A 55,221-nucleotide genomic window follows, 5' to 3' on the forward strand; every position below is an offset into this window, starting at 1 on the left:
AACGGATGTGAGCACCTCGTCCGGCGCTACAAAAAACGGGGGAAAAGTTTGGGGGGTCGGCGGCCTGCGAGCGGGGGGCTCGCGGCGCCGGGGGGTGTAACGACCCGGGGACCGCTGTCATTCCGGGGGGCGGCCCATCGACTGGCACCCGGTGGAGCGGGGTGCCGGTCGGGCCTGAGTCCAGGTGTAACGACCTACGGACCGCTGTCATTCCGGGGGTGGCCGGTCGAGGCGACCTGGCCGTGGTCCTGCGATCGTCAGGGTGTGTAACGACCCCCGCCCAACGATGATTCCGGCTGACGGGTGCCGCCGACCACAGCCCACCACCGGACAAATCACCCAGCTGATGGGCGCAGGGATGCCCCGGGTGCCGGATACCGCCGTTTCGGCGAAGTCGAGTGGATCAGGTCGGGTTCCGAGGCGGCCGGCGTCAGGTGCCCAGGTAACGCAGGACGGCGAGGATTCGTCGGCTGTAGCCGGCCGTGTGCGCGAGGTCGAGTTTGTCGAAGATGGCGTTGACGTGCTTCTCGACAGCGCTCTGCGACACGTGCAGCCGTTGGGCGATCGCGAGGTTCGTGTGCCCCTGCGCCATCTCGTGCAACACGTCCCGCTCTCGTGGCGTGAGCCGACCGAGCGGATCGGGCCGCTCCGAGCCGGCCACCACCTGACGGACCACCTCCGGGTCGAGGGCGGTGCCTCCGGCGGCGACCCGGTCGAGTGCGTCGAGGAAGTCGTCCACCTGAGCGACCCGGTCCTTGAGTAGGTAGCCGACCCCCTCGGGGCGGTCCGCGAGCAGCCGGCTGGCGTAGCGCCGCTCCACGTACTGGGAGAGGACGAGGACGCCGGTGTCGGGCCACCGTCGGCGGATCTCCAGGGCAGCCCGCAGCCCGTCGTCGGTATGGGTGGGCGGCATTCGGACGTCGGTGACGACCACATCGGGTCGGGCTCGTTCGACCGCCTCGACGAGCTCGTGGGCGGTCCCCACTCCTGCGAGCACCTCGTGGTCCTCCTCGGCGAGGAGCCGCGTCAGCCCCTCCCGGAGCAGCGTCGAGTCTTCGGCGAGGACTAACCGCACGGCAACTCCGCCTGCACTGTCGTCGGACCGCCGGCCGGGCTGGTCACCGACAGTCGGCCGTCCAGCGCGGCGACCCGTCGCGCCAGCCCGGACAGCCCGCGCCCGGTCGGTTGCGCCCCGCCGACGCCGTCGTCGTGCACGCGCATCCGGATCCACCCATCCTGTGCCTCGATCTCGACAGCGACCAGGTTAGCGGCGGCGTGCTTCGCGGCGTTGGTCAGCGCCTCGCAGGCCACGAAGTAGAGCACCGTCTCGATCTGCCGCTCGGGGCGGACCGGCAGATCGCAGCGGATGCGCACCGGCACCTGGGATCCGCGGGCGACGATGGCCAGCACCTCCCCCAGATCGTTGCTGTCCAAGGCCGACGGGTAGACCCGCCACGCCACCTCGCGTAACTCCTCGACGGCCCGCTGCACGTCCTCGTGTGCCTGCGCGATCAGCGCGTGCGTGCGGTCGGCGTCGCGGGCGCGGCGGGCCCGGCCGAGCAGCATGCCGAGGGCGACCAGCCGCTGCTGGAGACCGTCGTGCAGGTCGCGTTCGATGCGTTGCCGTTCGGCGTCGACGGCGGCGATGACCCCGGCCCGACTGGTGGTCAGTTCCTGGACCCGCCGTGTCAGCTCCGCCCGACGCCCCAGGCTGAGCAGTCGGCGGGCCAGCCGCACATCCAGCGCCGCGATACTGGCGAGAGCCTGGACGTTCAGCAGCAGCAGGACCGCCCCGACGCCGAGCTGGGACAACGCGTCGAGGAAGCTCAGCTCTCCGTGCACCGCCGCGCGCAGCACGATCCCGGCCAGCACCACACCGATGCCGAGCACGCCGTATGCGAGCACGCCCAGTGCGCCGGGTAGCAGTCGGGCGGCCAGGTAGCCGACCTGCCGTCGGGTCGTCACGTCGTTCGGTGTGGGCAACTCCCCCGCGCCGAGCAGCCCGTCGAGGCGGCGTCGCTCCAGGTGCACCAGCCGCGCCGCGTACCTCCCGGTCAGGCCGACAACCCGACGGTGGGCGGCGGGCGCGACAGCGCCCACCGCGAAGGCGACGGCCGCGACGGTGAGGAAGGCGAGCTCGACAGCGGCCGTGGCGATTCCGGCGGCGACTCCGACCGGCAGCCGGAGCCGGTCCCACCACCTGCCGGTACGCCGCTCCCCCGCCATCTCGTCCGTCTGCACGGCCACCCGCTGCTAGCGCTCGTCCGAGGCCCACGACCCGCTGCGGTAGAGGGTGCCGCGGCCGGCCGGGTCGGGTACGCCGTTCAGCGTGCGCTGCTCGGGTTCGGCCGGTTCGGGGTTGCGGGCGGCGCGACGGGCGCGCAGGACGCGGGACCCGACGAACCAGGCGGCCGCCGCCACACAGACCACGATCACCACCTTCTGGAGCATGCCGGCGTAGCCCTCGACGAGATGCCAGTTGTCGCCGAGGAAATAGCCGGCGAGCACGAACGTGCTGTTCCAGATCAGGCTGCCCAGCGTGGTGTAGAGCAGGAACGTGGCGACGGGCATCCGCTCCACCCCGGCCGGGATGGAGATCAGGCTCCGGAAGATCGGGATCATCCGCCCGAAGAAGACGGCCTTCACGCCGTGCCGGAGGAACCACGCCTCGGTCCGGTCCACGTCGGCGAGCTTCACCAGCGGCAGCCGGGACACGATGGCGCGCATCCGGTCGCGCCCCAGCGACGCGCCGATCAGGTAGAGCGCGAGGGCACCCACCACCGAGCCGAGCGTGGTCCAGAAGATCGCACCGACCAGACTCATCCGTCCCTGCGCGGCGACGAAACCGGCCAGCGGCAGGATCACCTCGCTGGGGATCGGCGGGAAGAGGTTCTCCAGCGCCACCGCCAGGCCGGCACCGGGGCCACCGAGCCGTTCCACCAGGTCGGTGACGTAACCGACGATCCCGCCCTGCGGCGGTTCCGCCGCGGCGGTGGGGGTTCCGGTGGCGAGCACGGCGTGGGACGTTCGAATCATGCACCCACGGTACGAAGCGATCCTGAGAGTCGACCATGAGGACGACCGCCCGACCGCGCGGGTCGACCACACCGGCCAGGGTGTGGAAACCCGCACCCCGCTCCGGCTCGCGGTGGCGCAGCCGCTGTGCGTACCCCTGGATGTCGCGGCGAACGCGCTGGCGCACGCGGCCGCGGTCCGTGCGGCGGGTGCCCGGGTGGTGGTCTTTCCGGAGCTGTCGCTGACCGGGTACGAGTTGGACGCCCCGGTCGTGTCGGTCGACGACCCGCTGTTGACGCCGCTGGTCGAGGCGTGCGCCGAAACGGAGGCGCTGGCGCTGGCCGGTGCACCGGTCGCGGGCGACCACATCGCGGTGCTTGCGGTGACCGGGGCCGGTGTGACTGTGGCGTACCGCAAGATGTGGCTGGGGGACGCGGAGGCCCGCCGGTTCCGGCCGGGCGACGCGCCGGTCGTGCTCGACGTGGACGGTTGGCGGGTCGGATTGGCGGTCTGCAAGGACACCGGCGTCGCCGCCCACGCGCAGCGGACGGCAGCGCTCGGGATCGACGTCTACGCGGCGGGTGTCGTGGAGGCCGCGCGCGACACCGCCGTGATCGGCGAGCGGGCGCGGCGGATCGCCGCCGCCCACCGGGTGTGGGTGGCGGTGGCAAGTTTCGCTGGCTCGACCGGCGGTGGCTTCACCGAGACGGCCGGGCGGTCGGGGGTGTGGACGCCGCAGGGCGAGGTCGTCGGGCGCGCGGGCACCGAGCCGGGCGAGTTGGTAAGCGTCAGCCTCGACTGACCGGTCGCCGGACGTGGCCCGGCAGGCGCGGTTAGGGTGACGCGATGATCTCCGGACGAGTGGTGCAGCTGTGGCGGTACCCGGTGAAGTCGCTGCTCGGAGAGCGGATCCCGGCTGCCGACATCGGCACGGCCGGAGTCGCGGGTGACCGCGTGCTGGCCCTGGTGGATCGGACCAGTGGACGGGTGGCCAGCGCCAAGCAGCCGCATCGGTGGCGCGGCCTGCTCGCGCTACAGGCGACCGGAGGGGTGACCGATCCGGTACGGATCACCCTGCCCGACGGCCGGCACCTGTCGGTCGGGGACCTCGACATCGACCGGGCGCTCAGCGCGGCCGTGGGTCGCCCGGTGACAGTGATCGACGCCGTGCCAGCCGGCGCTACCCTGCTGCGCTCCCACCCGGAGGCGGTGCTCGCCGCCGGTCTTGACGACGAGGTTCCGGCCGACGAGAGCCGGCTGGGTTCGGTGCTGCCCGGCACCTTCTTCGACTTCGCTCCGATCCACCTGGTCACCACCGCGACACTGGATCGGATCGCCGGGCATCTACCGCCCGGAGCGGGGACAGTGCAGCGCTACCGGCCCAACCTGGTGCTCGACGCGGGCACCGATGCCTTCGCCGAGAACGGCTGGGTCGGCCGGGAGTTGCGCGTCGGCCCGGACCTGGTGCTCGCCGTGCTCGCCCCGACGCCCCGCTGCGCGGTGCCGACGCTCGCGCACGGACCGCTGCGCCGCGAGCCCGAGGCGTTGCGCGTGCCCGCCCGGCTCAACCGGGTGGAGCCTCTGCCCGGGATGGGTCCCCAGCCGTGCGTCGGCGCGTACGCCCGTGTGGTCCGCTCCGGGCGGGTGGCGGACAGCGATCGCGTTACGGTCGGACCATGAGCATCGTCCCTTCCCGACTGTCAGTGGTCACGGTGGGAGCACGCGACATCGTGACGCTACGCTCGTTCTACCGGTCGCTGGGGTGGCCTGAGCTGCCGGCCAGCGACGACGGTTGGTCGGCCTTCCTGCTCGGTGGCGTCCTGTTCGCGCTCTACCCGCTGCCGGAGCTGGCCGCGGAGGCGGCGCCGGGTATGCCCGCCCCGGCCGGCGGCTGGTCCGGCGTCACCCTGGCCTGCAACGTCGACAGCCGCGAGGAGGTCGACACGGCTTTCGCCGCGGCCGTCGAGGCGGGCGCGACGGTGGTGGCGGCGCCGACCGACCGGTCCTGGGGTGGGCGCTCCGGCTACATCGCGGACCCGGAGGGCAACCGCTGGGAGATCGCCTGGGCGGGCAGCGCCCGCTTCGACGAGCGCGGCGCGCTCATGTCGTTCGGCTGAGCGTGTGGTGTTTGCGCCTCGACCCGGCCCTTGGAATGCTGCGCCGGTGACTTCTTTTCCAGGGACCTTCGCCGAGGATGTCATCGGCCACCCGGCCAAGGCCCAGTTCGAGGCGTTCATCGACGAGCACCGCAGGGCGCTCAACGGCTGCCTGGACGGGCTGACCGAGGAGCAGGCGCGCCGTTCGTTGGTGCCGTCCCGGACGACGCTGCTGGGTCTGGTGAAGCACGGCGCGTTCGTGGAGAAGGTCTGGTTCGACGAGGCAGTCACCTGCCGGTCCCGGGCCGAGATCGGCATTCCCGCTTCGCCGGATGAGTCGTTCATCCTCGACGACGACGACACGATCGCCTCGGTCCAGCGGGCGCACCGCGAGGCGTGCGAGGCCTCCCGCCGCGCGACGGCGTCGTTGGGGCTGGACGACGTGCTGCGCGGCAACCGGCGCGGCCCTCTGCCGCTGCGCTGGGTGTATCTGCACGTGCTACGCGAGCTGGCCCAGCACTGCGGGCACGCCGAGATCCTGCGTGAGCAACTCCTGGCCGAGCAGCGCGGCTGACCGACCCCGGTCAGCCGGCGTCCAGCACCTCCCGCAACCGTACGGCGAACTCCTCCGGCTTACCCGCGTAGCCGAACTCACCCCCGAGGAAGCCGCCGTGGTGACTCGGGAACACCACTGCCTCCTGGCCGAGCAGAGCCGCCAGGCCGAGGGCGGTACGCGCGGTGTACGTCCCGGCCGACTCCTCGCCGACGGCGACCACGATCCGGGTCGGCGCCGAGGTGAGCCGGCTCGCGTCGGGACGGTAGTCGGTGATCGCCCACGACAGGTCCGACAGCAGCGGGTCGTCGCGGCTGCCGTCGTCCTCGGTGGACAGCCCGAACGAGGCCGGATCGGGGGTGGGCTGCGCGAAGTAGGCGTCGGTGAACTCGCCCTGCCACGAGGTCATCGCGATGAACGCGGCCATGCCCGCGCCGGTGCCCTTCGCCTGGTACGCCTGGTAGAAGTCGGCCCGAGCGCGTTCGGCGGCTCCGGCGTCGGGGAGCACCGCGTTGATCGGCGGTTCGTGCGCCACCAACGTGCCGACGTCGCCCGGGTAGGCGGCGACGAGTTCGAGCGCCGTCACCGCACCGCCGCTGCTGGCGAAGAGGTCGACCGGGCCGGAGTCGAGCGCCTCGATCAGGTGGTGCAGGTCGGCCGCCTGCTGCTGCGGCGTGTGGTCGGTGCGGCCGTCCGTGCGGACGCTGCGGCCGAGACCGCGCGGGTCGTAGGTGACGACGGTACGGTCGGTGAAGTGCGGGGCGAGCGCGGCGAAGCCCTCCGCCGTCATCGGTTGGCCGATCATGAGCAGCACGGGGCGCCCATCGGACGGGGGCAACGGGCCGCGGACGTCGTAGACCAGGTCGACGCCGGGTACGGCAAGGGTGTGTGTCTGCGCTGTCGTCATCCGGTGAGAGTACGGCCGGCCGGAGCCGGTCGGCAGAAACGCCGTGCCGGTGAGTCAGGTGGCCCCCGGGCGCGCTCCGAGACCGCGCGGAGGCATCACGCTCTGGCCCAGCCGCCGGTGTCGGCGAAGCGGCGCAGCGTCCAGCGGGCCGGCGGCCACCCGCCGGGGTCGTGGTCGGTGGTCCACTCGGTGATCGAGGCCGGGGGCACGTCCAGGTCGAAGGCCCGGAAGACCGGCTGCGCGCCGAGCGCGTGGAAGGCGCCCTCCACTGTCTCGCTGTGCCCGACCAGGACCACTGTGGAGCCCCGGTGCCGGTGGGCGATCTCCATGATCGCGCGGCTGACGCGGACCACCAGCTCGGCCCAGCTCTCGTTGCCCTCCTCGAACGGTCGGAACACGCCGCCGCCGGCCACCGCGTGGTCGGTGCGGAAGAGGGCGGTCGGCAGGCCGTCGGCGTACGGGGGTGTGTGCCAGGTGCACAGGCCACAGTCGGCAACGGGCCGCACGCCGAACGCGGTGGCGATCGGTTGCGCGGTCTCGACCGTCCTGCGCAGCACGGACGAGTAGACCGCCACCGGTCGGTCGGCGGCGACCTCGTTGGTGAGCCGGTTGGCGAGGTCGTGTGCCTGCTCGTGGCCGAGGGCGGTGAGGCCCCGACAACCACGTGGCCCGCCCACTGTTCCTTCGAGCTGGTGGAGCGACTCGCCGTGTCGCACGAAGATCAGACGTGTCCGCATCGGGACATCATGCCAGCGGTATCGACGGGGATATCAGTCGTCCGTACGGCCGGTGGTGAAGCTGTCGGTCTGAGCGAGCAGAGCGTCGAGCTGGGCGCCCGTCCGCGCTGGCAGCCGGTCGCGGTCCACCAGTTCGGCGATGCGTTCCCGGAGGTCGGCGACGCGCTTGGCGCGGTCCCTGGTGTGGCGGCTCAGGTCGGCCAGGTCGTCGCGGAGATCTTCGGCGGTCTTGCGGTCGACGTCACCGCGGGCCACCGCGCTGGCGAGGACGGCGGCGAAGCCGCTTGTCACCTCCCGGAGGCTGACCGGCACCTGCTGCCCGATGGTCGGCGGCGGGGTGCTGGCGCTGGGTCGGGGCGAGGGGGGTGCCGTCGGCGTCGGCGACTGCGTCGTGGGTGCGGGGGTCGGGGCGGAGGTCGACGCAGGGGCGGCCACCTGCGGCGAGTCGGGTGCGCTGGGTGTGCCGAAAGGCCCCTCGGCGAGCAGGGCACCGACGCCGATCAGCACGGCGAGGCCGGCCGCGACCAACACGGCGAGGGGTCGGCGCGATCGACGGCGGGTCGGCTCGGCGGCGACCGGAGCGGGACGGGCGGCCGAGCGGTCGATCAGGGTGGGCGGGTGCGCCACCTGCCGAACGCGCAGCAGCTCGGTGGGCGGCTCGACAGGTTGGCCGGCGCCGAAGCGGCGGGCCAGGTGCGCGGCGCTCGGCCGGTCGGCAGGGTTGGCGGCCAGGCAGGCGAGGGTCAGCTCGGCGACGTCGGCGGGGAGGCCCGGCACCCGTAGCGGCGGCACCGGAGTGCCGCGCCGGTGCACCTCGAGGGCGTCCTCCCAGCTCTGCACCGGCAGCGGCGCCTGCCCGGTGAGGGTGCGGTAGAGCAGCGCGCCGAGGGCGTACACGTCACTTGCCGGGTCGGGCGGGCCGGCTCTGAGCCGCTCCGGGGCGAAGTAGGCGGGGGTGCCCATCAGTGGTTCGCCGGACTGGCCGTCGAGCCCCCCGAGCGCGGCGATGCCGAAGTCGAGCACTTTGGCGCCGGTGTCGGTGAGCATGACGTTGCCCGGCTTGACGTCGCGGTGCACGACGCCGATGCGGTGCGCGGCGGCCAGCGCGGCGGCGATCTGCCCGGCCACCCGGACCGCCTCCGGCCAGGGCAGCGGCCCGCCGCGCAGCCGGTCGGCCAGGTTGTGGCCGTCGACGAGTTCCATCACCAGGTACGGGACCACGACGCCGCCGGTCAGGGTTGCCTCGGCGTAGTCGTACACCTGGGTCACGTGTGGGTGGGTCAGCCGGGCGGCCGCGCGGGCCTCGCGTTGGATGGTGGCCCGCAGTTGCGGGTCGGCGGCGAGCTGCCCGGCGAGGACCTTGATCGCGACAGGTCGGCCGAGCACGTCGTCGTCGGCCCGCCAGACCTCGGACATGCCACCGAGACCGATCCGCTCGTGCAGTACGTAGCGGTCGTGGAGACGGAGGGTGGGCGTGAAGGGCGACATGGCCTCACCAGTCTGCCTGGCCGCGCCCTACTCGACCACCCTCCGTGCCCGGACCCACACTGTTTGTCCCCTGCGTGCCCGAATGAGTTTCGGTCGGCTCACGAGCAGCGCGGTTCACCGGGCAACGGTCGCGGCTGGATGCGGTCGGCGAGCCGGCGCAGGGCGACCGCGGCGGCCTGCCGGGTGGGGGCGAGCAGCGCCGGGCGGGCGCGTTCGACCTGCACCGGTGCGTCCGGTCTGGCCGAGTTGACGTGCCGGTTCATGGCGTCGAGCGCGGTGACGTATCCGGTGGGAAGTTCCATGGTCAACTCCTCGGGACAGGTCCGGTGGAGGCCCGGACGACGAGCTCGGTGGGCAACAAGACATGGCCGGCCGCAGCGTCCGCTGGCGGTTCGAGCAGGAGTTCGGCGGCGATCCGGCCCTTCTCCTCGGCGGGCTGGCGGACCGTGGTGAGGCCGGCCGCGGCGGCCTCGGGGACGTCGTCGAAGCCGGTCACCGAGACGGTCGGACGATCATGGGCCGGCCGCGCGGCCAGGGCGTCCAGCACGCCGAGCGCGAGGACGTCGGAGCCGGCCAGCACGGCGGTCGGCGGTGCGGGCTTGTCGAACAGACCGGCGATGGCCGCGGCTGCCGCCGGGCGACTGTTGCCGGGGACGTTGACCAGAGTCAGCTCGGCCCAGCCGACGCCGACCTCGGCGAAGGCGTCGGCGAACCCGGTGAGCCGGCCGCGGGTGGTCGGATGCGGCACCTGGTCGACCCCGGCCAGGGTCAGCGGGCCGGACGGCGCGTCGGGCAGCACGGAGTCGGCGAGCAGCGCCACCCGACGGTGACCGAGGCCGGCGACGTGCACGCCGGCACTGTGCGCGGCGGCCCGCTCGTCGATGCCGACGAACCGTTCGTCGGCGCCGGCGTTGTCGCGGGGGGCCGTGCTGACGAACGGCAACCCGCGTTGGCGGATGACGTCCAACGCCCATTCCTCGTCGGCGACGCAGTAGACGCAGAACCCGTCGACCGCGGCGTTCTCCACCGCCCGTCGGGCGTCGGGCACGGCCGGCGGCAGCGGCACCAGCAGCATGCTCGTGCCGTGTCGCGCGGCGGCTCCGCCGATCCCGGCGAGGAAGCGGACCGCGAACGGGTCGGTGAAGGCGTACGACAGCTGGGAGGTGAACAGCACACCGATCGACCCGACGAAGCCCCGGCGCAGGGAACGCGCGGTGGGGTTGGGACCGGGGTAGCCGAGTTGCCGGGCGGCGTCCAGGATCCGCTCGCGCAGGGTGGCGGAGAGCTGGTCGGGGCGGCTGTAGGCGTTGGACACGGTGCTGCGGGAGACGCCGACGGCATCGGCCACGGCTTGCAGTGTTGGCTTCACCGGCACCTCTCTGTATCGATCCAGTCTGTATCGATACAGAGACTAGCTCGGCCCGTCGCCGTAGGTCAATACGTGAATCCAACCCGGAACTCGGCGACGCCTCGGAACACCGGCATCACCCGCCGTCGACGGCGGCCAACCGGGACGGCACAGCGAGCTGGCCGGCATGGCGGGCGGGGCACGTCAGCAGGCCCGTGCCGATCCGGCACTGTCACCCGACCGGATCAGGGCAGGCGGGCGACCCCGCCGTACATGCCCACCTCGGCGGTCGAGGGACGCGGCTGCCCGTCGCTCGGCACCCGCCACTCGGCGACCGACGTGATGCCCGGCTCGACCAGGTCGAGATCGCTGAAGAAGCGGCTGAACTCGGCACGGCTGCGCAGGTTGATCAGCCCGTGCGGGCCGCCACCGCGGGCCTTGGCCCTGAAGTCCGCGGCGACCGCAGCCGGAAGGTGGTCGTCGGTGCCGTGCGAGGCGACCAGGTAACTGCCGGCCGGCAGCACGTCGAGCAGCTGCCGCACCAGCGCGTACGGGTTGTCGTCGTCGGACAGGAAGTGCAGCACCGCCACAAGCATGAGCGCGACAGGCTGCGACAGGTCGATGGTGCGGCTCAACTCCGGGTGCGCGAGGATCCGCTGCGGGTCCCGCAGGTCGGCGTCGATGTAGGCGGTGGCACCCGCCGCCGAACTGCTCAACAGCGCGCGGGCGTGGGCCAGCACGATCGGGTCGTTGTCCACGTAGACCACCCGGGACTCCGGAGCGATGGCCTGGGCGACCTCGTGGGTGTTGTCGGCGGTCGGGATGCCGGTGCCGATGTCCAGGAACTGCCGGATCCCGGCCGTACCGGCCAGGTAGCCCACCGCACGTTGCAGGAAGCGACGGTTTTCCAGGGCGGCGATGCGGACGCTGGGGAAGGCGGCAGTTATCGCGTCGCCGGACTCCCGATCAGCCTGGAAGTTGTCCTTGCCGCCCAGCCAGTAGTTGTAGCGGCGGGCCGGGTGCGCCACCGAGGTGTCGATCCGGTCGCTCGGCGAGCCAGCCGTGGTGCCCGCAGCATCGGTGGTCAAGGCAGCTCCCGCAATGACATGTGTCCACTGTCGCCGTTCGTGGACCATGCTAGTGCCAGCGAGGCGGGGCCGTGGCCCTCACCCGACGATCACGCGGGATAGAGGTCGTCCAACAGCCGGCCGAGGATCTCCGCCGTACGCTCGGGTGGCTCGGCCTCGACACAGAGCCGCTCCATGGCCACCGCGTAGTAGTCCAGGTCGTCGCGCTTGTCGAGGTAGATCGCGCTGGTGAGCTGTTCGATGTAGACGATGTCGGGCAGCTCCTGGTCACCGAAGCGCAGGATGGTGAAGGCGCCCCCGGCGGCGGCGTGGCCCCCGGCGGCGAACGGGATGACCTGGAGCCGGATGGTCGGTGACTTGGTCGCCTCGATGAGTGCGGTGAGTTGGCCACGCATCACGTCCGGGCCACCGATCGGTCGACGCAACGCCGCCTCGTCCACCACGGCCCAGAGCTGCGGCGGACTCTCCCGGTACAGCAACTGCTGACGCTGCATCCGCAGGGCGACGCGTCGGTCGATCTCGCCCGGACCGGCAGTGCCGTGCCCGAGCAGCACCACCGCCCTGGCGTACTCCCGGGTCTGCAGCAGGCCGGGCACGAATTGCACCTCGTAGCTGCGGATCAGCGCGGCTGCGGCCTCCAGGCCGAGGTACGACTGGAACCAGCTCGGCAACACGTCACCGTAGCGGTGCCACCAGCCGGGACTGTTGGCGTCTCGGGCGAGCTTGAGCAGGGCGTCACGCTCGTGTTCCGCAGTGACGCCGTAGAGGGTGAGCAGGTCGGCGACGTCGCGCTCCTTGAAACCGACCCGGCCCAGCTCCATCCGGCTGATTTTGGATTCGGAGGAGCGGATCTCCCAGCCGGCGCCCTCGCGGGTCACCCCGCTGGACTCCCGCAGACGGCGCAACTGGGCGCCGAGCAGCATCCGGAGCACCGTCGGCCCGGTTGTCGGGCCACCCTCGGCGGGAACCATCGTCACGTGCGGACCTCCGGACACCTACCCGTGATGGTCGGGCACCCCGGCCCGACCGACGTGTAAGCATGCCATGAACCGACAGTGAGGTGTACTCCTCCGGACCGGTGATTCGGTCCCGTCGCCGGGACACTCCGACTGACGAACGGGTCAGTTGATGAGGTGGTCGAAGTCGCCGTCGCGGGCACCGAGCACGAAGGCGGTGATCTCGTCCACCGTATAGATCAGTGCCGGCCCCTCCGGGTGCCGTGAGTTGCGGACCGCGATGCCCGCTCCTCCGGGCAGTTCGGCGAGTTCGACACAGTTGCCGCTGGGGTTGCTGCGGCGGCTCTTCTGCCAGCTCAACGGAGGCAACTGGTGGATCGGTACGCCATTGGGTGGCTGCTGCATGGAGACGTCTTTCTGCTCACGAGCCCGCCGGTGGCCGTGGGAGGAGCGGTGACGGCGAGGAGGGTGCCATATCGACATTGGACGGTCATGCACGTGCATCTGCTATTGCATCTGCACCGGACGGCGAGCATGATAACGCACGTGATCGGTGGCCATCCGTTCACTTTGAGTTACCCCCACAGGGGCAACCATCAGGCAAAACGTGGCCCCGACGCGGCACGCCACGTTGACCCAGGCTGGAGGCGGTCGAGGCGATGGGAGGGTTCGTGCCGGATCCGATGAGTGTCGCGTCCGGCATCTGTGCCGCCGGTGCACTGCTCTCCTCCTGGCAACTGCGCCGACGGGCGCTGCGCGCCGAGGCCGAGATCGGGCACCTGCACGCCGAGTTGGCCGCCGAGCGACACGCCGCGAGCCACGATCCGCTCACCGGGCTGCCCAATCGCCGCGCCTTCTACCGCCTGGCGGCCGCCCTGCTCACCGACGCCGCCGGCGAGCCGTTGATCGCCGTGGTGCTCGACCTGGACGACTTCAAGCAGATCAACGACCGGTACGGGCACGCCGCCGGCGACCAGGTGTTGATCAGTGTGGCGGAGCGGCTCGCCGGCTTCGCCGGGGACAACCTCGTCGCCCGTCTCGGCGGCGACGAGTTCGCCGGGCTGCTCTCCACCCCCACAGTGGACCGGCGCTGGATCGAGCACGCCACCCGTCGCCTCAGCGAGACCGTCGCCGCGCCGATCCGGCTGAGCGGATGCAGCGTCCGGGTCACCGCGTCCGTCGGGCTCGCCCCGGTGACCGGTCCGGCCCAGCTCACCGACGCGCTCAGCAGGGCCGACGCGGCCATGTACCAGGCGAAGAGCCTCGGCGGCGACCGGTCGCCCCGGCAACTTGTCGACATCGCCCGCCTGGTCGAGCGCTGACCGCGCACCCCGCCGGGGTTGGTCACGCGGGCGCCGCCACCACCGACGCCGTCGTCACGCCACGCACCCGCATCGGCACCAACCCCGATCACCGCAGGATCGGCGGGGCGGACCGATCGACACGGCCGCCGGTTCAGTTGGCGGGTGCGCCGAACCACCGGGACAGCTGGCCCAGCAGGCCCGCCTGGTCGTCACCGGCCCACGCCACGTGCCCATCCGGCCGCAGCAGCACACCGGGCACGTCCAGTTCCTCGCTCACGTCGACCACGTGGTCGACCCGGTCCTCCCAGCCGTCGACCGAGAGCCGGCCGGTCTGGTCGAGCAGCAGTCCCCGGCCGGCGTGCGTCAGCTCGTAGAGACGCCCCTGGGTCAGCCGCACATCCCGCAGGTGACGGCCGAGCAGCGGGTGACCGTCACCGAAGTCGTAGCGGACCCCGAGGGCGGTGACCTTCTCGATCAGGTGGCGGTTCACGTCCTCGAAGTCCATCAGCTCCGCCAGCAGCTTGCGGACCGCTTGCGGACCCGGGTCGGGTGACAGCAACTCCATCTGCGCGCGGGTGTTGTCAAGCACGTCGGCGGCGACCGGGTGCCGTTCGGTGTGGTAGCTGTCCAGCAGCCCGTCCGGCGCCCAGCCGTTGACCTCCGCGGCCAGTTTCCACCCGAGGTTGAACGCGTCCTGGATGCCGAGGTTGAGCCCCTGGCCACCGGTGGGCGGGTGGATGTGCGCCGCGTCGCCGGCCAGCAGCACCCGGCCGGTGCGGTAACGCTCGACCAGCCGGGTGGCGTCGCCGAACCGGGAGAGCCAGCGCGGTGAGTGCACGCCGAAGTCGGTGCCCGCGTACACCCGCAGTTGTTGCGCGAACTCGGCGAGGGTCGGCGGGACCAAACGGTCCTCGGCGACCCCGTCGGCGGGTACGACGACACGGTAGACGCCGTCCCCGAGCGGCCCGAGACCGAACCGGAAATGCGTCCTGCGGACCTCGGCGACCACGGCGGCGACCGTCTCCGGTGCTGCGGTCACCGCCATCTCGCCGAGCAGCGTGTCGACCCGGCTGGGCTCACCGGGGAAGTTGACGCCGAGCAGCCGGCGCACCGTGCTACGGCCGCCGTCGCAGCCGACGAGATAGCGGGTCCGCAACCGTGTGCCGTCGGCCAGCTCGACAGTCACCCCGTCGTCGTCCTGGCTGAGCCCGACCAGTTCGCAGCCGCGTCGGATCCGCACCCCCACGTCGCTCGCGTGCTCGTTGAGCAGACGGTCCGTGGTGGTCTGCGCGATGCCCAGGACGTACGCGTGTGCGCTGTCCAGTCCACCCGGCGACGGTTTGGCGATGCCGGCGAAGAAACCACCGACCGGGTGTTGCGTGCCGAGCGCGAGGAACCGCTCCAGCAGGCCGCGCTGGTCCAGCACCTCGATGCTGCGCGCGTGCAGGCCGAGCGCACGCACGTGCCTGGTCGGCTCCGCGTCCCTCTCCAGCACGAGCGTGTGCACCCCGTGCAGCCGGAGCTCGCTGCCCAGCAGCAGACCTGTCGGCCCACCGCCAGCAATGATCACGTCAATCATGAAATCCCCCGATTTTCCCAGGTTTGCGGCCCGGGAGGAGATTCTGCAGCACACCAGGGGTCTTGCGGCAAGACCCCTGGTGCGATATACGTTGGAAGAGGCAAGGGGCGGGTCTGCTCCTTGCCTTTGTCTGTTCGGTGCCCGCAGTGTCGGCGAGGGTCCAGGACGACCGGCGACACCCGACCGCGGATGATCACACCGCCCCGGGCGCGCTCGGCCGGGTCCCCGTCGGCAGCCGTGATGTTCGTTGCGCCGTCCCCCGGGTATGGGAAGGCGGTCGCCCTCATCGACGGCCGAAGGGAACCGACGTGGCAGGCATCAGCGCCCTCGTGCTCAACTGCACCCTCAAGCCGTCCCCGGCCCCGTCCAGCTCCGAGCAGCTCGGCCGGGAGGTGCTCGCCGAGTTGGCCGCGCAGGGCGTGACCGGCGAACTGGTCCGGGTGGTCGACCACGACGTGCGCTTCGGGGTGTCGACGGATGAGGGCAACGGCGACGGCTGGCCGGTGATCCGGGCCAAACTGCTGGCCGCCCAGGTGCTCGTCATCGCCACCCCGATCTGGCTCGGTCAGCCGTCGAGCGTCTGCAAGATGGTCCTCGAACGCCTCGACGCCGAACTCTCCGAGACCGACGCCGAGGGCCGCCTGCTCACCTACGGCAAGGTGGCCGGTGTCGCGGTGGTCGGTAACGAGGACGGCGCGCACCACACCATCGGCCAGGTGCAGCAGGCACTGAACGAGGTCGGGTTCACCCTCGCCGCCGCCGCCGCGACCTACTGGGTAGGCGAGGCACTGCACAAGGTGGACTACCGCGACGCCGGTCCCAAGCCCGACACCACCGGCCGCACCACGAAGGCCCTGGCACTCAACACCGCGCACCTGGCCCGGCTGCTCGCCGACCAGCCGTACCCACCGCCCGACGCGCGGAGCGCGGCGGTCGGCCCGAGCCACACGTCGACCTGATCACCACGGCCCGGCCCGCACCTGACCCCGACCGGCTGGCTGATCTGGCCACCCCGCCGGCCGGCCCGGGCGGACCGCGGTCAGCGCCAGCCGTAGCCGGCGCGCAACGCCTGCCCGACCCGGTCGAAGCGGGGCCGGTCCAGCACGGCACCCTCGCGGCGGATGCTGTCCTCCCGCATGGTGAGGACCCGGTCCAGGCGGACCCAGCTCGGCCGGTTGTCCCGGTCCCACTCGCCCGGCCCGAGCGCGAACCAGTGTCGCTGCCCGTCCCGCTCGCTCTGACTGGACAGCATCAGCCCGAACAGCGTCCGGCTGTGCCGCCCGACGACAAGCACCGGCCGGTCCTTGCCCTGCCGGGGGTCGTCCTCGTAGGGCACCCAGGTCCAGACGATCTCGCCGGGGTCGGCCTGACCGTCCCGCTCCGGGGCGTAGGTCAGCTCCCGTCGCTGCAACGCGCTCACCTGGCGGCGGCGGGCGACCTGCGCGGGTGCCGGCCCCGTCCGCCGGGGCGACGGGATGACCGCGCCCACCCGGGAGATACGAGCCGCGACATTCCTCAACAGACCAGCCACGGCGGGCAGCCTACCCGCCGCCGTCCCGGCCGTCCGAGTGGGAGTTGCTGCGGCAGACTGGACCGATGATTGACATACCCGACGACCTGCCGATCCTGCAGCGGCGCGCGGTGCGGGTGGTGGTCACCGACGGCACCGACCGGGTGCTGCTGTTCCACACCCAGGACCCCGACCACCCCCGGTTGGGCACCTGGTGGGAGCTGCCGGGCGGCGGCATGGACTCCGGGGAGGGTTACCGCGACACGGCGGTGCGGGAGCTGCGGGAGGAGACCGGGATCGAGGTCACCGCAGACCAGGTGGGTGCCCCGACCTGGCGCCGGCGGGCGAGCTTCCTGCACCGGCAGGTGCGGCACGTGCAGGACGAGGTGATCGTCACGGTACGACTGGCAGGTCCCGGCCCGGACGTCGACGAGTCGCACCGGCTCGACTACGAGCGGGAGGACTACTTCGGCTTCCGCTGGTGGCCGCTGCCGGAGGTGGTGGCCAGCCGGGACCGCTTCTACCCTGGACAACTCCCCCGGTTGATCACGCCGTTCCTGGCCGGTGCGGAGATCGACGAGCCGTTCGAGTTGTGGTCGTGAGCCGGGCCGGCGGGCAGAGTGGGGGCATGACGACCGATCTGCACGGGCCGCTCTCCGCCTACGCCGCGCGTCTGCACGCCACGATCGGCGACGGGCACCACGTCGCCTCCCCGCTCGGCGCCTGGCTGCTGCTCGCGGTCTGCGCCGCCGCGGCCGACGCCGACCCGGCCGCCGAGGACCCGGCCGCCGAGGACCTGGCTCGCGCGCTGGGCACCGACCTGGGCAGCGCGGCGGAGGTCGCCCGAACGCTGCTTGACGCGCCGCATCCGCTTGTCGCGTCCGCCACCGCGCTCTGGCGCCGGGGGGAGCAGCGCGGCGGGCCGACCGGTTGGCGGGCCGCACTGCCGGCGACGACCGAGGTCGGCACGCTGCCCGACCAGGCCGGGTTGGACGCCTGGGCGCGCGAGCACACCGATGGCCTGATCGACACGTTCCCGCTGAAGGTCAGCCCGGATGTGGTCTTCGCCCTGGCCAGCGCGCTGGCCACCCGAATCTCCTGGGCGACCCCGTTCGACAGCGCCGACGCCCACGCGCTCGGTGTCGACAGCGCCTGGGCATCCCGGCTACGCCAGGTGTTGCGCAGCCCGAGCCACGGCCACCGGTGCGCCATCGTGTCCAGTCCGCGGGTGGGCGACGTGATCGTGCACGCCGCGCCGGCGCAGAGCAACGACGGGGCCGGGCTGGTCGTCCTCTCGGTGGCCGCCGCGCCGCAGGTGCCGGCCACCGAGGTGCTGTCCATCGCGTACGGTCTCAGCGCCGGTGCGGCCGACGGCACGCCTCCGGCCGGCAGCCGATCGCTGTTCGACCTGCCGCTCGGCGAGACCGCGCTGTGGACACTGAGCGAGGAACGGGTCCGGACCCGGGCCCGCGACGGTCGGGAGGAGCGGCACACCGCGGTGCTCCCCTGCTGGTCGGCCCGCAGCGGGCACGATCTGAGCGTTGCGGCGCTGGGCTTTCCGGCGGCCACCGCGGCGTTGGCGAGGGCGCTTACCCAACCGGTGCAGGGCTTCGCGGCCCGCCAGACGGCGCTGGCCCGCTACGACAGGTACGGCTTCGAGGCAGCCGCGGTGACCGGGATGTTCGGCACGGTGAGCCTGCCGCCGGAGGGTGTGGCCCGCACCGCGGAGCTGCGCTTCGGTCACCCGTACGCGGTGGTGGCCGTCGCCACCGACGCCCGGCCGGACGGGACCACCGGGCCGTGGCACGGGGTGCCGGTCTTCTCCGCCTGGGTCACCGACCCACAGGAACTGTCCGAATCCGCTACGTGACCCCACGCTCCGCACCGGCTGCCAGGACGGCCCTCCGGTGCACCGGGCGGTCGTGGCCGGTCAGGGCAGGTGTCGCGCGGCTGCTGACCCGCCGTCCTCGCGCGGCAGTCGCGACACCAACTGTCGGAACTCCCGTACCGTCATCGCCGAACGCAACGTGCCGAAGACCGCGCCGGTTCCGGCGCGGGCGGTCGCCGGGTCCACTCCGGCGCGCTCGCCCACCCGGCGCAGGAACTCCGCCGGGCCGGGGTCCGGCGGCGGAGCGACAGCGGCGGCGTCACCGACCTCCAGCCGCACCCCGGTGTTCAGCCCGTCCACGCCGTCATCCGGTCCGTCGGTTCCGGCCGGATCCAGTGTCGTTCCGACAGCCCCGGCGCGATTCGGCGCCGGGCCGGTGGGGTGGGTGGGCTCCGGTGCCGGGCCGCGCAGGTAGCCGTCGACCTCGTTCGGCAGGTGGCTGGCGAGGTCGTCGGACGCGCCGTCGGTCACCCGCTCGGCCAGCGTCCGGAGTACGGCGCGGGCGAGTGCGGCGGCCTGCTCGGGCGGCAGGCCGGAGCGGCGGGACACCGCGTCGACGAAGTACGGGAACCCGTCGCGGTCGGTCACGTCGGGGCGGTTACCCTCCGCCGGCCGCGACAAACTGCTCCGTCAGCGCAGCAGGTCCTCCGCCAGCAGGTGGTCGAAGATGAGGTGGTCGACAGGTGAGGTGCGGTGCCGGTCGGCGTAGCCGAGCCAGGCCATCTCGGCGATCTCGCTGGCCGGCCGCAACTGTCCCCGATACCCGGCCCGGTAGCAGGTCATCCGCACTGTGACACCGCCCGCGTGCCCGTGCGCCTGCGCGGTGAAGGTGCCCAGGTGCACCGCGTCGTGCACGTCCACCTCGACGCTCAGCTCCTCGGCGATCTCCCGACGCAGGGTCGCCAGGTCGGTCTCGCCCGGCTCACGTTTGCCGCCGGGCAGGTACCAGACGTCCTTGCCCGCCGACCGGGTGCTCAGCACCCGCCCGTCCTCGATGAGGATCCAGGCCACCTTGTCGATCTCGCGCACGCCACCCCTTCCGGTCGAAGACCGGGCACGCTACCAGCCGGTGGCCGTCGCGCGGTCACTCGGCCAGCAGGTCGAGCAGCAGCGCGGCCGTCCAGCTGAACGCCGGTGAGCCCAGCCCGGCGCCGGTGTCCGGGTGGAAGTACTCGTGGCAGCCGGCCCGCCCGACCAGGTCGATCATCGAGCGGCGCAGTCCGGCGGCCAACTCCGGGTGCCCGTGCGTGAGCAGCCCGCGCCGGACCAGCCAGCCGATGTTGAGCCAACTCGGCCCCCGCCAGTAGCGCAGCGGCTCGAAGTCGCCGGCGGTGCGGTCGTAGGTGGGCAACGGCCGGTCCATCCGCAGGGCCACCCCGAACCGCGCCGACCGGGCCTCGACGACGAGCGCGTCGGCCTGCCGGGCGGGCAGGTCGGGCAGGATCAGCGGCGTCAACCCGAGCACGGTACGGGCGCTGACCAGCCGGTCGGTGCGCAGGTCACGGGGCTGAAACGTTCCGGTGTCGTGGTCGTAGAGCCGTCGTAGCAGCGCCTCGGTGACCTGGGCCGCGCGGGCCCGGTGCGGCCCCGGATCGGCGCCGACGAGCACAGCGATCTCGGCGAGGGCGTGTTCGGCGGACCCGAACGCCGCGTTGAACAGCGGGCACTCCACCAGGAAGGGGTGCGTGTCGGCCAGTCGGCGGTCGGAGTAGCCGTGGTCCCGGTAGGCCGCGACGATCGCCAGGTAGCGCGCGTAGTCCAGGTCGGTGGGGCGGTGCGCGGCGTCGGCGTGCGCGGTGTCGTGCCGACGGTACGCGCGCATGACGGCCGCCTCCGCCGCGACCGCGGCCATCGGCTCGTCCCAGGCCGGGCTGTTGTCCAACCCGGACTCCCACGGGTGCACGATGCAGACCAGCCCGGCACCGGCCACGTCCCGCCGCGTCGCCAGGTAGCGCTGCTGGGCGACAAGCGCGGGATAGAGCCGGCGCAGCGCGGTCAGGCCGGCGCGATCAGGTGCCCGCTGGTACGCCAGCCACGCGGCGAGCGCGTGCACGGGTGGCTGGACCAGACCGGAGGTGTCCACGGCGGGCGTGCCGGCGACGCTCGCCGAGCGCCACAGCTCCGGGCCGGGGAAGTACGTGCCGACCCGCATCGCCGGGTTGAACACGATGTGCGGGACCCGCCCGTCGACCCACTGCGCCCGGAAGAGGCTCGTCAGCTCCCGCCAGGCGCGTTCGGGGCGGACCTGGGCCAACCCGATCGCGATGAACGCGGAGTCCCAGCTCCACTGGTGCGGGTAGAGGGTGCGCGAGGGCACTGTGTGGTCCCGCTCCCAGTTGGCGTCGAGCGTGTCGACAGCCAGCTGGCGCAGCCCGGCGATGTCGGCCGGCCCACCGGTGCGGGCGGGGTCGGCGTCGGCTGTCACGCCTCCGGCGGTCACGCCGCGGCCTCGCGGGGCAGCGCGTGCCGCAGGACCGTGGCGGCCTGTTGCAGGGCCCGGACCGGGTCGCCGCGCAGCCGGCACTCCAGGGCCAGCCAGCCCCGGTAGTCCAGCTCCAGCAGGGTCCGCAGCAGCGCGGGCCAGTCCAGGTGCCCGGCTCCGGGCTGGTACCTGTTCGAATCGCTCACCTGCACGTGCCCGAGGTACGGCGCGGCGGCCCGCAGCGCACGGTGCATGTCGTCCTCCTCGATGTTCATGTGGAAGGTGTCGGCGACCACCCGGACCGACGGCATCCCGACGGCGGCGCAGAGCGCCACCGCTTCGTCGAGGCGGTTGACCATGTGGTCCTCGTACCGGTTGAGGGGTTCGAGGAAGAGGGTGACCCCCTCGGCCCTGGCGTGCTCGCCCAGCTCGCCGAGGGCGTCGAGGAGGACCTGCCGGTCGCCGGCCGGCGGACGCGGCGGCTCGAACGGTGGTAGGCGGCGGGAGAACATCCCCCAGGCCGCCGGGGTCATCACCCCGACGCCGCCCAGCTCGGCGATGACCGAGAGCTGCGAGCGCAGGTTCCGCACGGCGTCGGCGGAGCGGGCCCTGTCGAAGTCGCCGATGAAGTGGTCCATCTCGACGCAGACGGTGGGCAGCACGGCCCCGGCGGCGCGGGCCCGGCGCAGCTCCGGCAGCCGGCGGGCGAGGGCGAGGTCACCGCGCCCGCGTAACTCGATGCCCTGGTAGCCGAGTGCGGTCGCGAGGGCGTACTTCTGGGTCAGGTCGGTGCCCGGCAGGAGTTGTTCCTGACAGGCGAGCGCGATGGTGGTCATTCAGAACCTCAGCACCACTTGGAGGACGTCACCGGCGCCGCGGTCGAGCAGCGCGAGGGCGTCGGCGACCGCGCTGGCGTCGACGATGTGGCTGACCAGCGGCAGCGGGTCGAGGCTGTGCTCAGCCACCAGATCCATGAAGGTCTGCGCCACCCGGTCTCCGGTCCACCGGCCGGCCATGCTCGGCGCGGGGGTGGGCCCGGAGACCTGGGCGGCCACCAGCTGGATGCGGTTGTGGTGGAACTCCTCGCCGAGGCCGAGCGCGTCGGCCTGGCCCTGGTAGAAGCCGGCGGCCACCACCCGGCCGGCGTGCGTGGTGGACCGGATCGCCTCGTGCAACGCCGGGTACGCCCCGGACAACTCCAGGCAGACGTCCGCGCCCCGGCCGTCGGTGGCCCGACGCAGCACGGCCGCGGCGGAGTCGGTGCGGGCGTCCACTGTGGCTCTGGCGCCGTAGTCGACGGCGTGCGCCAGCCGGCCGGGCACCGGGTCGACGGCCACCACCCGGGCGCCGGAGAGCACCGCGAGCCGGGTGGCGAGCAGCCCGATGACGCCCTGCCCGAAGACACCGACCCAGTCACCGAGGTGCAGGTCACCGGCGAGTACGGCGGTCAGCGCGATGGCACCGGGCCGGGCGAAGACGGCGGCGAGCGGGTCCAGCCCGGCGGGGAGCGGCCGGACCGCGCCGGCGGCGAGCACCGCCTCGGCCCGGTGACCCCAGATGCCCCACACCAGTTGCCCCGGGTGCCGGTCGGTGACCTCGGGGGCCACCTCGACGATCTCGCCGACCTCCTCGTAGCCGAAGCCGATGAGCGGGTAGGGAACCGGGGTCTGGCGGGGGACGAACATCCGGGCGGAGTCGTCCCAGTCCTTGCTGAGCCGGGGATTGCTGCCCCGGTAGAGGGTCAGCTCGGTGCCGGCGGAAATGCCCGAGTAGCAGGTGCGGACCCGGACCTGCCCGGGGCCGAGCGGATCTGGTGGACAGGGCTCGAGGCTGATCCGTCGAGGCCCGGCGAGAGAGACGACCCAGTTGCCCATGTGTCACATCCCGGTAGCACTGGGCTCCAGGATAGCAAAAAATCGCCATATGTCTTGCCATTGATCTATCGATGCTGTTGAATCCGGCATGTACCCTTCGAGAGGAGTGCCACCGATGTCAGTACCTCCGAGGCGGATACTCGCCACCACCCTGATCATGGCACTGGCAGCGTCCACCCTGCTGGCCTGCGGAGATGACGGATCCGACAGCAACAGCAAAAAGATCACCGTTTGGAGCCTGGAAGACGTCGCCGACCGGGTCACCGCCACCAAGGCGATCATCGCCGACTTCACCGCGAAGACCGGGATCCAGGTCGACCTCGTGACCGTCAACGAGGACCAGTTCCCCTCCCTGATCGCCGCCAACGCCGCCGCCGGCGACCTGCCCGACGTGGTGGGCTCGGTCTCCCTGGCCGGCATCCGCACGCTCGCCGGAAACGAGCTGCTGCACGCCTCGGCGAACGCGGAGGTCGTCGACAAGCTGGGCAAGCAGACGTTCTCCCCCCGGGCACTGGAGTTGACAGCCGACGACGGCAAGCAGCTCGCCGTGCCCAGCGACGGGTGGGGGCAGTTGCTCGTCTACCGCAAGGACCTGTTCGCCGCCGCCGGCCTGCCCGCCCCGGACACCTACGAGCGGATCACCGACGCCGCGGCGAAACTCAACACCGGCGGCGTCGCCGGGATCACCGCGGCGACCTCCGCCAGCGACGTGTTCACCCAGCAGACCTTCGAGCACCTGGCCCTGGCCAACGGCTGCCAGCTCACCGACGACGCCGGGAAGGTCACCCTCGACTCGCCCCAGTGCGTCGAGGCGATCCGCTTCTACGGCGACCTGATCCGGACTAGCTCGGTGAAGGGCGCCCAGGACGTGGACACCACCCGGGCCACCTACTTCGCCGGCAAGGCGGCCATGGTCATCTGGTCGCCCTTCATCCTCGACGAGCTGGCCGGGCTGCGCAACGACGCCAAACCGACCTGCCCGCAGTGCCAGGCCGACCCGACGTTCCTGGCCAAGAACAGCGGGTTCGTCACCGCGATCAAGGGCCCGAACGGCACCGAGCCGGCGCAGTACGGCGAGATCAGCTCCTGGGCGGTGCTCGACGGGGCGGTAGCCGACCCGGCGAAGTCCTTCGTGGAGTACATGCTCGGTGACGGCTACCCGCGGTGGTTCGGGATGTCCCCCGAGGGTCGCTTCCCGGTGCGCAAGGGCACCCCCGCCGAGCCCGAGGCATACCTGACCCAGTGGAACACCAGCCAGGCCGGCGTGGACGCGAAGAAGCCACTGGTCGACGTGTTCGGCGAGGAGGTGCTCGCCACCCTGCGCCGCAGCCCGGACACCTTCCAGCGGTGGGGGCTCACCCAGGGGCAGGGCAAGCTGGTCGGCGCGATGCTCGGTGAGCTACCGGTGCCCAAGGCGCTCAGCGACGTCTACTCCGGCAAGTCCGACGCCGCGGCCGCCGCCGGCCGGGCCAAGAAGGACGTCGAGGCCATCAAGGCGGGCGTCAATTGACCACCACCGCGCCCGACACCGGCCGCTCCCCCAGCCGGGAGCGGCCGGGACGGGCCGGCCGCCGTCGCCCCCTGACCCTGCGCCGGCGCGAGTCCCGGGCCGGGCTCGCGCTCGTCGCACCCACCCTGCTCGTCACCATCGCGGTCATCGGCATCCCGATCGTGTGGACCGTGGTGCTCGCCTTCCAGCGGGTCCGGCTCGCCACGTTGCGCAAGACCGGCCTGTTCGGCGATCTCACAATCGACAACTTCGACCGGGTGCTGCACACCCCCGGCTTCGCCGAGACGCTGTGGGTCACGCTGATCTACAGCATCGGCGGCACCGTCGGGTCGATAGCGCTCGGTCTGGTGGCCGCCCTGGTGGTCCGCCGACCGTTCCGGGGCCGCACGCTGGTCCGGGCGTCCATGCTGCTGCCGTACGTGGCGCCGGTGGTCGCGGTGACCTTCGTGTGGCAGGTGATGCTCGATCCGCAGCTCGGCATCGTCAACGCGTGGGGCCAACGCCTGCTGGGCTGGGACGCCCCGGTGCCGTTCCTGTCCCAGGAGTCGACAGCGCTGAGCACTGTCATCGCCTTCGAGGCGTGGCGGTACTTCCCGTTCGCGTTCCTGTTCCTGCTGGCCCGGCTCCAGGCGGTGCCCGGTGAGTTGGAGGAGGCCGCCCGGGTCGACGGCGCGACCCCCACCCAACGGTTCCGGCACATCCTGCTGCCGCAACTGCTGCCGGTGATCGCCCTGCTCGGCGTGCTGCGCTTCATCATGACATTCAACAAGTTCGACGACGTCTACCTGCTCACCGGTGGCGCCGCCGGCACCGAGGTGGTCAGCGTGCGGGTCTACGAGTTCCTTACCGCGCGCACCGACATCGGTGCCGCCTCCGCGCAGGCGGTGGTGCTGGCCGTGGTGCTCATCGTGTTCGTGGTGATCTATCTGCGCTTCTTCGGACGGAGGGTGAGCTGATGGACCGGGACGTGGTCGAGACGGTCAGCCTGCGCTGGCTGCGCCGCCTGGTGATCGCCGCGTTCCTGGTGGTCACCGTCTTCCCCTTCTACTACATGCTGGTGCTCTCGATGCGCCCCATCGAGCAGCTGCTGCTCGACCCCGGTGCGCTGCTCGTCGGCTTCGGCGAGCTGACCGTTGCGACGTACGCCGAGGTCCTGAAGGCCACCGACGACGGAGGCCAGGGGTTCCTCACCTTCATCCGCAACAGCGGCCTGGTGGCGGTCGCGGCGACCGTGCTCACCCTGGTGGTGGCGATCCCCGGCGCGTACGCGGTGGCCCGGTTGCGGTTCTTCGGGCGGCGGCAGGTCGACTTCCTGTTCCTGGCGGTCTACCTGTTTCCGTCGATCGTCATCGCGATCCCCCTGTTCGTGGTGTTCAGCCTGGCCGAGCTGCGCGGCTCGCTGTTCGGCCTGGTGCTCGTCTACATCTCGCAGACGCTGCCGGTGTCGGTCTACATGCTGCGCAACTACTTCGAGACGATTCCGGTGAGTCTGGAGGAGTCCGCCGCCATCGACGGCGCCGGTCGGCTCGGCATCATCCGCCGCGTCAGCCTGCCCCTCGCCATGCCATCGATCATGGCGGTGGCGCTCTACGACTTCATGATCGCCTGGAACGAGTTCCTCTTCGCCCTGCTGTTCCTGATCGACAAGCCCGACCGGTGGACGGTGTCGCTGGGGTTGTCACTGCTCTCCGACGGGGTGGAGGTGCCCAAAACGGTGCTGATGGCCGGGTCGGTAGTCCTCACCCTGCCCATCGTGATCCTCTTCTTCGCCAGCGAGCGGCTGCTCACCGAGGGGCTGACCAGCGGCGCGGAGAAGGGATGATCGTCTCCCCCGGGTCCGCGGCCGTATCCCCACCGCCCCGGTTACGGTGGCCACATGGCCAACCCGACCCGCTGGGCGACCGACACCGGCCCCGAGCACTCACAGTGGTACATCGACCGGTTCCGGAAACTCGCGGCCGAGGGCGCGGACCTGGCCGGCGAGGCCCGCCTGGTGGACGCGCTTGTCGCGCCCGGCTCGCGGATCCTCGACGCCGGCAGCGGCACCGGCCGGGTCGGTGCCGCGCTGGCCGAGCGCGGGCACACGGTGGTCGGGGTGGACGCCGATCCGGCGCTGGTGGCTGCCGCCCGCGCCGACTATCCGGGCCCGACGTGGCTGGTCGCCGACCTGGCCGAGCTGGACCTGCCGGCGATGGGTGAGGCGGAGCCGTTCGACGCGGCGGTGCTGGCCGGCAACGTCCTCGCCTTCGTCGCTGTCGGCACCGAACCGGAGGTGCTGCGCCGGGTCGCGCGGCACCTGCGGCCCGACGGGGTGCTCACCGTGGGCTTCGGCACCGAGCGTGGTTACCCGCTCACCGCGTTCGACGCCGACGCGGTGGCCGCCGGCCTGCGGGTGGAGCAGCGCTTCGCCACCTGGGACCTGCGCCCGTGGCGTGACGACGCGCCGTTCGCGGTGAGCATCCTGCGCCGCCCGGCCGACTGACTCCCGACCCGGCCCCGGTCGGGCGGCGGCGCCCTCAGTCCGGGGCGGCGACCGCGCGAGCGGCGGCCGGGTCCAGGGTGGCGCCGGCGGGCACCAGGCTGACCAGCCCGGCGGGCAGCCGCAGCGGGCGCACATCGCGGTAGCCGAGCATCGCAAGCACCTCCCGGTCCGCGAGCACGTAGCGTCGGCCCAGGTCGGTGATGACGGACACCGCGCCGCCGGACGCGCCGGGCGCCGCGGCGGCCTCGACCACCGCGCCACGGCCCGGCTCCACCACCACGTGGTCGGCCAGCACCGCGCCGCCGCCGGGCGCGGTGCGCGGCGCTGTCGACAGGTCCCGCAGCGCTACGCCCCAGCGCACCTCGCCAACCCCACCGTCGTCGGCCACGCGGGTGCAGAGAGCCCCCTCGTCGCTGGCGGCGAGCCGGGGCGGGGTCGGCGGTGGGGCGTTCGCGCCGCTCGGCGCGAGGTCGGGCACCGTGGGCAGCGCGGCGAAACGGCCCAACGTCATCGGCACCGGCTCACCCTGCCCGGTGCGCGCCAGCAGCAGGCCGGCCTGCAACTCGGTGATGCCGGCCAGGCCGGCGTCGACGGCCACCGCGTACTGCCGGCCGCCACCGGAGTTGCTCACCAGGTAGACAGTGCCGATCGCGGCGTCCGGCACCTGGCTGGCGGGCTGACCCAGCCCGGGCAGGTCCAGCGGGGCGAGGTCACTGCCGGCGGGCAGCGAATTGAGCAGGGCGGGCGCCACCGCCACCGCCTGCGCGCGGGTGGTGGCGAGCGCCGCCAGTACCCGGCTGGGATCGCGGACGAGGTAGCGCCGCTGATGCCAGACCAGGTGCAGCCCGCCGTCGGGGTGGCGCAGCAGCAACGCCTCGTCGCCGAGTGGTCGGCCGCCACCGGGCTCGGTGCCGATCAGCAGCGCGGAGCGGGGCGCCTCGCCCGCCGGGGCCGTCGAGCAGACGGTCCACCCCTCCGTGGCCAGCCGGCCGGGAGCGGGCAGCGAGTCCGGCGCGTCGGCGATGCCCAGCGGCAGCCCACGCGGCACGCCGTCGATCGTGCGGCGGGAGACCAGCACGGTCTTGGACCTGTCGGCGCCGACGATCAGCAGCGCCGAGGCGTAGTTGAGGACCGGGTGCAGCTTCTGTTCGCGATAGACGAACCGGGCGCCGGACTCCTTCTCCACGACCACCGCGCCCGGGTCGCGCCAGCCCTTGCCGCCACCGGCGAACAGGCCGTAGAGCGCGGAGCCGCCGAGCCCGATCGCCGCGACCAGGACGCTGGCCAGGCCGGCGCCCGCCAGCCGCCGAAACGGCGACTGGGCCGGGTCGGTCTCCCGCATGACCAGAGCGGCGACCGCCCGCTGGACGCTGAACTGGTAGGAGTGCAGCTGGTCCTGCCGCGACGGCATGAGGTCCCTTCCGGTGGATCGGCCGGGGCACAGGATATGCGCTGCGTCGATGTCTCGGGACCCTGCGTGTCCGGTGCGGGGCAACCGGTAGCATCCGGGGACGAATCCGGCGGCGAGAGGGCACCCGTGGGCGCGCGTTTCGAGGAGTTGGCCTGGCGGGAGACCCCGATCGGCGCGATCAGCCTGCGCCGACGCCGGGATCCGGCCCTCCAGGTCGAGGTGTACGAGGTCAAGCTCGACGACGAGTACCTGATGTCCAGCCTGTTCCCGGTCGCGGAGATCGAGCTGGCCCGGCTGGGCCTCGCCGAGGTGGCTGGTGACACGCTCGACGTGGTGGTCGGCGGTCTCGGGCTGGGCTACACCGCCTGCGCGGCGCTTGGCGACCCACGGGTTCGCTCGCTGCTTGTGGTGGAGGCGATCGAGGACGTGATCGACTGGCACCGTCGGGGTCTGCTGCCGTTCGCGGCGGGGCTCGCCGAGGATCCGCGGACCCGGTTCGCGCAGGCCGACTTCTTCGCGGCGGTGGCCGGTGCGACCGGCTTCGACGCCGACCTGCCCGGGCGGCGCTTCGACGCCGTGCTGCTCGACGTCGACCACTCCCCGCGCAACGTGCTGCATCCGAGCCACGCCGCGTTCTACGACGCGACCGGTCTACGCCGCCTGGCCGCCCACCTGCGCCCGGAGGGGGTGTTCGCGCTCTGGTCGGACGATCCGCCGGACGCCGGGTTCACCGACACGCTCAGCGAGGTGTTCGCGAGCGTACGGGCACACGTCGTGCCGTTCGCCAATCCGCTGACCGGCGGCGAATCGGCCAACACCGTCTACGTGGCGCGTACCGGCCCCTGACCTCACACGAGCGGGCGTCGGAACCCGAGCCGACCAATCGGCATGGTGTCGGCCGGACGGGGAACGTTGGAACGGGCCGCCGCACCAGGCGCGGCCGGTCACAGGAGGTCGAGATGCGTGCGCTGCTCTGGGTCGTCGGCGTCGTCGCCGGTGTGCTGATCCTGCTCGGGTTGGTCCTCGAAGCGGTCCGCTGGCTGGCCATCATCGGTGTGATCGCGCTGGTGATCGTGATCGTCTGGGCCTTCTTCAAGGGGCGGCAGGCGGTGCAGCACCAGAGCCGACGACGCTGACCGGTCAGAACCAGTCCGGCCGCATGTCGAGCGTGGTGCGGTCCCGGCTCTCCAGCAGGTCGAACTGCGGCCCGGTGCGGGGCAGCTCGACGGTGAAGAAGTAGCGGGCGGCCTGCCGCTTACCGGCGTGGAACGCCTCGCCGGTGCCCTCCGGCGGCAACGCCAGCACCTGCTCCAGCCACATCCACGCGATCACCACGTGCCCGACGGCCTCCAGGTAGGCGGTGGCGTTGGCCAGCGCGAGCTCCGGGTCACCGTCGGCCCAGAGCCGGGCGGTGACCGAGGTGATCCGGTCCACCGAGGCGGCCAGCCGGTCCGCCAGGTCGGCCGCCTCGCCGCCGGCCTTCCGGCCCCGCTCGACGGTGTCGCCGATCGTCGCGGTCAGCACGGCGAGACCGGCGCCGCCCTGCATGGTCATCTTGCGGCCCAGCAGGTCCAACGCCTGGATGCCGTGGGTGCCTTCGTGAATCGGGTTGAGCCGGTTGTCCCGGTAGTGCTGCTCCACGTCGTGATCGCGGGTGTACCCGGCGCCGCCGAGCACCTGGATCGCCAGGTCGTTGGCGGTCAGGCACCACTGCGACGGCCAACTCTTGGTGATCGGGGTGAGCACGTCCAGCAGCAGATGCGATCGCTCGCGGTCCGCCGCGACGGGGGCGGTCCGCTGCTCGTCGAGCAGCCGCGCGCAGTAGAGCACCAGCGCCAGCGCCCCCTCCACGTAGCTCTTCTGCGCCAGCAGCATCCGTCGTACGTCGGGGTGGTCGATGATCGGCACCTGCGGCGCGGCCGGGTCCTTCGCGCCGACCGGCCGCCCCTGCGGCCGTTCCCGGGCGTACGCCAGGCTCTTGAGATAGCCGGTGTAACCCAGCGCGGTGGCGCCGGCCCCGACCCCGATCCGGGCCTCGTTCATCATGTGGAACATCTGGGCCAGGCCCTGGTGCGGCGCACCGACCAGGTGGCCGACCGCACCGGCGCGACCGCCCGGGGTGTGCGCGCCGTCGCCGAAGTTGAGCAGGGCGTTGGTGGTGCCCCGGAAACCCATCTTGTGGTTGAGCCCGGCCAACACGACGTCATTGCGGTCACCGAGTGAACCGTCCCGGCCGACCAGCACCTTGGGCACGATGAACAGCGAGATGCCCTTCACGCCGGGCGGGGCGCCAGGGATCCGCGCCAGCACCAGGTGGACGATGTTCTCGACCAGCTCATGATCACCACCGGAGATCCACATCTTGGTGCCGAAGAGCCGGTACGTGCCGTCCGCCTGGGGCTCCGCCCGGGTGGTGATGTCGGCGAGTGAACTGCCGGCGTGCGGCTCGGACAGGCACATGGTGCCGAAGAACCGGCCGTCGAGCATCGGCCGGACGTAGGTGTCCACCTGCTCGACGCTGCCGTGCGCCAGCAGCAGGTTGGCGTTGCCCAGGGTGAGGAACGGGTACGCGGAGGTGGCCACGTTCGCCGCCTGGAACCAGGTGAAGCAGGCCGCCGCGACGGCGTGCGGCAGTTGCAGGCCGCCGACCGAGGCGTCCAGCCCGGCGGTGAGCAGGCCCGTCTCGGCGAAACTGTCGAGCGCCACCTGGACCTGCGGGATCAGCCGCACCCGCTGCCCGTCGAAGGTGGGCTCGGCGAGGTCGGCGGCCCGATTGTGCGGGGCGAACTGCTCGGTGGCCACCCGTTCGGCGAGGTCCAGTGCGTCGTCGATCGTCTCCCGGGAGTGCTCCGCGTAGCGGGGACGCTCGACGAGTTGGGACACCCGCAGCCAGTCGTGCAGCAGGAAGTCGAGGTCGCGGCGGGAGAGCAGGGTGGACGGCACGGAAACTCCTCAGCGGGCTCGGGGTGGGAGTGTCCAGGACGACGGCCCACTGTCGCCCCGGCTCATCCTGACCGATCGTGGGGGCGGGCACCACAGGCGCGGGCGGCGTCGAGCGAGCGGAATGCGTCACACCGGTCGGCTGGGGGGTCGCCGCACCCGGAGATGTCCCGTCCGGGGTCCTCGGCCGGCTGTGCCCGAGATCCCGCCGCGCCGGCGACGCTGGACGGTTTCGTCCGGCCTGCGCCGGGGATACCGCGCCGGATGGCCGGATCCGTCGGCCGTCGGCGCGGACCGCAGGCACCGTCTGGCGGGTGAGGAGCGGGTCGATGTCCCCACTGTCCGGCGCGGAGGATCCCCGGTTGACCCCGGTGCTGAGCGAGGACCGGGTGTGCACGGGCGTGACGTCGCTGCGCGGGCGGCTCTTCCTGAGCTACCCGGCGGCGGACCGGCCGGGCGTACAGGTGGTCGAGGTGCTGCCGGACGGTCGCCGCGACCCGTATCCGGATCGCGCGTGGAATCGCGCCGATCGGTCGCCGGACAGCACCTTCGTGCACGTCAACAGCCTGCGCGCCGGCCCGGACGGCCGGTTGTGGATCGTCGACTCGGGTGCGCGGCAACTTGGCGACCGGCAGGTGCCCGGTGGCGCGCGGCTGATCGTGGTCGACCTGGACGCCGACCGCGTGGACCGGGTCTACCACCTTGCCGAGGCGGTGCACCCGACCAGCTATCTCGACGACGTGCGGTTCAACGGCCCGACGGCGTACCTCAGCGACGCGGGGGCGCCCGGTCTCGTCGTGCTGGACCTGGACTCGGGACGCTCCCGACGCGCGCTGGACGGGCATCCGAGCGCGGTGGGTGGGCCGCTGGTCGCCGACGGGCGGGTGGTGCGGGACGCGACAGGTGCCGAGGTACGCCTGCACATGGATCAACTGGAGGTGTCGCCGGACGGCCGGTGGCTCTACTACCAACCGGCCTCCGGCGGGATGTCCCGGATCGGCACCCGCTGGTTGGACGACCCGTCGGTGCCCGTCGAGGAGACGGCCGGGCGGGTCGAACCGTGGTGTGACACGCCCTGCACCGGGGGCACGGCGATCGACGCCGACGGGACCATCTACCTCAGCGACGTGGAACGACGACGCGTCCTCGCCCTCGCATCCGACGGCAGCGTGCGGACCCTCGTCGATGATCCCCGGCTGGTCTGGGTGGACGCGATGTGGCTCGATGCCGACGCCCGACTCTGGCTGCCTGCGGCACAGTTGCACCTGACCGCCGGGCTCAACGGCGGACAGTCGGCAGTGGACTATCCGGTGTGGATCTACCGGATGCCGGTCGATGTCGGGCCGCCCGCACGGGATCACAGCTGAGCGGTTTCCCGGCCCGGGGTCGGAGGGCGTACCAGGGCCGCCACCGGCACCCGCGGCTGGCGCCTGGCGCTCGGCCCGCCGCCGAAATATGCTGCCCCGCATGCACCGCAGCCGCGTCTACGCCCTGCTGATCGACACCCCCGAGGCGGAGGCCGCGCAGGCGGCCGAGTTCTGGTCGGCGGCGCTCGGCGTCGACACCCGCTCCGTTCCGGCCGAGCCGCAGTTCGTCGGCCTGCACGAGGCGCTGCCGGGGCTGGTGACGGCCGTGCAGGCGGTGGACGACGCGCCGCGCTATCACCTCGACATCGAGACCGACGACGTGGCGGCCGAGACCGCCCGGCTGCTCGACCTGGGTGCCATCGAGGTGTCGCGGTGGTTGGAGTGCCGGATCCTGCGGGCCCCCGGTGGGCATCTGCTGTGTGTGCTGCCGGTGGCGAGCCCACCGGAGCTTTTCGCGGCGCAGGCCCGCACCTGGCCCTGAGCCGCCGGCTGTCACAGGGCGGCGCTACGGTCCCGACCATGGCTGATTTCGTGTTGGTTGCCGGGGCGTGGCTGGGGTCGTGGGCATGGGACGAGGTGGTGCCGCCGTTGCGGGCGGCCGGGCACGGCACCTACCCGCTGACCCTCTCCGGCCTCGCCGAGCGACAGGGCGTGGCCGCCGGCCAGCAGACCCACGTACGGGACATCGTCGACGAGATCGAGCACCGGGACCTGCGCGACGTGGTGCTGGTCGGGCACAGCTACTCCGGCATTCCGGTGGGTCAGGCCGCCGAGCGGATCGGCGACCGGCTGACCCGGGTGGTCTTCGTCGACGCGGAGGTGCCTGTCGACGGCGGGTCGTTCGCGTCCGGTTGGTGGCAGGGTCAGCCGGCGTTCGACGCGCTGCTCGCCGGCAACGGCGGCTCCTGGGCGCCGCTGGGTGTGGCTGACCTCGCTGGTCAGGGGCTCAGCGACGAGCAGGCGACCCGGCTGGCCGAGGGCTCCACCGCGCACCCGGGCGCCACGCTCACCGAGCCGGCCGTGCTGACCCGCCCGCTGGGCGAGCTGCCGACGACGTACCTCAAATGCCTGCTCGACGGGCCGGAGCCCAACGACACGGTGGCTGAGCTGCTGACCAGTGACCGCTGGCGGCTGGTCACGATGGCGACAGGTCACTGGCCGATGTTCTCCCAACCCACCGAGCTGGCGCAGATACTGCTGGCGGAGGCCGCCTGACCTGCCCGACCCGGGCCCGTTGCGGCGGCGTGCGGCCGGAGCGGGCCCAGCTCGACGTGGGGCGTCAGGCAGGTCGGGCCGTGGGGTCGTCGAGGGTCCTGATGTGACGCACCGGCGACGCGACCAGCCAGAGCACGGCGAGCACACCACCCAGGCCGGCGACGACAAGGGTGGGCCGCAGCCCGATGGTGGTGCCCAACGCGCCACCGACAAGCGCGCCGAGCGGCCGGATGCCGTAGTTGACGGCGCTGTACGCACCGGCGCGGCGTCCCCGCGCGTCGTCGGGTGTCACGGCGGCCAGGAGGGCGTTGAGGTTGACGTCCATCAGCATCACCCCGACGCTGGAGACCAACTCGATGGCCGCCAGGGCTGCCACCTTCGTCGCGGTCGGCCCGGACACCAGAGCGGTCAGTGCCAGCGGCGCGGGAAAGAGCACCGCGCCGATCATCGCGGTACGCCCCAGTCCGATGGCGCGCGAGATCCGTGGGGCGAGCGCCGCCCCCGCGAGCCCGCCGACCGCCCCGAATCCGATGGAGAGGCCTATCGCGCCAGCCGACAGGTCGAGTTCGCGGCTGGCGTAGAGCACCAGCAGGGCGCTCGCGATGAAGGTGAAGAAGTTGACGGTGCTGGTGCAACCGAGGGCGGCCCGCAGCACCGGGTGCCGCAGCACCAGCACGAGCCCCTCGCGGACCAGGTCGAGGGTGGACGTGCGGCGCGGCGGCGGCGGTGGCTCGGTCACCGGGATGCGGCTGAGCAGCAGCGCGGAGCCGAGGAAGGAGACCGCGTCGACGACGATCGCTACCGGCGCGCTCAGCGCCTGGACCAGCCCACCACCGACGGCCGGACCGGCGATGAACGAGAGCGAGCGGCTCATGCTCAGCTTGCTGTTCGCGTCCACGTACGCCGATCGCGGCACCAGGGCCACGAAGAACGCCTGGCGTGCCATGGCGAACAGTACGGCCCCGGCCCCGGTGAGCAGTGCCACCAGGTAGAGCTGGGTGAGGGTGAGCGCGCCGAGCAGGTAGAACACCGGCAGGCTGAGCAGCACCCCGGCGCGGATCAGGTCCGCGATGATCAGGAGTCGCCGTTTGTGGGTGCGCTGGTCCACCCAGGCGCCCAGGAACAGTCCCAACAGGTTGGGCAGCCAGATCAACGCGGTCAGGACGCTCACCTGCAGTGGCGTCGCGGCGAGCAGGCTGACGGCGATCAGCGGCAGGGCCAGTTCGCTGATCCGATCACCGAAATCGGAGATCGTCTGACCGATCCAGAAGGTGCGGAACCGCCGGTCGCGATGCAGGGCCGGCGGGGGCACGGTGCCGGTGGCGTTCACGGTGCCGGCGCCGCTCACGACGTGGCCGGGTCGTCGCCGGGCTCGGCCGGGGCGTCGTCGCTCGGCTCGGGCAGGAGATAGCGCAGCATCCGGACGATCCGCGCGCCGTCCGGCGCGGGGCCCTCCTTGCGTCGCACGTACGGAGCGATCAGCTCCTCGATCGACTCCTCGAGCTGTCGCAGCTCGTCGGCTGTTGCCACGAACCGGGTGTCGGCCATGCCGGCCAGCGCCCGCCACTCGGAGTCCAGCCGGGGTTCCTCGCGCAGCAGCCACTGCTGGGGCGCGTCGGCGTTGCGGGCGAACATCTCGCCGCGCAGCTGTTGGCTGGCCGTCTGCCCTTCGACACTGTCGGGCACTGTGAAGCGGAAGCCCCGGGCGACCGCCTGCCACCAACGTTCCCGTTTGCTGGTGGCGCCATCCCAGTCGCTGACCAGGCCGAACGTCGCGAGATGGCGCAGGTGCCAGCTGACCACCGACGGAGTGGCGCCGACGTGCGGCGACAGCCCGGTCGCGGTGGCCGGGCCGTGCCGCTGAAGGTGTTCGAGGATCGCCAGCCGCACCGGATGGGCGAGCGCCCGCAACGCCTGCGGCTCGGTGATCTCGAAATCCCCGTACGGATTCTTGAGAGACATCTTTCGAAAGTAGTCTCTCAGATAAAGTCCGGCAACCCCGGTCCGTACCGGATCGCGTGCCGGTCAGGCGATGCCCAACCGCGCCAACGGTTCGACAAGCTCCCGCTCCTCGTAGCTCAGGTGCGACAGCAGGGCGTCGGTCAGCAGATCCACCGCCGCCCGCAACTCCGCGAGACCGTCCGGAGACCCGACGTACGCGACAAGAGCTCGGTCGACGCCCTCCAACACGTCGTGGATGACGTGGTGCTCCTGCTCCAGCCGGTCGACGACCGGTCCGAGTCGCGGGTCACGCGCCCGCAACCGGGGAAAGAACGACTGGTCCTCGATGGTGTGGTGGGTGGTGACGATCCGGCAGTACGACTCGCAGTAGACGCCGAGCGTCCAGCGGTTCTGTCGCATGGTCATGGTGTTGATGTGGGACCGGGCCGCACCGGCGTCGATCTCGCCGGCCGCCACCTGCTCGATCAGATCGTGAATCTGGGCCAACTCGGCACGCAGGCCGTCGTGGATCTGCACCAGGTGCGCCCCGGTGGCCTGCTCGTGCGGCGTGTAGGTGCGGTCCGGGTCGGGCGCGGGCCCGCTCGGTCGGGTCGACTCGTCCCAGACCTGCTGCTCACTGCGCCGTACGCCGTCGTCCGGGGTCGGCACCACGGCGAACGCACCCCCGGTCACTGTCGCCCGGCTCGGTCGCGCCGCCGACTCCGGCGCACGCACCGCACGCTCCGGCTCCGGCGCACGGCCCTCGCGCTCCGGCGCGTGCTCCAGTTTCGGCGCGGCACCGCGATCACGCTCGGCCGCGACCAGCTCGCGAACCGCCGGAGCCACCTCGCCGGCGAACCGGCGCAGGTCGTCGGGATCGTCGCTGCCGAGGATGAAGGTGCTCACCCCCTCCCCCAGCGCCAGCTCGGCCAGTTCCCGCGCCCACTGCGCGGCAGGCCCGTTCAGGGACCCGCTTGCGGCGGCCGAGAACCGCCCCGAGATGTTGAGCAGCCGCCGCACGTCCTGCGGTGACCTGCCGGCCTCCCGCGCGGCGTCGTCGATTGTCGCGTTACCCCTGGCCAGGTCACCCGGCTGGAGATAGCCGAGCGACGGCAGCCAACCATCGGCCCGGCGACCGGTGAGCTGGAGCATCCGGGGCTTGTACGCGCCCAACCAGATCGGCACCGCGTGGGCCGGTGCCGGCCCGCGCTTGGCGCCGCGCACCCGGTAGAACTCACCATCGACGCGCACGCCGCCCCGCGTCTCGGCGTCCCAGAGCTGGCGGATGACCTCGATGGCCTCCTCCAACGCGCGTACGCCCTGGCCCGGGGTCAGGCGTCGGCCGCCCATCGCCTCGATGGCCTCCCAGAACGCTCCCGCGCCGAGGCCGAGAGCGACCCGGCCGCCGCTGAGCAGGTCCAGGCTTGCCACGCTGCGGGCGAGCACCGCCGGTGGCCGCAGTGGCAGGTTCGTCACGTTCGCCGCCACCTGCACGCGGCTGGTCCGGGCCGCGACGAAGCTGAGCAGGGTCCAGGTGTCGAGGAACGCGGGCTGGTACGGGTGGTCCTGGAAGGTGACCAGGTCCAGCCCGACCTGCTCGGTCAGGACGGCCAGGCCGACAGTGGCGGCCGGGTTGTCACCGCTGGGGGTGACGAACGAGCCGAAGACCAGGTCATGGCCGTAGTCGCTCATGGGCGAGCCTCCCGATTCACGCGACGCCTCGAACGATGCGCCATGACCACGACCTTATGTCATACAGAACATCTTCTGCCAACAAGGTCTTCGTCACTGCGCTATTGTCGGGGGATGACGGGTGCCCCACACCGGCCGGACCGGCCCGATCCGCTCGACGACGACCTGGGCTGGATGCTCGGGATCGTCTTCCGTGGCTACGTCCGGGCGGCCGAGCACGCGCTCACCGACTTTCCCGGTGGCCCACGCGGCTACCAGGTGCTCACCGCAGCGATCAACGGGCCAGCCCGAAACCAGGGTGCGATAGCGGAGGAGCTCGGCATCGACCGCACCGTGCTCACGTATCTGATCGACGACCTGGAACGGCCCGGGTTCGTCGCCCGGCGGGCGGACCCGGCAGACCGGCGCAACCGGCTCGTCGACGTCACCGACGTCGGCCGCACCGCCTGGGAGCAACGGCGTCTGGCGCTGCGGCGCGTCGAATCGCACCTGTTGGGGGCGCTCACGCCGACCGAGTCGGCGACGCTGCGGGCACTGCTGCAGCGGGTCGCCTGCTCCGCCCAGGCGATGGACCCGTTGCGCGACCTCTGCGAGGTGGTGTCGCAGGTGCAACCCGCGCCGGCGCCGGACCAGACCGGCCCACCGGCCGGGCGCGGCGGCCGGAGCGCCGCTGCCCGGGGCCGTCGCCGCAGCACCGACTGACCGCCGCGCGGTGGCCAGCGCCGTAGGGCGACGTGTCCGGTTCGGACCAGCCGCGACGACGGCCCGCCGGACGAAAACGCGACGCGGGCCCGCCCGGCTCCACCGACGTGGTACGTCGAGCGCAGCCGGACGGGCCCGCCGTGCCGCTGCCGGATGGGGTCAGCGCACCTGCACGAACACCGGGTTCGAGTAGAACCACAGGTCGTCCCACGGGCTCTCCAGCCCGTCGGCGAGCGGCTCGGCCTCGTCGGTGCTGGTGCCGCGCACCCGCGCGTAGGTGTCGGCCTCGACGTTGCGCAGCGTGTGCCGGATGACGTAGTCCTCGCCCTGTCGACGCCAGTCGCGCGGGCCGAACCGGGCCACCACCTTGGTGGTGGGGTTGGTGTCGGCGTCCAGGTTGGCGCTCGGGCCGGTGATCTGACCGACGATCAGGTCGACCCGACGGACCTCGGGGCGGTCCCCGTGCGCGTTCACGCCGCCCAACGGACGGAACGTGATCTCGATCTCGACATCGGTACGGCTGCGGCGGCTGACCGTGATGGTCTCGCCCACCTCGGCGGTCTTGCCCTGGGACCTGGCGGTGACGTCGAGGCTGCGGATCAGGTCACCGGTGGTGACCCAGATCCGGCCGTTACGCAGACCGTCCATGATGTCGCCGTAGTCCTGGCGGGCGTGCACGTAGGTCTTGCTGTACTCGCCCGGCCAGAAGTCGGAGCCGCCGCGGGTCCAGTGCACGTGCGAGTCCGAGGTCGCGGTGATCCACCAGCGCCGCCCCTCACCGAGGAGCGAGTCCCAGAGTCCGCCGACCCGGGCGGTCATCTGGTCGAACCCACCGTAGGTCGGGTGGTTGCCGTACCCGCCGCGCTTGCCGCCGTTGAGCGGGCCCGCCTGGTGGCCGGGTGCGCCCTCGAAGCCGATGTAGACATCCGGCGCCGCGTCGTTGCCGTTGCGGAACTCGCGCGGGGTGTCCTGGCCGTAGACGCCGAGACCGGGCGCCGACCGGGACGCGTGGTGGGCGATCACCAGTGGCTTGTGCGGCATGCCCCGGGCGACCTTGAGGAACTCCACCATCTTGGCCTCGGTGTCCCGCGCCGGCTCGGTGGGGAACGCGTCGTACTTCGCGAACCGGCTCTCCAGCTCGAAGAGCTGCTTCGCCTCGTCGTCGTGGCGCGGGATCATCAGCGTGTGGTGGTCCAGCGAGGGCGCGTCGAACTCCATCCCCCAGAACTGGAGCACCTCGGGCACCAACTTGCGGGACCGCAGCAGGTCGGGGTACGCCTGCTCGATGTTCACCTTGGAGTGCGTCGGTCCACCGTGGTCGGTGCACATCGCCCAGGTCAGGCCGAAGTTCTTCGCCATGATGGCGTTGGTGACGATCGGGTAGACCGCGTCCGCGCCCTTGTGGAAGACGATCGGGCTCTTCGTGGTGTCGAACTCGCCGCTGTACTCGGAGTGGACGTGGTGGTCACCAGCACGCCACGCCCGGTTCTTGGAGTTGCCCCGGTCGCCCGTCTCGCCAGCCGGCCGACGGTCCTCGTCGGCCCAGGCCGCACTGGCGCCGACGAGCGGGCTGGCCGCTGCCAGCGTCGCGCCGACGCCCGCGTACTTGACCAGCTTGCGCCGGGACAGCTGTGCGTGTTCGGTCTCTTCGGGTTGCTTGTCTCGCACTGCGGGCCTCTCCTCGATCAAGCGAATGCTCTTTCGATCGAGAAGCCTCGGAGAGGGTGGTGAACACCCGTCGTACGGTGTGCGTGCCTGCCATGAACACCTCGCCCTGAGCTGCCGAAACCGCCGGCCGCGCGCAGCAGCGGGTCACGTCGCGACCGCGCCGGGTGCCCGACTGCCCGAACTCCCCCGGCACTGCTGAGCAACGGCTCGGCGGTCCCGTAGTCGACGAGCCGGGGCGGTCAGCTCGGTGGCCGGCCGACCCAGCCGGACCGCGGATCACCACCGATCTGCGATACCGATTGATGTCCGCCCGCCCGGCGCTCGCGGTGGACCTCCGATGCGGACGGTCGCCGCCGGACGGCTGCCGGTCAGATCCGGGCGCGGGGCAGCCAACCGAGGAACCGAAGCCGGACCCGGGGCAGCGGCACGGTGGGCAGATCCTGGGCGGCGGCGACGAGGCAGGAGCCCAGATAGACAGCGAGGGCGGTACGCGCTCCGCCGAACTCGGCGAGCAACTGGCTCTGTTTCGTGGCGCAGGGCCACTCGCGACCGCAGCCGGTGCAGGTCCAGCTCGGTGGGTTGGGGAGGTGCTCCGGCAGCTTCGCGCGACGATACCGGCCGACGACGCTGTTGTCCGCGCGCACGTCGCGTCGGCGCGGTATCGGGCGTCCGTTGCGGGAGGCGGTCGGGCGGGCGCCCGGTAGGTAACGCCCGACGGTGCCGAGCAGCACGCCCACCCGGATCAGGGCGTCCGGCCCGACGTGGTGGGCCAGCAGCGCGGTCATCAGGTAGTGCCCCAGCAGGTCGAACGCCTCGCGGCTGAGCCCAAGGTCACGGCAGAGGTCGACGAAGTCCGGTGTGGTCAGCGGCACACGGTTGTCAAGTGCGCGGCGCAGCACCTCGCGCAGATCGGTGCCGAGTCGTTGCACCGCGTCGCTCTCACCCAGCCCCAGGCTGTCCTCGTCCACCACCCGGGCCAGCGCCTCCGCCACGGCCAGTCGAACGACGCGGTCAGGATCAGTACTGTCCAAGGTGCACCCCTCTCGTAGGCCGATCATCCGGCGGCGGCCCGATCGCCCCGCAGCGCCGGAGAAATCATGAACAAGATTTCGCTGCCGCCCACGACCATGGCTAGGACAGCGGACGCAGAACCCGCCGGCCGGTTAGCCGGAAAGCGAAGTCGACTGCCGACACGCTGCGTTGATTGGCATGAGCGCCGACAGCGATTGTCGTATGGTGACATTCCCATCAACGAATATTGCACACTGAAGCCTCCGCACCAGCCAGTCCCGTCAGCACGCCCCATCGACAGGTCGCTGCCGTCCCGCTCGCGACGTTCCACCTCACTGCACCGCCGGCCATTGCCGTGCCGAGCCACCGCGGAACACCTCAGCACGTCGCGACCTGGCCGCCGGCACCAGTTCACCCTCCCGGCGGCTCCTCCACCGGACGGAGACAGCGGATGACGTCATCACCAGTGCAGACCCGACACTTCGACAGCCGTGACCCAGTGGCCATTCACGAGTTCCTGTCCACGACGTACGACCCGAAGCTGCGCCTGGACAGCAGGAAGAGATTCCGACTGGCCCATCACCGCGTCGACGCCGGCCCCTTCGCCATCGCGACCACCCGGCAGACCGGGCACCTCGACATCAGCGCCACCGAGCTTCGCGGACTGGTCCTCGGGTGCACCCGCACCGCCCGCGTCGATCGCGGCTGCGCCGGATCCGCCAACCGGTTCAACCCCGGCGAGGTCTTCCTCGTCACCAAGCCGGAGGAGCCCTGCACCGTACGCTGGCATCCTGGCGAGGTGGAGCTCTGCGTGCTGGATCTGGCGGTGCTGGAGCAGGTGGCCACCACCGCGCCGGCCCGACGACCCGGTCGGATCCGATTCACCGACCTGGGTCCCGCCGACGAGGCGCTCGCCCGGCAGTGGCGCAGCACCATCAGTTTCGTCAGCGACGTCGTGCTGAACAACCCGACCGCCAGCGCGCAACCGCTGGTGATCGGCAACGCCGCGCGAATGCTCGCCGCGGCGGCGCTCACCGTCTTCCCGAACACAGCGTTCACCGAACCGACCGTCGCCGACCGACACGACGCCAGCACCGCCACGCTGCGACGGGCGATCAGCTTCATGGAGGACCACGCCGACCGGGACATCAGCGCGGCCGACATCGCCGCCGCGGCCGGTGTCTCGTTGCGGGCGGTGCAGTTGGCCTTCCGCCGTCATCGCGGCACCACCCCGATGGCGTTCCTGCGTCGGATCCGGCTCGCTCGGGCACACCACGACCTGCTGCGCGCCGACCCGCGCCAGGAGACCGTCTCGGCGATCGCCAGCCGGTGGGGGTTCGCCAGCCACAGCAGGTTCACCGCCCGCTATCACGCCAGCTATGGCGTGCCGCCCCGGGAGACGCTGCATGCCTGAGGCGCGCAGGGGCCGGCCGGCCCCAAGGCGGGACCACGTCGACAGGTCCCGGCCACAACCGCGAACCTAGAGCAGCCATCCGCGTCGTGGGTCGGCTGCCGCTGCCGGTACGTCGATCAGGTCAGCCCGTCCCGGTGGACTCCGTGGGCAGCAGACCGCGCAGCAGACCACGCAGGGTCCGCTCGACGAGGTCACCCCGAGGTGCCGGCCCGGGAGGCCTACCGAACGCCGCGACCAGGTGCGGGTACGCCGTGAGGTCGATCCCGTCGAAGCTGAGCCCCCCGACGGCGGCCTCGCGACGGGCGAAGAGGCTCACCACGCCGGTCATCATCGCGATCGCCTCGAACTTCGCCGCGACGGGACAGCGAACCGGCTCCAGGATTCGCAGACAGTTGTCGAACCAGGCGAGACTCTCGGGGCCGGCCCCGGACGGCCGGTGGATCACGTCGAGCAGCCACGGGTGGGTGCCGAACAGCGCCAACTGCCGGCGACCCAGCAGCACCATCGTGTCCAACCAGTCGCCGCGCGCCTGCGGGTACGGCCGCAACTCCCCCACCGCCCGGTCGGTCATCAGGTCGAGCAGGTCGTCGCGGGAGGACAGGTACCGGTAGAGCGAACCGGCTCCGGTGCCGAGTGCGCCGGCCACCGCGCGCATCGACACCGCCGCCAGCCCTTCGGCGTCGGCCAGGGCGATGGCGGCCCCGACGATGGCGTCCCGACTGTGTGCCGGCGTGGGGCCGCGGGTGCCGCGTTCGGGCCTGCTCCAGATCGACTGCCGGTCGGGGCCGGCACCGGCGGGTGCGTCACTCACCGATCTACTGTAAACTGCAAACGTCGTTCGCAGTTGTTGTCGGCGTCGGAAAGGGTGGGCCGCGCATGGAGCAGGTCAGGGCACGAGACGGCGCGACGATCGTGCTGCACTCGACGGGGACGGGGCCGGGGATCGTCGTGGTGCACGGCGGCGGCACGACGATCGACGTCTACCGGCGGCTGGCCCGGGCGCTCGCCGACCGGTTCACCGTGCACCTCTACAACCGACGAGGGCGGGCCGACGCGCCACCGAGGTCGATGCCCTACACGGTGGACCAGGAGGTCGACGACCTCGCCGCGGTGCTGGAGCACACCGGCGCCGGCAACGTCATCGGCCACAGCAGCGGGGGCTTCCTGGTGCTCGAAGCCGCACTCCGACTGCCGATCGACCGGCTCGCCCTCTACGACGCCGCGATCTCGATCGACGGCAGCTTCCCGTCGGCGTGGTTGCCGTCCGCGCGGACGGCGGCGCAGGCCGGTGACACCGCCCGGGCTCTCGCCATCACGACCGCCGGGATCAACCCGCACATGGCGGCGGGACGACTCCCGTTCGGCGTCCGGACCGCGATCATCCGCGCCTTCCTGCGTACCCCGATCGGGCGGACCATGGGCGAGCTGCTACCGAGCACGTTGGACGAGACCGCCCTGATCCTGGCGCACGACGGCCCGGCCACCCGGTGGGCCGGCGTGACCGCCGAGGTGCTGCTGGCCTGCGGCGCAGACGGCCCGCCGCACTACGTGGACCAGAACGCCGCGCTCGCCCGCGCCCTGCCGCGCGCCCGGACGCTCACGGTGGCGCGCAGCGGCCACGACGCCATCAACCGGGCACACCCGAGGATCACCGACCCGCTCGCCGACTTCTTCGCCGCGCCGGTGACACCGGAGCGGACGAGCCACTCCTGACCGGCCGCGTGGCCCGCCCACCTTCATTGATCTTGGCTAGGGTGGTGGGCATGCCCGCACACCCTCCGCACCGCCACCACGACGGCCGGCGGTGTGCCCCCGCCACAGCCCTCGCGCGCCCGATCGAGCCGGCCGACTGGTGAGCGCGGCGCCCGTGCCCGCCCAGCGTGGTGTGCCGGCCACACCCCCGCCGCACCGTTCCGGATGGGTCGCCCGCTGCGCCCGACTCTCCCGATCACGCCCCTTCGAGATCGCCATCGTCGTGGTCATCCTCGCCAACGGCATCGTGCTCGGCCTGGAGACGTACGACGACCTCAGCCCGGCGGGCGCGGCACTGCACTGGCTGGAGGTGTGCTTCCGCGTCGTCTTCGTCGTCGAGATCGGCATCCGACTGGCGGCCTACGGCACGCGTCCGCAGGACTTCTTCCGGCACGGCTGGAACGTCTTCGACTTCGTGGTGATCGCAGCGATCTTCATACCGAGCCTGCACGGTGACCCGGCGCTGCTCCGCGTCGTACGGGTCGCCCGCATGGTCCGGTTGGTCCGGTTCTCGCCGGGCCTACGGACCATCGTCTCCGCGTTGTGGCGCAGCCTGCCGGGCGTCACCGGTTTTCTTGCCCTGGCCGTGGTGACGCTCTACGTGTACGGCATGGCCGGCTGGCTGATCTTCGGCAACAGGTATCCGGCGGAGTACGGCGACATCGGCCGGTCGCTGCTCACCCTGTTCGTGTTGCTGTCGTTGGAGACGCTGCCGGACCTCATCGAGCAGGGCATGGCCATCTCGCCGTGGACGCTGCTGTACTACGTCAGCTACGTGGTCATCACCGTCAACCTGCTGCTCAACATCCTCATCGCGGTCATCGTCAACTCGATGGAGGAGGCACGCCGATTGGAGATGACCGAGCGGCTGGCTCCCGACTACGACGAGGACGGCGACGGCGTGCCGGACGAGGTGGACCGCATCGCGCTCACCCAGCGGCTGGACGACCTGCGGGCGGTCATCGCCGAGTTGGAGCGGGAGCTACGCATCGACCGGGACGACGGGCACGGCCGGTCCCACCGGGGCGACACCCGCACCAGACGGTGACGCTCGCGCCAGGCGTTCACGGCGGCCCCACCCGGGCTTCGGGGTGAGCGATCCCCGGGCGGGCCGTGGCCCGCCCGGGGTCGAAATGTGGCGGCTCAGCGACCGTTTGTCACTGACCGAGCAGGGTCCGGATCTGCTGCGCGTAGCCGGCCACCGTGAAGTCGGGGCCGACGGAGTCCACCAGGATCAGGTCGTTGATGGTGTGGTTGACGCGCAGCGGCAGGAGCGCCTGGTACTCGGCGGACTCGTACCAGGCCTTCGCGGTCTGCGCGTCCGGGAACTCGATCAGGACGGCCGAACCCTCCCAGGAACCCTCGATGACCTGCACCGGGGCGTCCAGGACGAGCCACTTGCCGCCGTACGCCCTGGTGGTGGCCTCCACCTGCTCCAGGTAACGCAGGGACTCCTCGGTCGGCACTCCACCGGGGATACGCAGGTGGTTGATCAGGTACGTGCTCATGTCTCACTCCTGTGGGGTGATGGTTGCCCGGTCGAATGCGTACGACCGGTCGTCTTATATTGGGTAGGTGCTGCGCCAAATGGACAACACGCATGGTTACCGGTGGGAGCTGGCGCGGATCAGGTCAGAATCCGGGTCCTGGTGATCGCCAAGAACTCCCTGACGGCCGCCGGGTCACCTGACGCCTTCGCCCGCGCCGCCGCACCCTCGTAGCTGGACACGACGAAGCCGGCGAGATCCCGGGCTGGTTCGGCTCCATGCAGCTCACCGGCTGCACGCGCCTGCTCGATCGCCGTGGCGAGGGCGGCGACCCAGCGACCGAAGCCGGCGTCGACAGCGTCGCGCAGAACACCGCTGTGGGCCGGGATCTCGGTGGCGAAGTTGCCGAGCAGGCAGCCGCGATCACCCATGGTGTCACTCAGGCCGGTGATGTAGTGGAGATGGTTGGTGATCCGCTCAAGCGGGGTGCCGCCCTGCTTCTCGTCGAGCATCTCCAGCCTCATCGCCGTGGAGTATCTCGCCACCGAGTCGAGGGCGAGGTCCTCCTTGCTGGCGAAGTGGTTGTAGAAGGTGCCCTTTGGTGCTCCGGCGGCGGCGACGATGTCCTGCACGCTCGTGCCGTTGTAGCCGCGCAGGTGAAACAGGTCCAGCGCGGCGTCGGACAGCCGTTGCCGCGTCCCGGCGGAGGCCTGCGACTTCGGTCGTGGCATAGCGGCGCTCCTTCCGGTCGGGCTTCGGCTGGCTGACACCCAAACAATATGACCAGTCGTCTCGGAATGCCAATCCTGTGACCACAGTCATCCCGCAGTACGGTGGAGCGGCCATGAACCGGGATTTCAGCGCGATTCGCCAGGAGCTGCTGCGGCTGCGCGAGCAGACCGAGGCGCAGGCCACCGCCCTGAACGGCGACCTGCGGAGCCTCTTCGAGGCGTCCCGGTCGTCAAACGCCGACGACGAGCACGACCCCGAGGGCAGCACTATCGCCTTCGAACGTGCCCAGCTCAGCGCCGTCCTGGACGCGGCCCGCCGACGCCTGGCCGAGCTGGACGTCGCGCTGCGGCGGGTCGACGACGGCAGCTACGGCGTGTGCGAACGCTGTGGCGGCCCGATTCCCGCCGAACGCCTCACCGCCCGCCCGTCGGCCCGAACGTGTGTGGCCTGCGCCAGCCGACGGTGACGGTGGAGGTGCTCGTCCACGGGCCTGGTGTCGCACCAAGCTGCATCAGCTCGGGCAGCAGCCACCGGCGGACACGGCGTCGAGGGGGATCAGGCTGATCGGCGCGGACAGCAATCCACCGGAGAGACCGGTGGAGAGGCCGCGCCCGGCCGACCCGGAGGCCGGCGCCGGGCCGCAGCAGTCGTCGCCGCTCGCCGAGTCGACGGGGTTGCTGGTGCACACGCCGGTCTCCGGCAGGTCGAGGTGGACGTCGCGGGCGGCAGCCCAATCCCCGGCGAGGGCGGCGACCACGGAGCGGACCTGCTCGTAGCCGGTGGCCAGCAGAAACGTCGGCGCCCGGCCGTAGGACTTCATGCCGACGGCGTAGTAGCCGCTCTCCGGGTGGGCGAGCTCGTCCACCCCGTGCGGTGGCACGGTGCCGCAGGAGTGCTCGTTGGGGTCGATAAGGGGGGCCAGGGCACGGGTGGCGCCCAGGACCGGGTCCAGGTCGAGGCGCAACTCAGCGGCGATCGAGTGGTCCGGCCGGAAGCCGGTGGCGGCGGCGACGCGGTCGACGGTGATCGACTCATCGGCACCGTCGGCGGCCCGCACGACGACGCGCACCCGGCCGGCGGTCGGGGTGAGCGCATGCACGGAGAACCCGGTGAGCAGCCGGATGCGCCCGGCCTCGACGTGCGCGCGCAGCCGCGAACCGAGCGCCCCGCGCGCCGGGAGCGCGTCCGCCACCCCACCACCGTAGGTGCGTGCCGCGGAGGCGCTCCGGATCGCCCAGGTCACCTCGGTACCGGGCTCGACGGCGGACAACTCCGCCAGCGACAGCAGGGTGTTCGCTGCCGAGTGACCGGCGCCCACGACAAGGGTGTGCCGGCCGACGAACCGGTCGCGGTCGGCACCGAGCACATCCGGCAGGGCGTGCTCCAGGTACGCGGTCACGTCGGCCTCACCCCGCGCCGGCAGGCCGGACGCGCCGAGGACGTTGGGCGTACCCCAGGTGCCGGAGGCGTCGATGACGGCGCGGGCGAGCAGTTCGTCACCGCCGGCGAGGCGGAGCAGGAACGGCGTGGTGTCGCGTCCGGCGGTACGGGTCCGGTCGAGGCCGAGACGGCTGATCGCCTCGACGCGTGCCCCGTACCTGATGTGTGGGGCGAGCTGTGGCAACTCCGCGAGGGGCTGGAGGTAGTCGGCGACCAACTCCGCGCCGGTCGGCAGGGCCTCCGGCTCCGGGGCGGCCCAACCGGCCTCGTCGAGGAGTCGACGGGCGGCCGGGTCGATGTCGTACCGCCACGGCGAGAAGACGCGCACGTGCCCCCACTGTCGGACGGCGGCACCCGGGGCGTCGCCGGCTTCGAGGACGACGAAGGTCAGGCCACGCTCGTGCAGGTGCGCGGCGGCGGCGAGGCCGATCGGGCCGGCGCCGATGACGACGACGGGAAGGCGGTCCAGGGTGCTCATCCGTTGACTCCTCGCTGTGGTGGCCGGCCTGGCCGGCCGTCAGGTGATGGTGGGGCTGCGACGTTCCAACAGGACGACGTCACGCCAGCGGTCGTGGTGGCGACCAACCCGTTCGCGTACGCCGATCACGCGGAACCCGGCCCGGCGGTGCAGCGCCAAGCTGGCGGTGTTCTCCGGGAAGATCCCGGACTGGATGGTCCAGATGCCGGCGGCCTCGGTGGAGGTGATCAACGCGTCCAGCAGATGCCGGGCGACGCCACGACCCCGGGCGGCCGGGTCCACGTAGACGGAGTGTTCGACCACACCGGCGTAGACGGCGCGGGTCGAGGTCGGCGAGACGGCGACCCAGCCGAGGACCGCGTCGTCGCCGTTGACGGCCACCAGGCGGTGCGCGCGCAGGCGCGCGGCGTCGAAGGCCGCCCAGGTCGGCGCGGTGATCTCGAAGCTGGCGTTGCCGTCGTCGAGACCGGCCTGGTAGATCGCCAGAACCTGATCGGCGTCGGCGTCGGTCATGGGTCGTACGGTGCTGTCGGCCATCGGCAGGTTTCCCTCCGCATGAGATCGGGCGCCTGTCTCGACGTCCGTCAAAACAGACAGTCGCACGCTGATTAGACAGATGTCAACCTAGAGCAATGTCGAAGCAAGCACCACCGGCCCACCGTCCTCGATGTCATCGGACGATGGGCCGTGGTGACACCTGCCCGGTCTCCCCCCGCCCCGTGCAACCGCCGTCAACGCGCTCCCGCGTAGACGGCGCGGTCGCCGAGCTCCTCCTCGATGCGGATCAGCTGGTTGTACTTGGCCGTGCGGTCCGAGCGCGACAGCGAGCCGGTCTTGATCTGGCCGCAGCCGACGCCCACCGCCAGGTCGGCGATAGTGGTGTCCTCGGTCTCGCCGGAGCGGTGCGACATCACCACCCGGTAGCCCGCCTTGTGGGCGGCGTCCACCGTCGCGAGGGTCTCGGTGAGCGTGCCGATCTGGTTGACCTTCACCAGGATCGCGTTGGCGTACCCGCCCTCGATCCCGTCGCGCAGCCGGTCGACGTCGGTGCAGAAGACGTCGTCGCCGACCAGCTGCACCCGCTCCCCCGCCAGCGCTGTCAGCCGCTTCCAGCCGGCGATGTCGTCCTCGGCCATCGGGTCCTCGACCGAGCTGATCGGGTACCGGGAGACCAGGTCGAGCAGGTACTCGACGTGCTCCTCGACGCTGCGCTGGCGCCCCTCGCCGACGTAGTCGTACACCCCGCCCCGGAAGAACTCGGAGCTGGCCGGGTCGAGACAGATCGTCACGTCGGCGCCGGGCTCGTAGCCGGCGTCCTCGATGGCACGCAGGACGAAGCGCAGCGCCTCGTCGGCGTCCGTGACGTTCGGCGCGAAGCCGCCCTCGTCACCGACGTTGGTGCTGTGCCCGGCCGCGGCCAGGGACGTCCGGAGGGTGTGGAAGACCTCCGACCCCATCCGGACCGCCTCGGCGAACGTCCGCGCCCCGACCGGAGCGATCATGAATTCCTGGAAGTCCAGCGGGTTGTCGGCGTGCGCGCCGCCGTTGATGATGTTCATCATCGGCACCGGCAGCAGGCGGGCCCCCACCCCACCGACGTAGCGGAAGAGCGGCTGCCGGTGGGCCAACGCCGCTGCCTTGGCCGTCGCCAGGGACACCGCGAGGATCGCGTTGGCGCCCAGCCGACCCTTGTCCTTCGAACCGTCGAGGGCGATCATCGTCTCGTCGACAAGCGCCTGGTCCTCCGCGTCGAGCCCGATCACCGCGTCGGCGATCGCACCGTTCACCGCGGCGACCGCCGTCGTGACGCCCTTGCCGTGGAAGCGCGTCGGGTCCCCGTCACGCAACTCGACGGCCTCGTTGGCGCCCGTCGACGCACCGGACGGTACGGCCGCCCGCCCGGTCGATCCGTCGGTGAGGACCACGTCGGCCTCCACCGTCGGGTTGCCCCGGCTGTCGAGGATCTGCCGCGCCCGCACCCGATTGATTGCCGTCATCACACACTCCCTGGTCACACTGCCTTTTCGCAGCCAGACTGGCAGGAAACGGCGGTCCTGGCACCGCGACGATGGACACGTTGACCCGTACCCCGGGGTGCGGGTTTAGGGTCGCGGGATGCGGGTGGGTGAGCTGGCACGACGGACCGGGACCACGGTCCGGGCACTGCGGTACTACGAGTCGGCCGGGTTGGTGGTGCCCCGACGGTTGGGTAACGGCTATCGCGAGTACGACCCGATCGCGGTGCGGTTGGTGGCGCAGATCCGCGAGTTGATGGCGCTCGGCCTCACCGTCGAGGAGACCCGCCCGTTCGTCGAGTCGATCGCCGGTGGTGCGGACGACACCGACGTGTGCGCGGCGGCGGTGGCCACGTACCGCAGCACCATCACCAACCTGCAGGAACGGATCGGCCGGCTGACCGCCCAACGGGACGCGCTCGACGCGCGCCTCGACGCCGCCGCGACCCAGGTCGTCCCCGGCGGCGCGCCGGTCGGCGTCGACCCGGCCGCCCTGGTCGGGACCAGCCTGCCGAACCTGTCCTTCTACGGCACCGACGGCCGCCCGATCGATCTCGGCGCGCTCGGCCCCGGACGCAGCGTCATCTTCGTCTACCCCCTGACCGGGCGGCCGGGGGTCGACCTGCCCAACGGCCTACTGGAGGTCCACGGCGCCCGGGGCAGCACCGAGCAGGCCGCCTGGTTCCGCGACCACCACGCGGAACTCCGCGCGGCCGGCGCGGCCCGGGTGTACGGCCTGTCCGCGCAGTCGACCGGCTACCAGCGGGAACTCGTACACCGGCTGCGGCTGCCCTACCCGCTGATCCCGGACCCGCGGCTGACCCTGGCCGCCGCCCTGCGACTGCCGACCCGCACCGCGGGGGACATGACGCTCTACGAGCGGTTGACCCTGATCATCGCCGACGGCGAGGTGGAGCACGTCTTCCACCCGATCCCGGACCCGGCGTCGCACCCCCTGCACGTGATGCGGTGGCTGACCAAGCGACGCCAGGACCCGGGATCGGTAGCCGCCTAGAAGTCGTCGTCGAAGGCGACGGTGCCGGCCACCCCGACCTGGTACGCCGACACCCGGCGCTCGAAGAAGTTGGACAGCTCCTGCACGTCCTGCAACTCCATGAACGCGAACGGGTTGCTCGACCCGTAGTGCGGGGCGATACCGAGCTGGGCCAGGCGGCGGTCGGCGACGTGCTGGAGGTACTCCCGCATGTCGGCAAGCGTCAGACCGGGCACCCCCTGGCCCACCAGGTCCTCGGCGAACTGCACCTCACACTCGACGGCCTCGGCGAGCATCTGCCGCACCTGGTCGGCGAGATCGTCGTCGAACAGGTCCGGTTCCTCGGCGCGGACGGTGTCGACGACGTCGAACGCGAACGCCATGTGCATCGACTCGTCGCGGAACACCCAGTTGGTGCCGGAGGCCAGGCCGTGCAGCAGGCCACGGGAGCGCAGGAAGTAGACGTAGGCGAACGCGCCGTAGAAGAACAGCCCCTCGATGCAGGCGGCGAAGCAGATCAGGTTGAGCAGGAACGTGCGCCGGTCCTCCCTGGTCCGCAGCTGCCGCAGGTCGTTGAGCGAGTCGATCCAGCGGAAACAGAACTCGGCCTTGCGACGGATCGAGGGAATGTTCTCGATGGCGGCGAAGGCCTCGAAGCGCTCGGTCTCGTCCGGCACGTACGTGTCGAGCAGGTTCAGGTAGAACTGGACGTGCACGGCCTCCTCGAACAGTTGCCGGGACAGGTAGAGGCGACCCTCGGGGCTGTTGACGTGCTGGTAGAGGTTGAGCACCAGGTTGTTGGCGACGATGGTGTCGCCGGTGGCGAAGAACGCCACCAGGCGGCTGACCAGGTGCCGCTCGGCCGGCGACAGCCGGTCCAGGTCGGCGAGGTCGGCGTGCAGGTCGACCTCCTCGACCGTCCAGGTGTTGCGGATGGCGTCGCGGAACCTGTCGAAGAAGTGCGGGTAGCGCATCGGGCGGAGGGTGAGGTCCATCCCGGGGTCGAGCAGCATGTGCGTGGTCCTCGTGTCGGAGACGGCGGTGTCGGTGGTGGGGTCGGCGACTGTCACTGGCAGGCCTCGCACGACTCGGGGTTCTCCAGCGAGCAGGCAAGCGCATCCGCGTCGGCCGCCACCGGGGCGACGAGCGCGACGGTGGCCTGCTGGATCCGGGTGGCCGGGCGCGAGCGCAGGTAGTAGGTGGACTTCAGCCCGGCCTTCCAGGCGTACAGGTACATCGAGGAGAGCTTGCCGATGGTCGGCGCGGCCAGGAACAGGTTCAGCGACTGGGACTGGTCGATGAACGGGGCGCGGGCGGCGGCCAGGTCGATCAGGGCACGCTGCGGCAGCTCCCAGGCCGTGCGGAACAGCTCCCGGACGGCGGCCGGCAGCTCGGCGATGTCCTGCACCGAGCCCTCGGCCCGCTTGATCGCCGACCGCACCCGGTCGGTCCACAGACCGCGGGCCTTCAGCTCGCGGACCAGGGCGGTGTTGACCTGGAGGAACTCCCCCGACAGCGTCTCGCGCTTGAACAGGTTCGACACCTGCGGCTCGATGCATTCGTAGCACCCGGCGATCGAGGCGATGGTCGCGGTCGGGGCGACGGCCACCAGCAGCGAGTTACGCAGGCCGTGCGCCGCGACCCGCTCGCGCAGCGCGTCCCACCGTGCGGTCTGCGTACCCTCGACACCCCACAGGTCCGGTTGCAGGTCGCCCCGCGCGGCCCGGGTCTGCCCGTACGCCGGGTGCGCGCCGAACTGCCGTGCCAGGTCGGCGGAGGTCTCCAGCGCCGTCAGGTACAACTCCTCGCTGATCCGGGTGGACAACTCCCGCGCGGCCGGGGAGTCGAACGGCAGCCGCAGCGCGAAGAAGACGTCCTGCAGGCCCATCAGCCCGAGCCCGACCGGCCGCCAGCGGGGGTTGCTTGCCGCCGCCTGCGCGGTCGGGTAGTAGTTGATGTCGATGACCCGGTCGAGGAAGGTGACGGCGGTCCGCACCGTGGCGCGCAGCCGCTCCCAGTCGATGCCGTCGTCGGTGAGGTGGGCGGCGAGGTTCACCGAGCCGAGGTTGCACACTGCCGTCTCGGCGTCACTGGACACCTCGATGATCTCCGTGCAGAGGTTGGACAGGTGCACCACGTTGCCGTCCTCGGCGGTCTGGTTGCACAGCCGGTTCGCGGCGTCCTTGAAGGTCATCCACCCGTTGCCGGTCTGGGCGAGGGTGCGCATCATCTTCCCGTACAGCTCCCGTGCCGGGACCTGCCGCACGTAACGGCCCGCCGCCTCGGCCTCCCGGTACGCGGCGTCGAACCGCTCCCCCCACAGGTCGGGCAGTTCGGGCACCTCGTGCGGGTCGAACAGCGACCACAGCTCGTCGGCCTCGACCCGGCGCATGAACTCGTCCGGGATCCAGTTGGCCAGGTTGAGGTTGTGGGTGCGCCGGGCGTCCTCGCCGGTGTTGTCCCGCAGCTGCAGGAACTCCTCGATGTCCGGGTGCCACGGCTCCAGGTAGACGCAGGCCGCGCCCTTGCGCCGGCCACCCTGGTTGACGGCGGCGACGCTCGCGTCAAGCGTGCGCAGCCACGGCACGATCCCGTTGGACTGCCCGTTGGTGCCGCGGATCAGCGCGCCCCGGGACCGGACCCGGGAGTACGCGATCCCGATGCCGCCGGCGAACTTGGACAGGTTGGCGACCTGGGCGTACCGCGCGTAGATCGAGTCCAGCTCGTCGCGCGGCGAGTCGACCAGGTAACAGGAGGACATCTGGGTGTGCCGGGTGCCGGAGTTGAACAGGGTCGGCGAGCTGGGCAGGTACGCCAGGCTGGAGATGAGCCGGTAGAAGCCGATCGCCTCGTCCGGCGTCCGGGACAGGCCGCAGGCCACCCGCAGCAGCCAGTACTGCGGGGTCTCCAGCACCAGCCGGCTGGTGGGGTGCCGCAGCAGGTACCTGTCGTACACGGTGCGCAGGCCGAAGTACTCGAACCGTCGGTCGCCGTCCGGATCGACGGCGGCGTCGAGGATCGGGGCGTGTGCGGCGACGAACGCGGCGGTGTCGTCGCCGATCAGGCCCTCGGCGTGGCCGACCCGGATCGCCGCGCTGAACGAGGCGATGCCCTGCCGACGTACCTCCTTGTCGACGTAGGCGGACAGCAGCCGGGCGGCGAGGCGGGAGTACTGCGGTTCCGCACCGATCATCTCGGCTGCGGTCTGGATGGAGAGCCGGTCCAGCTCGGCAGTCGTCGCGCCGTCGTACAGGCCGCTGATCGTGCGGGTGGCGACGCGCATCGGGTCGACGTCGGCCAGGTCGTCGGCCCACCGCTCGACCGCCCGGACGATCTTGTTCACGTCCACGGATTCGGTGCCGCCGTCGCGCTTGCGGACCTGCATGGTCGTGCGCCGCACTGCCGCGTCGCCGCCTGCCGGGGCTACCTCGGTGACTGTCACCACTCACTCCTCGCGAGTTCGAGACCTGATGGCCCTCGAACGCGTGGAGACGGACACCGGCGGACGCCACGCCGGCGCGGCGTGGGTCAGGTGGCGTCAGCCGTCCCACGCGGCCTCGGACCGCCGCCCACCCGGGTGCGGGTACGCGGCGCGCTGGCAGGTCTTCGGACTCGTGGGCACTACCGGGTTGGCCGGTCTCCTACTGACCGTCGCTTCCCAGGCCACTTCGTGGCCCAGTGCTCATGACGGCTGTCGTTCCCACTCACCGCTGCGGGACAGTCCCGGATTCGCACCGGGTTCCCTCTTGCCTCGACCGCTCGGGAGAGCGGCCGAACCAGCTGCGCTCGACACCATATATAGGGACGCTGCCGTTGTCACACCCCACATGTCGGTGCCGGGCGTGTCGATGGCGATGCCCGTGATGGTCGTCACCGGCACCGAGGCGCCGGGTCGGCCCGGCTCGACGCGGGGCCGACGAACGCCGCGCGGCAGGCGACACCGGAGCAGATGCCGACATGCGGAAAGGTGTGATGTATTAGGTCTTCGAATGTAAGGAACCCTACCCATACCCGGTCGTCAATGTGAGTTTCCAGAGTGGACATCCAATCTTCTGGGTTACTTGGCGCGACCCGCTCCAACACCCCATCGGACCGGGAGTGCCTCAGCAGGCCGCGAGTGGAGCAGCAGCCGCGGCGTGGTGCGCGCGCCCACCAGCGCGACGAATACCGCCAGCAGCGCCCTGAGGGCTCGCGGACCAGGCAGG

At 71.8% G+C, this 55,221-nt stretch carries 56 protein-coding genes and 1 riboswitch; of the genes, 23 read left to right on the forward strand and 33 right to left on the reverse strand.

Translation table 11 applies throughout. The features are described 5' to 3' along the window. Positions 1-430: 430 nt before the first annotated feature. Genes AB0B85_RS25240 through AB0B85_RS25250 form a run of 3 tightly spaced genes read right to left on the reverse strand, consistent with a single transcriptional unit; the run spans position 431 to position 3,036 of the window. A complete protein-coding gene (locus AB0B85_RS25240; RefSeq protein WP_357411338.1) occupies positions 431-1,075 on the reverse strand; it encodes a response regulator transcription factor in 645 nt (214 codons plus the stop codon). Beyond that, entirely contained in the window at positions 1,066-2,241 is a 1,176-nt protein-coding gene (locus AB0B85_RS25245) for a histidine kinase (protein ID WP_357411340.1), read from the reverse strand. Before AB0B85_RS25245 ends, AB0B85_RS25240 begins: the two co-directional genes overlap by 10 nt. Positions 2,242-2,253: 12 nt before the next feature. Then, on the reverse strand, positions 2,254-3,036 hold the full coding sequence (locus AB0B85_RS25250) for a DedA family protein (RefSeq protein ID WP_357411343.1): 783 nt from the start codon (positions 3,034-3,036) through the stop codon (positions 2,254-2,256). A gap of 82 nt (positions 3,037-3,118) precedes the next feature. On the opposite strand from AB0B85_RS25250, the gene AB0B85_RS25255 reads away from it, so the two are divergent. Genes AB0B85_RS25255 through AB0B85_RS25270 form a run of 4 tightly spaced genes read left to right on the forward strand, consistent with a single transcriptional unit; the run spans position 3,119 to position 5,685 of the window. Continuing rightward, the gene (locus tag AB0B85_RS25255; RefSeq protein WP_357411473.1) at positions 3,119-3,817 is read left to right on the forward strand and encodes a carbon-nitrogen hydrolase family protein; all 699 of its coding nucleotides are present in this window, start codon (positions 3,119-3,121) and stop codon (positions 3,815-3,817) included. Positions 3,818-3,861: 44 nt separating this feature from the next. Further along, positions 3,862-4,695: an MOSC N-terminal beta barrel domain-containing protein gene (locus AB0B85_RS25260; protein ID WP_357411345.1), complete on the forward strand. Its 834-nt coding sequence runs from the start codon at positions 3,862-3,864 to the stop codon at positions 4,693-4,695. Beyond that, entirely contained in the window at positions 4,692-5,132 is a 441-nt protein-coding gene (locus AB0B85_RS25265; protein ID WP_357411347.1) for a VOC family protein, read from the forward strand. Before AB0B85_RS25260 ends, AB0B85_RS25265 begins: the two co-directional genes overlap by 4 nt. A 46-nt stretch (positions 5,133-5,178) precedes the next feature. Further along, a complete protein-coding gene (locus AB0B85_RS25270; RefSeq protein WP_357411349.1) occupies positions 5,179-5,685 on the forward strand; it encodes a DinB family protein in 507 nt (168 codons plus the stop codon). A gap of 10 nt (positions 5,686-5,695) precedes the next feature. On the opposite strand, the gene AB0B85_RS25275 is transcribed toward AB0B85_RS25270, so the two are convergent. The 8 genes from AB0B85_RS25275 to AB0B85_RS25310 form a co-directional block, all read right to left on the reverse strand. Continuing rightward, positions 5,696-6,571 (reverse strand): alpha/beta hydrolase, encoded by an 876-nt coding sequence (locus AB0B85_RS25275; protein ID WP_357411351.1) that lies wholly within the window; start codon positions 6,569-6,571, stop codon positions 5,696-5,698. Positions 6,572-6,666: 95 nt separating this feature from the next. Continuing rightward, positions 6,667-7,308: a histidine phosphatase family protein gene (locus AB0B85_RS25280; protein ID WP_357411353.1), complete on the reverse strand. Its 642-nt coding sequence runs from the start codon at positions 7,306-7,308 to the stop codon at positions 6,667-6,669. A gap of 33 nt (positions 7,309-7,341) precedes the next feature. Then, positions 7,342-8,796 (reverse strand): protein kinase, encoded by a 1,455-nt coding sequence (locus tag AB0B85_RS25285; RefSeq protein ID WP_357411355.1) that lies wholly within the window; start codon positions 8,794-8,796, stop codon positions 7,342-7,344. 98 nt (positions 8,797-8,894) lie between these two features. Continuing rightward, a complete protein-coding gene (locus AB0B85_RS25290; protein ID WP_357411357.1) occupies positions 8,895-9,098 on the reverse strand; it encodes a hypothetical protein in 204 nt (67 codons plus the stop codon). A 2-nt stretch (positions 9,099-9,100) separates the two neighbouring features. Then, the gene (locus AB0B85_RS25295) at positions 9,101-10,144 is read right to left on the reverse strand and encodes a LacI family DNA-binding transcriptional regulator (protein WP_357411359.1); all 1,044 of its coding nucleotides are present in this window, start codon (positions 10,142-10,144) and stop codon (positions 9,101-9,103) included. 245 nt (positions 10,145-10,389) lie between these two features. Next, entirely contained in the window at positions 10,390-11,232 is an 843-nt protein-coding gene (locus AB0B85_RS25300) for an SAM-dependent methyltransferase (protein ID WP_357411361.1), read from the reverse strand. A gap of 89 nt (positions 11,233-11,321) precedes the next feature. Beyond that, the gene (locus tag AB0B85_RS25305) at positions 11,322-12,209 is read right to left on the reverse strand and encodes a helix-turn-helix transcriptional regulator (protein WP_357411363.1); all 888 of its coding nucleotides are present in this window, start codon (positions 12,207-12,209) and stop codon (positions 11,322-11,324) included. A gap of 144 nt (positions 12,210-12,353) precedes the next feature. Continuing rightward, the gene (locus tag AB0B85_RS25310) at positions 12,354-12,593 is read right to left on the reverse strand and encodes a DUF397 domain-containing protein (RefSeq protein ID WP_030490204.1); all 240 of its coding nucleotides are present in this window, start codon (positions 12,591-12,593) and stop codon (positions 12,354-12,356) included. 266 nt (positions 12,594-12,859) lie between these two features. Between AB0B85_RS25310 and AB0B85_RS25315 the strand changes: the two genes are divergently transcribed. Then, a complete protein-coding gene (locus AB0B85_RS25315; RefSeq protein ID WP_357411366.1) occupies positions 12,860-13,510 on the forward strand; it encodes a GGDEF domain-containing protein in 651 nt (216 codons plus the stop codon). A gap of 133 nt (positions 13,511-13,643) precedes the next feature. Here the strand turns inward: AB0B85_RS25315 and rox are convergent, their stop codons facing one another. Next, on the reverse strand, positions 13,644-15,071 hold the full coding sequence (gene rox / locus AB0B85_RS25320) for a rifampin monooxygenase (RefSeq protein ID WP_357411368.1): 1,428 nt from the start codon (positions 15,069-15,071) through the stop codon (positions 13,644-13,646). Positions 15,072-15,379: 308 nt separating this feature from the next. Between rox and AB0B85_RS25325 the strand changes: the two genes are divergently transcribed. Then, positions 15,380-16,030 (forward strand): NAD(P)H-dependent oxidoreductase, encoded by a 651-nt coding sequence (locus AB0B85_RS25325; RefSeq protein WP_357411370.1) that lies wholly within the window; start codon positions 15,380-15,382, stop codon positions 16,028-16,030. A gap of 80 nt (positions 16,031-16,110) precedes the next feature. On the opposite strand, the gene AB0B85_RS25330 is transcribed toward AB0B85_RS25325, so the two are convergent. Then, positions 16,111-16,602, reverse strand: a complete 492-nt coding sequence (locus AB0B85_RS25330) for a type II toxin-antitoxin system PemK/MazF family toxin (protein WP_030336385.1) — start codon at positions 16,600-16,602, stop codon at positions 16,111-16,113. A gap of 65 nt (positions 16,603-16,667) precedes the next feature. On the opposite strand from AB0B85_RS25330, the gene AB0B85_RS25335 reads away from it, so the two are divergent. Continuing rightward, positions 16,668-17,183, forward strand: a complete 516-nt coding sequence (locus AB0B85_RS25335; RefSeq protein WP_357411372.1) for an NUDIX domain-containing protein — start codon at positions 16,668-16,670, stop codon at positions 17,181-17,183. Positions 17,184-17,209: 26 nt separating this feature from the next. Further along, positions 17,210-18,451: a hypothetical protein gene (locus AB0B85_RS25340; protein ID WP_357411374.1), complete on the forward strand. Its 1,242-nt coding sequence runs from the start codon at positions 17,210-17,212 to the stop codon at positions 18,449-18,451. Positions 18,452-18,511: 60 nt separating this feature from the next. On the opposite strand, the gene AB0B85_RS25345 is transcribed toward AB0B85_RS25340, so the two are convergent. From AB0B85_RS25345 to AB0B85_RS25365, 5 genes are read right to left on the reverse strand one after another with little or no spacing between them, the layout of a single operon-like run. Beyond that, complete coding sequence (locus AB0B85_RS25345; protein WP_357411376.1) at positions 18,512-19,057, reverse strand: DUF2267 domain-containing protein; 546 nt, start codon at positions 19,055-19,057, stop codon at positions 18,512-18,514. A gap of 42 nt (positions 19,058-19,099) precedes the next feature. Beyond that, on the reverse strand, positions 19,100-19,498 hold the full coding sequence (locus AB0B85_RS25350) for an NUDIX domain-containing protein (protein WP_357411378.1): 399 nt from the start codon (positions 19,496-19,498) through the stop codon (positions 19,100-19,102). A gap of 55 nt (positions 19,499-19,553) precedes the next feature. Then, a complete protein-coding gene (locus AB0B85_RS25355) occupies positions 19,554-20,894 on the reverse strand; it encodes a hypothetical protein (RefSeq protein WP_357411380.1) in 1,341 nt (446 codons plus the stop codon). A gap of 11 nt (positions 20,895-20,905) precedes the next feature. Next, a complete protein-coding gene (locus AB0B85_RS25360; RefSeq protein WP_357411382.1) occupies positions 20,906-21,727 on the reverse strand; it encodes a sugar phosphate isomerase/epimerase family protein in 822 nt (273 codons plus the stop codon). Continuing rightward, positions 21,728-22,765, reverse strand: a complete 1,038-nt coding sequence (locus tag AB0B85_RS25365; protein WP_357411384.1) for a zinc-binding dehydrogenase — start codon at positions 22,763-22,765, stop codon at positions 21,728-21,730. It lies immediately after the preceding gene. Positions 22,766-22,880: 115 nt separating this feature from the next. Here AB0B85_RS25365 and AB0B85_RS25370 point away from each other — a divergent pair, with 115 nt between their 5' ends. Genes AB0B85_RS25370 through AB0B85_RS25385 form a run of 4 tightly spaced genes read left to right on the forward strand, consistent with a single transcriptional unit; the run spans position 22,881 to position 26,757 of the window. Then, the gene (locus AB0B85_RS25370; protein ID WP_357411387.1) at positions 22,881-24,275 is read left to right on the forward strand and encodes an extracellular solute-binding protein; all 1,395 of its coding nucleotides are present in this window, start codon (positions 22,881-22,883) and stop codon (positions 24,273-24,275) included. Then, positions 24,272-25,231 (forward strand): sugar ABC transporter permease, encoded by a 960-nt coding sequence (locus tag AB0B85_RS25375; protein ID WP_357411389.1) that lies wholly within the window; start codon positions 24,272-24,274, stop codon positions 25,229-25,231. Before AB0B85_RS25370 ends, AB0B85_RS25375 begins: the two co-directional genes overlap by 4 nt. Continuing rightward, positions 25,231-26,097, forward strand: a complete 867-nt coding sequence (locus AB0B85_RS25380) for a carbohydrate ABC transporter permease (RefSeq protein ID WP_357411391.1) — start codon at positions 25,231-25,233, stop codon at positions 26,095-26,097. Before AB0B85_RS25375 ends, AB0B85_RS25380 begins: the two co-directional genes overlap by 1 nt. A gap of 54 nt (positions 26,098-26,151) precedes the next feature. After that, positions 26,152-26,757 carry a class I SAM-dependent methyltransferase gene (locus tag AB0B85_RS25385; RefSeq protein WP_357411394.1) on the forward strand — a complete coding sequence of 202 codons (606 nt, stop codon included), beginning with the start codon at positions 26,152-26,154 and terminating at the stop codon, positions 26,755-26,757. Between the two features lie 34 nt (positions 26,758-26,791). On the opposite strand, the gene eccB is transcribed toward AB0B85_RS25385, so the two are convergent. Beyond that, the gene (gene eccB / locus AB0B85_RS25390; RefSeq protein ID WP_357411396.1) at positions 26,792-28,168 is read right to left on the reverse strand and encodes a type VII secretion protein EccB; all 1,377 of its coding nucleotides are present in this window, start codon (positions 28,166-28,168) and stop codon (positions 26,792-26,794) included. Positions 28,169-28,294: 126 nt separating this feature from the next. Here eccB and AB0B85_RS25395 point away from each other — a divergent pair, with 126 nt between their 5' ends. Both AB0B85_RS25395 and AB0B85_RS25400 read left to right on the forward strand, forming a co-directional pair. Continuing rightward, positions 28,295-29,014 (forward strand): spermidine synthase, encoded by a 720-nt coding sequence (locus AB0B85_RS25395; protein WP_357411398.1) that lies wholly within the window; start codon positions 28,295-28,297, stop codon positions 29,012-29,014. 113 nt (positions 29,015-29,127) lie between these two features. Further along, positions 29,128-29,304 (forward strand): hypothetical protein, encoded by a 177-nt coding sequence (locus tag AB0B85_RS25400; protein ID WP_357411400.1) that lies wholly within the window; start codon positions 29,128-29,130, stop codon positions 29,302-29,304. A 4-nt stretch (positions 29,305-29,308) separates the two neighbouring features. On the opposite strand, the gene AB0B85_RS25405 is transcribed toward AB0B85_RS25400, so the two are convergent. After that, positions 29,309-31,111 carry an acyl-CoA dehydrogenase gene (locus AB0B85_RS25405; protein ID WP_357411402.1) on the reverse strand — a complete coding sequence of 601 codons (1,803 nt, stop codon included), beginning with the start codon at positions 31,109-31,111 and terminating at the stop codon, positions 29,309-29,311. A 326-nt stretch (positions 31,112-31,437) separates the two neighbouring features. Between AB0B85_RS25405 and AB0B85_RS25410 the strand changes: the two genes are divergently transcribed. From AB0B85_RS25410 to AB0B85_RS25420, 3 genes are all read left to right on the forward strand, one after another. Continuing rightward, complete coding sequence (locus AB0B85_RS25410) at positions 31,438-32,475, forward strand: L-dopachrome tautomerase-related protein (RefSeq protein WP_357411404.1); 1,038 nt, start codon at positions 31,438-31,440, stop codon at positions 32,473-32,475. A 100-nt stretch (positions 32,476-32,575) separates the two neighbouring features. Beyond that, the gene (locus AB0B85_RS25415) at positions 32,576-32,956 is read left to right on the forward strand and encodes a VOC family protein (RefSeq protein WP_357411406.1); all 381 of its coding nucleotides are present in this window, start codon (positions 32,576-32,578) and stop codon (positions 32,954-32,956) included. A 38-nt stretch (positions 32,957-32,994) separates the two neighbouring features. Further along, entirely contained in the window at positions 32,995-33,690 is a 696-nt protein-coding gene (locus AB0B85_RS25420; protein WP_357411408.1) for an alpha/beta hydrolase, read from the forward strand. Positions 33,691-33,754: 64 nt separating this feature from the next. On the opposite strand, the gene AB0B85_RS25425 is transcribed toward AB0B85_RS25420, so the two are convergent. The 3 genes from AB0B85_RS25425 to AB0B85_RS25435 form a co-directional block, all read right to left on the reverse strand. Further along, complete coding sequence (locus AB0B85_RS25425; protein ID WP_357411410.1) at positions 33,755-35,038, reverse strand: MFS transporter; 1,284 nt, start codon at positions 35,036-35,038, stop codon at positions 33,755-33,757. Further along, positions 35,035-35,652, reverse strand: coding sequence for a helix-turn-helix domain-containing protein (locus AB0B85_RS25430; protein ID WP_357411412.1), 618 nt, complete (start codon positions 35,650-35,652; stop codon positions 35,035-35,037). The genes AB0B85_RS25425 and AB0B85_RS25430 overlap by 4 nt, the downstream gene beginning before the upstream one ends. 63 nt (positions 35,653-35,715) lie before the next feature. Then, positions 35,716-37,323 carry an LLM class flavin-dependent oxidoreductase gene (locus AB0B85_RS25435; protein ID WP_357411415.1) on the reverse strand — a complete coding sequence of 536 codons (1,608 nt, stop codon included), beginning with the start codon at positions 37,321-37,323 and terminating at the stop codon, positions 35,716-35,718. Positions 37,324-37,437: 114 nt separating this feature from the next. Here AB0B85_RS25435 and AB0B85_RS25440 point away from each other — a divergent pair, with 114 nt between their 5' ends. After that, positions 37,438-38,025 (forward strand): MarR family winged helix-turn-helix transcriptional regulator, encoded by a 588-nt coding sequence (locus tag AB0B85_RS25440; protein WP_357411417.1) that lies wholly within the window; start codon positions 37,438-37,440, stop codon positions 38,023-38,025. A gap of 159 nt (positions 38,026-38,184) precedes the next feature. On the opposite strand, the gene AB0B85_RS25445 is transcribed toward AB0B85_RS25440, so the two are convergent. Both AB0B85_RS25445 and AB0B85_RS25450 read right to left on the reverse strand, forming a co-directional pair. Continuing rightward, positions 38,185-39,693, reverse strand: a complete 1,509-nt coding sequence (locus tag AB0B85_RS25445; RefSeq protein ID WP_357411419.1) for a phosphoesterase — start codon at positions 39,691-39,693, stop codon at positions 38,185-38,187. 368 nt (positions 39,694-40,061) lie between these two features. After that, entirely contained in the window at positions 40,062-40,724 is a 663-nt protein-coding gene (locus tag AB0B85_RS25450; protein ID WP_357411421.1) for a hypothetical protein, read from the reverse strand. A gap of 431 nt (positions 40,725-41,155) precedes the next feature. Here AB0B85_RS25450 and AB0B85_RS25455 point away from each other — a divergent pair, with 431 nt between their 5' ends. After that, positions 41,156-42,118 (forward strand): AraC family transcriptional regulator, encoded by a 963-nt coding sequence (locus tag AB0B85_RS25455; protein WP_357411423.1) that lies wholly within the window; start codon positions 41,156-41,158, stop codon positions 42,116-42,118. 121 nt (positions 42,119-42,239) lie between these two features. On the opposite strand, the gene AB0B85_RS25460 is transcribed toward AB0B85_RS25455, so the two are convergent. Next, positions 42,240-42,929: a helix-turn-helix domain-containing protein gene (locus AB0B85_RS25460; protein WP_357411425.1), complete on the reverse strand. Its 690-nt coding sequence runs from the start codon at positions 42,927-42,929 to the stop codon at positions 42,240-42,242. A 65-nt stretch (positions 42,930-42,994) separates the two neighbouring features. On the opposite strand from AB0B85_RS25460, the gene AB0B85_RS25465 reads away from it, so the two are divergent. Continuing rightward, positions 42,995-43,831, forward strand: coding sequence for an alpha/beta hydrolase (locus AB0B85_RS25465; RefSeq protein WP_357411427.1), 837 nt, complete (start codon positions 42,995-42,997; stop codon positions 43,829-43,831). 139 nt (positions 43,832-43,970) lie between these two features. Further along, a complete protein-coding gene (locus AB0B85_RS25470) occupies positions 43,971-44,918 on the forward strand; it encodes an ion transporter (RefSeq protein ID WP_357411430.1) in 948 nt (315 codons plus the stop codon). 109 nt (positions 44,919-45,027) lie between these two features. Here the strand turns inward: AB0B85_RS25470 and AB0B85_RS25475 are convergent, their stop codons facing one another. Both AB0B85_RS25475 and AB0B85_RS25480 read right to left on the reverse strand, forming a co-directional pair. Continuing rightward, positions 45,028-45,378: a DUF1330 domain-containing protein gene (locus AB0B85_RS25475; protein ID WP_357411432.1), complete on the reverse strand. Its 351-nt coding sequence runs from the start codon at positions 45,376-45,378 to the stop codon at positions 45,028-45,030. A gap of 119 nt (positions 45,379-45,497) precedes the next feature. After that, positions 45,498-46,088: a TetR/AcrR family transcriptional regulator gene (locus AB0B85_RS25480; RefSeq protein ID WP_357411434.1), complete on the reverse strand. Its 591-nt coding sequence runs from the start codon at positions 46,086-46,088 to the stop codon at positions 45,498-45,500. A gap of 113 nt (positions 46,089-46,201) precedes the next feature. Here AB0B85_RS25480 and AB0B85_RS25485 point away from each other — a divergent pair, with 113 nt between their 5' ends. Then, positions 46,202-46,555, forward strand: a complete 354-nt coding sequence (locus tag AB0B85_RS25485; RefSeq protein WP_357411436.1) for a TraR/DksA C4-type zinc finger protein — start codon at positions 46,202-46,204, stop codon at positions 46,553-46,555. A 45-nt stretch (positions 46,556-46,600) separates the two neighbouring features. On the opposite strand, the gene AB0B85_RS25490 is transcribed toward AB0B85_RS25485, so the two are convergent. From AB0B85_RS25490 to eno, 3 genes are all read right to left on the reverse strand, one after another. Then, positions 46,601-48,007, reverse strand: a complete 1,407-nt coding sequence (locus AB0B85_RS25490; RefSeq protein ID WP_357411438.1) for an FAD-dependent oxidoreductase — start codon at positions 48,005-48,007, stop codon at positions 46,601-46,603. Between the two features lie 39 nt (positions 48,008-48,046). Further along, complete coding sequence (locus AB0B85_RS25495) at positions 48,047-48,544, reverse strand: N-acetyltransferase family protein (RefSeq protein WP_357411440.1); 498 nt, start codon at positions 48,542-48,544, stop codon at positions 48,047-48,049. Positions 48,545-48,738: 194 nt separating this feature from the next. Beyond that, positions 48,739-50,004, reverse strand: a complete 1,266-nt coding sequence (eno, locus tag AB0B85_RS25500; RefSeq protein WP_357411442.1) for a phosphopyruvate hydratase — start codon at positions 50,002-50,004, stop codon at positions 48,739-48,741. A 118-nt stretch (positions 50,005-50,122) separates the two neighbouring features. Between eno and AB0B85_RS25505 the strand changes: the two genes are divergently transcribed. Next, positions 50,123-51,037, forward strand: coding sequence for a MerR family transcriptional regulator (locus AB0B85_RS25505; protein WP_357411444.1), 915 nt, complete (start codon positions 50,123-50,125; stop codon positions 51,035-51,037). Here the strand turns inward: AB0B85_RS25505 and AB0B85_RS25510 are convergent. Together AB0B85_RS25510 and AB0B85_RS25515 are read right to left on the reverse strand one after the other, a co-directional pair. Then, positions 51,034-52,029 carry a ribonucleotide-diphosphate reductase subunit beta gene (locus AB0B85_RS25510; protein WP_357411475.1) on the reverse strand — a complete coding sequence of 332 codons (996 nt, stop codon included), beginning with the start codon at positions 52,027-52,029 and terminating at the stop codon, positions 51,034-51,036. The genes AB0B85_RS25505 and AB0B85_RS25510 overlap by 4 nt on opposite strands. Positions 52,030-52,082: 53 nt before the next feature. Then, positions 52,083-54,401 (reverse strand): ribonucleoside-diphosphate reductase subunit alpha, encoded by a 2,319-nt coding sequence (locus AB0B85_RS25515; RefSeq protein WP_357411478.1) that lies wholly within the window; start codon positions 54,399-54,401, stop codon positions 52,083-52,085. A 194-nt stretch (positions 54,402-54,595) separates the two neighbouring features. Beyond that, positions 54,596-54,812, reverse strand: a riboswitch (cobalamin riboswitch). Between the last annotated feature and the right edge of the window lie 409 nt (positions 54,813-55,221).

Source organism: Micromonospora sp. NPDC049044 (assembly GCF_040649215.1).
In the GTDB taxonomy this organism is placed as follows: Bacteria; Actinomycetota; Actinomycetes; order Mycobacteriales; family Micromonosporaceae; genus Micromonospora.

Bases quoted from the DNA above. Each gene is read 5' to 3' on its own strand.
- AB0B85_RS25400 (WP_357411400.1), top strand. From the start codon at position 29,128: ATGCGTGCGCTGCTCTGGGTCGTCGGCGTCGTCGCCGGTGTGCTGATC.
- AB0B85_RS25455 (WP_357411423.1), top strand. From the start codon at position 41,156: ATGACGTCATCACCAGTGCAGACCCGACACTTCGACAGCCGTGACCCA.
- AB0B85_RS25495 (WP_357411440.1), bottom strand. From the start codon at position 48,544: ATGGCCGACAGCACCGTACGACCCATGACCGACGCCGACGCCGATCAG.
- AB0B85_RS25265 (WP_357411347.1), top strand. From the start codon at position 4,692: ATGAGCATCGTCCCTTCCCGACTGTCAGTGGTCACGGTGGGAGCACGC.
- AB0B85_RS25505 (WP_357411444.1), top strand. From the start codon at position 50,123: ATGCGGGTGGGTGAGCTGGCACGACGGACCGGGACCACGGTCCGGGCA.
- AB0B85_RS25310 (WP_030490204.1), bottom strand. From the start codon at position 12,593: ATGCAGCAGCCACCCAATGGCGTACCGATCCACCAGTTGCCTCCGTTG.
- AB0B85_RS25510 (WP_357411475.1), bottom strand. From the start codon at position 52,029: ATGCTGCTCGACCCCGGGATGGACCTCACCCTCCGCCCGATGCGCTAC.
- AB0B85_RS25515 (WP_357411478.1), bottom strand. From the start codon at position 54,401: ATGCAGGTCCGCAAGCGCGACGGCGGCACCGAATCCGTGGACGTGAAC.
- AB0B85_RS25280 (WP_357411353.1), bottom strand. From the start codon at position 7,308: ATGCGGACACGTCTGATCTTCGTGCGACACGGCGAGTCGCTCCACCAG.
- AB0B85_RS25490 (WP_357411438.1), bottom strand. From the start codon at position 48,007: ATGAGCACCCTGGACCGCCTTCCCGTCGTCGTCATCGGCGCCGGCCCG.
- AB0B85_RS25340 (WP_357411374.1), top strand. From the start codon at position 17,210: ATGACGACCGATCTGCACGGGCCGCTCTCCGCCTACGCCGCGCGTCTG.
- AB0B85_RS25260 (WP_357411345.1), top strand. From the start codon at position 3,862: ATGATCTCCGGACGAGTGGTGCAGCTGTGGCGGTACCCGGTGAAGTCG.
- AB0B85_RS25480 (WP_357411434.1), bottom strand. From the start codon at position 46,088: ATGCCACGACCGAAGTCGCAGGCCTCCGCCGGGACGCGGCAACGGCTG.
- AB0B85_RS25440 (WP_357411417.1), top strand. From the start codon at position 37,438: ATGACGGGTGCCCCACACCGGCCGGACCGGCCCGATCCGCTCGACGAC.
- rox (WP_357411368.1), bottom strand. From the start codon at position 15,071: ATGATTGACGTGATCATTGCTGGCGGTGGGCCGACAGGTCTGCTGCTG.
- AB0B85_RS25365 (WP_357411384.1), bottom strand. From the start codon at position 22,765: ATGGGCAACTGGGTCGTCTCTCTCGCCGGGCCTCGACGGATCAGCCTC.
- eccB (WP_357411396.1), bottom strand. From the start codon at position 28,168: ATGCCGTCGCGGCAGGACCAGCTGCACTCCTACCAGTTCAGCGTCCAG.
- AB0B85_RS25285 (WP_357411355.1), bottom strand. From the start codon at position 8,796: ATGTCGCCCTTCACGCCCACCCTCCGTCTCCACGACCGCTACGTACTG.
- AB0B85_RS25415 (WP_357411406.1), top strand. From the start codon at position 32,576: ATGCACCGCAGCCGCGTCTACGCCCTGCTGATCGACACCCCCGAGGCG.
- AB0B85_RS25385 (WP_357411394.1), top strand. From the start codon at position 26,152: ATGGCCAACCCGACCCGCTGGGCGACCGACACCGGCCCCGAGCACTCA.
- AB0B85_RS25370 (WP_357411387.1), top strand. From the start codon at position 22,881: ATGTCAGTACCTCCGAGGCGGATACTCGCCACCACCCTGATCATGGCA.
- AB0B85_RS25360 (WP_357411382.1), bottom strand. From the start codon at position 21,727: ATGACCACCATCGCGCTCGCCTGTCAGGAACAACTCCTGCCGGGCACC.
- AB0B85_RS25475 (WP_357411432.1), bottom strand. From the start codon at position 45,378: ATGAGCACGTACCTGATCAACCACCTGCGTATCCCCGGTGGAGTGCCG.
- AB0B85_RS25410 (WP_357411404.1), top strand. From the start codon at position 31,438: ATGTCCCCACTGTCCGGCGCGGAGGATCCCCGGTTGACCCCGGTGCTG.
- AB0B85_RS25275 (WP_357411351.1), bottom strand. From the start codon at position 6,571: ATGACGACAGCGCAGACACACACCCTTGCCGTACCCGGCGTCGACCTG.
- AB0B85_RS25420 (WP_357411408.1), top strand. From the start codon at position 32,995: ATGGCTGATTTCGTGTTGGTTGCCGGGGCGTGGCTGGGGTCGTGGGCA.
- AB0B85_RS25430 (WP_357411412.1), bottom strand. From the start codon at position 35,652: ATGTCTCTCAAGAATCCGTACGGGGATTTCGAGATCACCGAGCCGCAG.
- AB0B85_RS25435 (WP_357411415.1), bottom strand. From the start codon at position 37,323: ATGAGCGACTACGGCCATGACCTGGTCTTCGGCTCGTTCGTCACCCCC.
- AB0B85_RS25290 (WP_357411357.1), bottom strand. From the start codon at position 9,098: ATGGAACTTCCCACCGGATACGTCACCGCGCTCGACGCCATGAACCGG.
- AB0B85_RS25380 (WP_357411391.1), top strand. From the start codon at position 25,231: ATGGACCGGGACGTGGTCGAGACGGTCAGCCTGCGCTGGCTGCGCCGC.
- AB0B85_RS25465 (WP_357411427.1), top strand. From the start codon at position 42,995: ATGGAGCAGGTCAGGGCACGAGACGGCGCGACGATCGTGCTGCACTCG.
- eno (WP_357411442.1), bottom strand. From the start codon at position 50,004: ATGACGGCAATCAATCGGGTGCGGGCGCGGCAGATCCTCGACAGCCGG.
- AB0B85_RS25485 (WP_357411436.1), top strand. From the start codon at position 46,202: ATGAACCGGGATTTCAGCGCGATTCGCCAGGAGCTGCTGCGGCTGCGC.
- AB0B85_RS25250 (WP_357411343.1), bottom strand. From the start codon at position 3,036: ATGATTCGAACGTCCCACGCCGTGCTCGCCACCGGAACCCCCACCGCC.
- AB0B85_RS25335 (WP_357411372.1), top strand. From the start codon at position 16,668: ATGATTGACATACCCGACGACCTGCCGATCCTGCAGCGGCGCGCGGTG.